The 57,671-nt window shown below is 53.6% G+C and carries 52 protein-coding genes and 1 other RNA gene (2 of these 53 cut by a window edge); 26 read left to right on the top strand and 27 right to left on the bottom strand.

The genetic code is table 11. From position 1 onward, the window contains the following. The 7 genes from ygfK to ghxQ all read left to right on the top strand — a co-directional run. On the top strand, window positions 1-820 hold the final stretch of the coding sequence (gene ygfK / locus AC07NP_RS13125; protein ID WP_494660732.1) for a putative selenate reductase subunit YgfK. 2,285 nt of this gene lie to the left of the window's left edge; 820 of the gene's 3,105 nt are visible here — the last part of the coding sequence; its start codon lies off the left edge, out of view; its stop codon occupies window positions 818-820. A 2-nt stretch (window positions 821-822) separates the two neighbouring features. Continuing rightward, window positions 823-2,151: a putative aminohydrolase SsnA gene (gene ssnA / locus AC07NP_RS13120; protein WP_494660731.1), complete on the top strand. Its 1,329-nt coding sequence runs from the start codon at window positions 823-825 to the stop codon at window positions 2,149-2,151. Between the two features lie 45 nt (window positions 2,152-2,196). Then, window positions 2,197-2,976, top strand: coding sequence for a molybdopterin-dependent oxidoreductase FAD-binding subunit (gene ygfM, locus AC07NP_RS13115; RefSeq protein ID WP_494660746.1), 780 nt, complete (start codon window positions 2,197-2,199; stop codon window positions 2,974-2,976). Further along, complete coding sequence (locus tag AC07NP_RS13110; protein WP_494660730.1) at window positions 2,973-5,843, top strand: molybdopterin-dependent oxidoreductase Mo/Fe-S-binding subunit; 2,871 nt, start codon at window positions 2,973-2,975, stop codon at window positions 5,841-5,843. The genes ygfM and AC07NP_RS13110 overlap by 4 nt, the downstream gene beginning before the upstream one ends. Before the next feature lie 161 nt (window positions 5,844-6,004). Continuing rightward, the gene (xanQ, locus tag AC07NP_RS13105; RefSeq protein WP_494660729.1) at window positions 6,005-7,405 is read left to right on the top strand and encodes a xanthine/proton symporter XanQ; all 1,401 of its coding nucleotides are present in this window, start codon (window positions 6,005-6,007) and stop codon (window positions 7,403-7,405) included. Between the two features lie 17 nt (window positions 7,406-7,422). Beyond that, the gene (gene guaD / locus AC07NP_RS13100) at window positions 7,423-8,739 is read left to right on the top strand and encodes a guanine deaminase (protein ID WP_494660728.1); all 1,317 of its coding nucleotides are present in this window, start codon (window positions 7,423-7,425) and stop codon (window positions 8,737-8,739) included. Window positions 8,740-8,771: 32 nt separating this feature from the next. Further along, window positions 8,772-10,139: a guanine/hypoxanthine transporter GhxQ gene (gene ghxQ / locus AC07NP_RS13095; protein ID WP_494660727.1), complete on the top strand. Its 1,368-nt coding sequence runs from the start codon at window positions 8,772-8,774 to the stop codon at window positions 10,137-10,139. Window positions 10,140-10,190: 51 nt separating this feature from the next. Here ghxQ and ygfT read toward each other — a convergent pair whose 3' ends face one another. Then, window positions 10,191-12,110, bottom strand: a complete 1,920-nt coding sequence (gene ygfT, locus AC07NP_RS13090) for a formate-dependent uric acid utilization protein YgfT (RefSeq protein ID WP_494660726.1) — start codon at window positions 12,108-12,110, stop codon at window positions 10,191-10,193. A 455-nt stretch (window positions 12,111-12,565) separates the two neighbouring features. On the opposite strand from ygfT, the gene AC07NP_RS13085 reads away from it, so the two are divergent. The 3 genes from AC07NP_RS13085 (at window position 12,566) to idi (ending at window position 14,830) form a co-directional block, all read left to right on the top strand. Further along, window positions 12,566-14,014 (top strand): nucleobase:cation symporter-2 family protein, encoded by a 1,449-nt coding sequence (locus tag AC07NP_RS13085; protein ID WP_494660725.1) that lies wholly within the window; start codon window positions 12,566-12,568, stop codon window positions 14,012-14,014. A 1-nt stretch (window position 14,015) separates the two neighbouring features. Next, window positions 14,016-14,141: a hypothetical protein gene (locus tag AC07NP_RS13080; protein ID WP_238929190.1), complete on the top strand. Its 126-nt coding sequence runs from the start codon at window positions 14,016-14,018 to the stop codon at window positions 14,139-14,141. A gap of 140 nt (window positions 14,142-14,281) precedes the next feature. Beyond that, entirely contained in the window at window positions 14,282-14,830 is a 549-nt protein-coding gene (gene idi, locus AC07NP_RS13075) for an isopentenyl-diphosphate Delta-isomerase (protein WP_494660724.1), read from the top strand. 49 nt (window positions 14,831-14,879) lie between these two features. On the opposite strand, the gene lysS is transcribed toward idi, so the two are convergent. From lysS to xerD, 5 genes are all read right to left on the bottom strand, one after another. After that, window positions 14,880-16,397 carry a lysine--tRNA ligase gene (gene lysS / locus AC07NP_RS13070; protein WP_203360069.1) on the bottom strand — a complete coding sequence of 506 codons (1,518 nt, stop codon included), beginning with the start codon at window positions 16,395-16,397 and terminating at the stop codon, window positions 14,880-14,882. 9 nt (window positions 16,398-16,406) lie between these two features. Continuing rightward, a protein-coding gene (prfB, locus tag AC07NP_RS13065; protein ID WP_203360068.1) for a peptide chain release factor 2 occupies window positions 16,407-17,505 on the bottom strand; the annotation gives its coding sequence in 2 pieces (ribosomal slippage) (window positions 16,407-17,429 and window positions 17,431-17,505; 1,098 coding nt in all). 90 nt (window positions 17,506-17,595) lie between these two features. Continuing rightward, on the bottom strand, window positions 17,596-19,329 hold the full coding sequence (recJ, locus tag AC07NP_RS13060; protein ID WP_494660723.1) for a single-stranded-DNA-specific exonuclease RecJ: 1,734 nt from the start codon (window positions 19,327-19,329) through the stop codon (window positions 17,596-17,598). A gap of 5 nt (window positions 19,330-19,334) precedes the next feature. Beyond that, window positions 19,335-20,048 carry a bifunctional protein-disulfide isomerase/oxidoreductase DsbC gene (gene dsbC, locus AC07NP_RS13055; RefSeq protein ID WP_192613403.1) on the bottom strand — a complete coding sequence of 238 codons (714 nt, stop codon included), beginning with the start codon at window positions 20,046-20,048 and terminating at the stop codon, window positions 19,335-19,337. A 23-nt stretch (window positions 20,049-20,071) separates the two neighbouring features. After that, window positions 20,072-20,968, bottom strand: a complete 897-nt coding sequence (xerD, locus tag AC07NP_RS13050) for a site-specific tyrosine recombinase XerD (RefSeq protein ID WP_192613404.1) — start codon at window positions 20,966-20,968, stop codon at window positions 20,072-20,074. Window positions 20,969-21,080: 112 nt separating this feature from the next. On the opposite strand from xerD, the gene fldB reads away from it, so the two are divergent. Beyond that, window positions 21,081-21,602 (top strand): flavodoxin FldB, encoded by a 522-nt coding sequence (fldB, locus tag AC07NP_RS13045; RefSeq protein WP_192613405.1) that lies wholly within the window; start codon window positions 21,081-21,083, stop codon window positions 21,600-21,602. A gap of 67 nt (window positions 21,603-21,669) precedes the next feature. Here the strand turns inward: fldB and AC07NP_RS13040 are convergent, their stop codons facing one another. After that, entirely contained in the window at window positions 21,670-22,083 is a 414-nt protein-coding gene (locus AC07NP_RS13040) for a protein YgfX (RefSeq protein WP_203360065.1), read from the bottom strand. Continuing rightward, complete coding sequence (sdhE, locus tag AC07NP_RS13035; RefSeq protein ID WP_162380161.1) at window positions 22,064-22,330, bottom strand: FAD assembly factor SdhE; 267 nt, start codon at window positions 22,328-22,330, stop codon at window positions 22,064-22,066. The genes AC07NP_RS13040 and sdhE overlap by 20 nt, the downstream gene beginning before the upstream one ends. A gap of 256 nt (window positions 22,331-22,586) precedes the next feature. Here sdhE and ygfZ point away from each other — a divergent pair, with 256 nt between their 5' ends. Then, window positions 22,587-23,567: a tRNA-modifying protein YgfZ gene (gene ygfZ / locus AC07NP_RS13030; RefSeq protein WP_494660722.1), complete on the top strand. Its 981-nt coding sequence runs from the start codon at window positions 22,587-22,589 to the stop codon at window positions 23,565-23,567. A 93-nt stretch (window positions 23,568-23,660) separates the two neighbouring features. On the opposite strand, the gene trhA is transcribed toward ygfZ, so the two are convergent. Together trhA and yqfB are read right to left on the bottom strand one after the other, a co-directional pair. Beyond that, complete coding sequence (trhA, locus tag AC07NP_RS13025) at window positions 23,661-24,320, bottom strand: PAQR family membrane homeostasis protein TrhA (protein ID WP_494660721.1); 660 nt, start codon at window positions 24,318-24,320, stop codon at window positions 23,661-23,663. 162 nt (window positions 24,321-24,482) lie between these two features. Next, on the bottom strand, window positions 24,483-24,794 hold the full coding sequence (gene yqfB / locus AC07NP_RS13020) for a N(4)-acetylcytidine aminohydrolase (protein ID WP_494660720.1): 312 nt from the start codon (window positions 24,792-24,794) through the stop codon (window positions 24,483-24,485). A 52-nt stretch (window positions 24,795-24,846) separates the two neighbouring features. On the opposite strand from yqfB, the gene AC07NP_RS13015 reads away from it, so the two are divergent. Both AC07NP_RS13015 and bglA read left to right on the top strand, forming a co-directional pair. Next, complete coding sequence (locus AC07NP_RS13015) at window positions 24,847-25,575, top strand: MurR/RpiR family transcriptional regulator (RefSeq protein WP_203361212.1); 729 nt, start codon at window positions 24,847-24,849, stop codon at window positions 25,573-25,575. 121 nt (window positions 25,576-25,696) lie between these two features. Next, a complete protein-coding gene (bglA, locus tag AC07NP_RS13010; protein ID WP_494660719.1) occupies window positions 25,697-27,130 on the top strand; it encodes a 6-phospho-beta-glucosidase BglA in 1,434 nt (477 codons plus the stop codon). A 74-nt stretch (window positions 27,131-27,204) separates the two neighbouring features. On the opposite strand, the gene AC07NP_RS13005 is transcribed toward bglA, so the two are convergent. The 8 genes from AC07NP_RS13005 to AC07NP_RS12970 all read right to left on the bottom strand — a co-directional run bounded on the left by AC07NP_RS13005 (window position 27,205) and on the right by AC07NP_RS12970 (window position 37,408). After that, the gene (locus tag AC07NP_RS13005; protein WP_203360062.1) at window positions 27,205-27,948 is read right to left on the bottom strand and encodes an SDR family oxidoreductase; all 744 of its coding nucleotides are present in this window, start codon (window positions 27,946-27,948) and stop codon (window positions 27,205-27,207) included. A gap of 60 nt (window positions 27,949-28,008) precedes the next feature. Beyond that, window positions 28,009-30,882: an aminomethyl-transferring glycine dehydrogenase gene (gcvP, locus tag AC07NP_RS13000; RefSeq protein ID WP_494660718.1), complete on the bottom strand. Its 2,874-nt coding sequence runs from the start codon at window positions 30,880-30,882 to the stop codon at window positions 28,009-28,011. A gap of 127 nt (window positions 30,883-31,009) precedes the next feature. Further along, a complete protein-coding gene (gene gcvH / locus AC07NP_RS12995) occupies window positions 31,010-31,399 on the bottom strand; it encodes a glycine cleavage system protein GcvH (protein WP_162380169.1) in 390 nt (129 codons plus the stop codon). Window positions 31,400-31,424: 25 nt separating this feature from the next. Then, window positions 31,425-32,519 carry a glycine cleavage system aminomethyltransferase GcvT gene (gene gcvT, locus AC07NP_RS12990; protein WP_192613412.1) on the bottom strand — a complete coding sequence of 365 codons (1,095 nt, stop codon included), beginning with the start codon at window positions 32,517-32,519 and terminating at the stop codon, window positions 31,425-31,427. Window positions 32,520-32,968: 449 nt separating this feature from the next. Continuing rightward, window positions 32,969-34,171 (bottom strand): FAD-dependent 2-octaprenylphenol hydroxylase, encoded by a 1,203-nt coding sequence (gene ubiI / locus AC07NP_RS12985; protein ID WP_203360060.1) that lies wholly within the window; start codon window positions 34,169-34,171, stop codon window positions 32,969-32,971. Between the two features lie 132 nt (window positions 34,172-34,303). Next, window positions 34,304-35,482 (bottom strand): 2-octaprenyl-6-methoxyphenyl hydroxylase, encoded by a 1,179-nt coding sequence (ubiH, locus tag AC07NP_RS12980; RefSeq protein WP_494660717.1) that lies wholly within the window; start codon window positions 35,480-35,482, stop codon window positions 34,304-34,306. Next, window positions 35,479-36,804, bottom strand: coding sequence for a Xaa-Pro aminopeptidase (pepP, locus tag AC07NP_RS12975; RefSeq protein WP_494660716.1), 1,326 nt, complete (start codon window positions 36,802-36,804; stop codon window positions 35,479-35,481). Before pepP ends, ubiH begins: the two co-directional genes overlap by 4 nt. A gap of 25 nt (window positions 36,805-36,829) precedes the next feature. After that, window positions 36,830-37,408, bottom strand: coding sequence for a YecA/YgfB family protein (locus AC07NP_RS12970; RefSeq protein WP_203360057.1), 579 nt, complete (start codon window positions 37,406-37,408; stop codon window positions 36,830-36,832). Between the two features lie 166 nt (window positions 37,409-37,574). Here AC07NP_RS12970 and zapA point away from each other — a divergent pair, with 166 nt between their 5' ends. The 3 genes from zapA to AC07NP_RS12955 all read left to right on the top strand — a co-directional run bounded on the left by zapA (window position 37,575) and on the right by AC07NP_RS12955 (window position 38,763). Further along, entirely contained in the window at window positions 37,575-37,904 is a 330-nt protein-coding gene (gene zapA, locus AC07NP_RS12965) for a cell division protein ZapA (RefSeq protein WP_162380175.1), read from the top strand. A 41-nt stretch (window positions 37,905-37,945) separates the two neighbouring features. Next, window positions 37,946-38,129, top strand: a non-coding RNA gene (gene ssrS, locus AC07NP_RS12960) — 6S RNA. 19 nt (window positions 38,130-38,148) lie between these two features. Then, the gene (locus AC07NP_RS12955; RefSeq protein WP_203360056.1) at window positions 38,149-38,763 is read left to right on the top strand and encodes a 5-formyltetrahydrofolate cyclo-ligase; all 615 of its coding nucleotides are present in this window, start codon (window positions 38,149-38,151) and stop codon (window positions 38,761-38,763) included. Between the two features lie 430 nt (window positions 38,764-39,193). Here AC07NP_RS12955 and serA read toward each other — a convergent pair whose 3' ends face one another. Then, window positions 39,194-40,426, bottom strand: coding sequence for a phosphoglycerate dehydrogenase (gene serA / locus AC07NP_RS12950; protein WP_203360055.1), 1,233 nt, complete (start codon window positions 40,424-40,426; stop codon window positions 39,194-39,196). Between the two features lie 267 nt (window positions 40,427-40,693). Then, complete coding sequence (rpiA, locus tag AC07NP_RS12945; RefSeq protein WP_203360054.1) at window positions 40,694-41,353, bottom strand: ribose-5-phosphate isomerase RpiA; 660 nt, start codon at window positions 41,351-41,353, stop codon at window positions 40,694-40,696. A 158-nt stretch (window positions 41,354-41,511) separates the two neighbouring features. Here rpiA and argP point away from each other — a divergent pair, with 158 nt between their 5' ends. From argP to scpC, 5 genes are all read left to right on the top strand, one after another. Continuing rightward, on the top strand, window positions 41,512-42,405 hold the full coding sequence (argP, locus tag AC07NP_RS12940; protein WP_203360053.1) for a DNA-binding transcriptional regulator ArgP: 894 nt from the start codon (window positions 41,512-41,514) through the stop codon (window positions 42,403-42,405). Window positions 42,406-42,599: 194 nt separating this feature from the next. Next, window positions 42,600-44,744, top strand: coding sequence for a methylmalonyl-CoA mutase (gene scpA / locus AC07NP_RS12935; protein WP_494660715.1), 2,145 nt, complete (start codon window positions 42,600-42,602; stop codon window positions 44,742-44,744). After that, window positions 44,737-45,732 carry a methylmalonyl Co-A mutase-associated GTPase MeaB gene (gene meaB / locus AC07NP_RS12930; protein WP_494660714.1) on the top strand — a complete coding sequence of 332 codons (996 nt, stop codon included), beginning with the start codon at window positions 44,737-44,739 and terminating at the stop codon, window positions 45,730-45,732. Before scpA ends, meaB begins: the two co-directional genes overlap by 8 nt. 10 nt (window positions 45,733-45,742) lie before the next feature. After that, window positions 45,743-46,528 (top strand): methylmalonyl-CoA decarboxylase, encoded by a 786-nt coding sequence (scpB, locus tag AC07NP_RS12925; RefSeq protein ID WP_203360050.1) that lies wholly within the window; start codon window positions 45,743-45,745, stop codon window positions 46,526-46,528. A 24-nt stretch (window positions 46,529-46,552) separates the two neighbouring features. Next, complete coding sequence (gene scpC / locus AC07NP_RS12920) at window positions 46,553-48,019, top strand: succinyl-CoA:acetate CoA-transferase ScpC (RefSeq protein WP_494660713.1); 1,467 nt, start codon at window positions 46,553-46,555, stop codon at window positions 48,017-48,019. Here the strand turns inward: scpC and srsR are convergent. From srsR to epd, 7 genes are all read right to left on the bottom strand, one after another. After that, complete coding sequence (gene srsR, locus AC07NP_RS12915) at window positions 48,016-48,912, bottom strand: LysR family transcriptional regulator SrsR (RefSeq protein WP_494660712.1); 897 nt, start codon at window positions 48,910-48,912, stop codon at window positions 48,016-48,018. The two genes, scpC and srsR, sit on opposite strands and share 4 nt — an antisense overlap. Before the next feature lie 151 nt (window positions 48,913-49,063). After that, complete coding sequence (locus tag AC07NP_RS12910; RefSeq protein ID WP_192613425.1) at window positions 49,064-49,810, bottom strand: oxidative stress defense protein; 747 nt, start codon at window positions 49,808-49,810, stop codon at window positions 49,064-49,066. Window positions 49,811-49,903: 93 nt separating this feature from the next. Beyond that, window positions 49,904-50,539, bottom strand: coding sequence for an arginine exporter ArgO (gene argO / locus AC07NP_RS12905; protein ID WP_494660745.1), 636 nt, complete (start codon window positions 50,537-50,539; stop codon window positions 49,904-49,906). A 208-nt stretch (window positions 50,540-50,747) separates the two neighbouring features. After that, on the bottom strand, window positions 50,748-51,608 hold the full coding sequence (locus AC07NP_RS12900; protein ID WP_276293957.1) for a small-conductance mechanosensitive channel MscS: 861 nt from the start codon (window positions 51,606-51,608) through the stop codon (window positions 50,748-50,750). A 190-nt stretch (window positions 51,609-51,798) separates the two neighbouring features. Next, complete coding sequence (gene fbaA / locus AC07NP_RS12895; RefSeq protein WP_494660711.1) at window positions 51,799-52,878, bottom strand: class II fructose-bisphosphate aldolase; 1,080 nt, start codon at window positions 52,876-52,878, stop codon at window positions 51,799-51,801. Window positions 52,879-52,970: 92 nt separating this feature from the next. Beyond that, window positions 52,971-54,134, bottom strand: a complete 1,164-nt coding sequence (gene pgk / locus AC07NP_RS12890; protein WP_203360043.1) for a phosphoglycerate kinase — start codon at window positions 54,132-54,134, stop codon at window positions 52,971-52,973. A 48-nt stretch (window positions 54,135-54,182) separates the two neighbouring features. Next, a complete protein-coding gene (gene epd / locus AC07NP_RS12885) occupies window positions 54,183-55,202 on the bottom strand; it encodes an erythrose-4-phosphate dehydrogenase (RefSeq protein ID WP_203360042.1) in 1,020 nt (339 codons plus the stop codon). A gap of 375 nt (window positions 55,203-55,577) precedes the next feature. Here epd and AC07NP_RS12880 point away from each other — a divergent pair, with 375 nt between their 5' ends. The 4 genes in view from AC07NP_RS12880 to AC07NP_RS12865 are tightly spaced (at most 25 nt apart) and all read left to right on the top strand, a layout consistent with a single transcriptional unit that may run on beyond the window. Beyond that, on the top strand, window positions 55,578-56,003 hold the full coding sequence (locus tag AC07NP_RS12880; protein ID WP_494660710.1) for a PPC domain-containing DNA-binding protein: 426 nt from the start codon (window positions 55,578-55,580) through the stop codon (window positions 56,001-56,003). Between the two features lie 25 nt (window positions 56,004-56,028). Continuing rightward, the gene (locus AC07NP_RS12875) at window positions 56,029-56,607 is read left to right on the top strand and encodes an ECF transporter S component (RefSeq protein WP_301699353.1); all 579 of its coding nucleotides are present in this window, start codon (window positions 56,029-56,031) and stop codon (window positions 56,605-56,607) included. Beyond that, entirely contained in the window at window positions 56,607-57,314 is a 708-nt protein-coding gene (locus tag AC07NP_RS12870) for an energy-coupling factor transporter transmembrane component T (protein ID WP_494660709.1), read from the top strand. The genes AC07NP_RS12875 and AC07NP_RS12870 overlap by 1 nt, the downstream gene beginning before the upstream one ends. Beyond that, window positions 57,302-57,671, top strand: the 5' portion of a protein-coding gene (locus tag AC07NP_RS12865) for an ABC transporter ATP-binding protein (protein ID WP_494660708.1). It continues 308 nt past the right edge of the window; 370 of the gene's 678 nt are visible here — the first part of the coding sequence; its start codon is at window positions 57,302-57,304; the stop codon falls past the right edge of the window. The genes AC07NP_RS12870 and AC07NP_RS12865 overlap by 13 nt, the downstream gene beginning before the upstream one ends.

The following is a 57,671-nucleotide window of genomic DNA, read 5'->3' as shown; positions in this document are numbered from 1 at the left end:
TGAGAAAGGTCGGCGCCGTCCCGTTGAAACCAGCGAAACCCTGACCCTTCATGCTGATAGCCTGATCACTGCCATTGGCGAACAGCAGGATACAGAGGCGTTAAATGCAATGGGTGTACCGCTGGATAAAAATGGCTGGCCGGAGGTCAACAATAGCGGTGAAACACGTCTTACCAACGTCTTTATGATTGGCGACGTCCAGCGCGGTCCCTCTTCCATCGTTGCGGCTATCGGCTCTGCACGTCGGGCTGCGGATACTATCCTCTACCGGGAAAATATTCGTTCCCACCACGGAGATAAGCACTGGAGCAACGTCAGCCCCGCAGAGATCTACCAACGCAAAGGCGCGATATCCGTGGCGATGGTCGACAAAGACGATCGCGACGCGTTTGTTGCACAGGAAGCGGCGCGCTGCCTTGAATGTAACTATGTCTGCAGCAAGTGCGTTGACGTCTGCCCGAACCGCGCCAACGTTTCGATTCCGGTTCCCGGCTTCCAGAACCGCTTCCAGACACTGCACCTGGACGCGTACTGCAACGAATGCGGCAACTGCGCCCAGTTCTGCCCGTGGCAAGGGAAACCGTACAAAGACAAGGTCACTGTCTTCAGTCTTCCACAGGATTTCGACAACAGCAGCAACCCGGGATTCCTGGTGGTAGATGATCAGGTGCGGGTACGGCTGAACAGTCAAAACTGGGTATTAAACATGAACAGCGAAGGTCAGTTCGCCAGCATACCGCCAGAGCTGGATGAAATGTGTCGCATCATCAGCTATGTCCACCAGCATCATCATTACCTGCTGGGTCGCGTGGAGGCGTAATCATGTTGATTCTGAAAAATGTCACCGCCGTACAGCTCTACCCGGCAAAAGTGCAGGAAGGCGTTGATATTGCCATCGAAAAAGACGTTATCGTCGATGTCGGCGATGCACTGACGCAGCGCTACCCTGCAGCGCAGTGGAAAGAGATGCATGGTCGGATTGTGATGCCGGGACTGGTCTGCGCGCATAACCATTTTTACTCCGGTTTATCACGCGGGATCATGGCGAACATCGCCCCCAGCCCGGACTTTATCTCGACGCTGAAAAACCTCTGGTGGCGACTGGATCGTGCGCTGGATGAGGAATCGCTCTACTACAGCGGGTTGATTTGCTCAATGGAGGCCATTAAGAGCGGATGCTCAGCAGTCATCGATCACCATGCGTCCCCGGCATACATCGGCGGGTCGCTCTCCACGCTGCGCAGCGCATTTTTAAACGTTGGCCTGCGCGCCATGACCTGCTTTGAAACCACTGACCGTAATAATGGAATCAAAGAGTTACAGGAAGGCGTCGAAGAGAATATTCGTTTCGCTCGCCAGATAGATAACGCGCGTAAAACTGGAACCGAGCCGTATCTGGTGGAAGCGCATATTGGCGCTCACGCCCCCTTTACGGTACCGGACGCCGGACTGGAGATGCTACGCGAGGCGGTCAAAGCGACGAAGCGTGGGTTACATATCCATGCCGCAGAAGACCTTTATGACGTTTCTCACAGCCACCACCTGTACGGCAAAGATTTGCTGGTGAGGCTGGCCGAATACGACCTTATCGACAGTAAAACGCTGGTGGCGCACGGCCTGTATCTGTCTGCAGAGGATATCGCCCTGCTGAATCGGCAGGATGCCTTCCTGGTGCATAACGCCCGCTCCAACATGAATAACCATGTCGGATACAACCATCACCTTACCCACATCCGCAATCTGGCGCTGGGAACTGACGGTATCGGCTCCGACATGCTTGAAGAGATGAAATTTGCCTTCTTCAAGCATCGCGACGCGGGCGGACCGCTCTGGCCAGACAGTTTTGCTAAAGCGCTGGCTAACGGTAACGAACTGTTGAGTCGTAACTTCGGAGCGAACTTTGGTCGACTGGAAGCGGGCTACAAAGCTGACTTAACCCTCTTCGATTATTCAGCGCCCACCCCACTGGTGGCGGAGAATGTCGCCGGGCATATCGCTTTCGGTCTCGGTTCAGGCAGCGTGCATAGCGTCATGGTAAATGGCGTGATGGTCTATGAGGACCGCCAGTTCACTTTCGATTGCGATTCAATTTATGCGCAGGCCAGAAAAGTCGCCGCCAGTATGTGGCGCCGGATGGATGCACTGGCATAGCCCACGCCCTCTCCTTCTGAGGAGAGGGATTGATGAGGAAAGATGATGATTGATCAATTTTTCAGGCCCGACTCCGTAGAACAGGCGCTGGAACTTAAGCGCCGCTATCAGGATGATGCCATCTGGTTTGCCGGGGGCAGCAAACTCAACGCCACGCCAACACGTACCGAGAAACGTATTGCCATTTCCTTGCAGGATCTGGAGCTGGATTGGGTGGACTGGGACAACGGCGCATTGCGCATCGGGGCGATGACTCGCCTGCAACCCTTACGTGATGCCCGCTATCTCCCGGCAGCGCTACGGGAGGCGTTAGGTTTTATCTACTCCCGCCATTTACGCAACCAGTCAACAATCGGCGGTGAGATCGCCGCCCTGCAGGAAGAATCCGTTTTACTCCCCGTGCTGCTGGCTCTGGATACGCAGTTGGTTTTTGGTAACGGCGAAAACCTGTCACTGGAGAGCTATCTGGCCGATCCGCGCGATCGCCTGCTGACTGAAATTATCATTAAAGATCCTTACCTCCCCTGCGCCACCCGCAAAGTCAGCCGTTCGCAGGCAGGATTAACCGTCGTGACCGCTGCCGTTGCGCTGACAGAACACGACGGCATGCGCATCGCGTTGGATGGCGTGGCGGACAAAGCGCTACGGTTACGTGATGTGGAAACGCAAAAACTGGAAGGCAGTGCGCTGGAACAGGCCGTCGCAAACGCTATTTTCCCACAGGACGATGTTCGGGGCAGCGTGGCCTATAAGCGCTATATCACAGGAGTTCTGGTGGCCGATCTGTTTGCCGACTGCCAACAGGCCGGGGAGGAAGCCGTATGATGATTCACTTTACGTTAAACGGCGCGGCGCAGGAGATGAAAGTGAATCCTGGCGAAAACGCGCAAGCACTGCTGTTCAACCTGGGTATGCACTCAGTACGCAACAGTGACGACGGCTTCGGCTTCGCCGGTTCCGACGCGATTCTTTATAACGGTCGCATCGTCAACGCCTCCCTGTTGATAGCGGCTCAGTTAGACCAGGCAGAGATCCGCACTACAGAATCCCTGGGTAAATGGAATGAACTGAGCCTGGTGCAACAGGCAATGGTGGATACCGGCGTAGTGCAATCCGGGTACAACGATCCGGCCGCCGCCCTGATTATCAGCGATCTGCTCGATCGTATCGCCATCCCCACCCGTGAAGATATCGACGATGCACTCTCTGGTTTATTCAGCCGCGATGCGGGCTGGCAGCAATACTATCAGGTGATAGAACTGGCGGTGGCGCGTAAAAACGACCCGCAGGCCAGTATCAATATTGCGCCCACCTTCCGTGATGACCTCGCCGTGGTTGGCAAGCTCTTGCCGAAAACAGATGCCGCTAAAATGGTGCAGGCCAAGCCCTGTTATGTGGAAGACCGCATTACGCCAGACGCTTGCACCATCAAAATGTTGCGTAGCCCACACGCTCACGCGCTCATTACGCATCTGGACGTCAGTAAAGCACAAGCGCTGCCCGGCGTGGTTCACGTCATCACCCATCTTAACTGCCCGGACATCTATTACACACCTGGCGGCCAGAGCGCGCCGGAACCCTCTCCGCTCGACCGCCGTATGTTTGGTAAGAAACTGCGTCACGTCGGTGATCGTGTTGCCGCAGTGGTCGCGGAAAACGAAGAGATTGCGCTGGCGGCATTGAAGCTCATCCACGTCGAGTATGAAGTGCTCAAGCCGGTCATGTCGATTGATGAAGCCATGGCGGAAGACGCGCCAGTGGTTCACGATGAACCGGTCGTGTATGTCGCCGGTGCGCCGGACACGCTGGAAGAAGATAACCGCCACGCGGCGCAGCGCGGCGAGCACATGATCATCAACTTCCCAATTGGCTCACGCCCCCGGAAAAATATTGCGGCCAGCATCCACGGTCATATCGGCGATATGGAAAAGGGTTTTGCTGATGCTGATGTCATTATCGAACGCACCTATTCCTCCACTCAGGCGCAACAGTGCCCGGCAGAAACTCATATCTGCTTTACACGTATGGACGGCGACCGCCTGGTGATCCACGCTTCAACCCAGGTTCCGTGGCACCTTCGCCGTCAGGTTGCGCGTCTTGTCGGCTTGAAGCAGCACAAGGTGCATGTCATTAAGGAACGCGTGGGCGGCGGCTTTGGCTCCAAGCAGGACATCCTGCTGGAAGAGGTCTGCGCCTGGGCCACCTGCGTGACCGGACGCCCGGTTTATTTCCGCTATACCCGTGAAGAGGAGTTTATTGCCAATACTTCCCGCCATGTCGCGAAAGTGACGGTGAAACTGGGGGCGAAGAAAGACGGTCGTCTGACAGCGGTAAAAATGGATTTCCGCGCCAATACAGGGCCTTATGGCAACCATTCGCTCACCGTACCGTGTAACGGTCCTGCGCTTTCGCTGCCGCTGTACCCCTGTGACAACGTCGATTTCCAGGTCACCACCTACTACAGCAACATTTGCCCTACCGGTGCTTATCAGGGTTACGGCGCGCCAAAAGGCACGTTTGCCATGACCATGGCGCTGGCGGAGCTGGCTGAACAGTTGCAAATAGACCAACTGGAGATTATTGAACGCAATCGGGTTCACGAAGGGCAGGAACTGAAAATACTCGGTGCGATCGGTGAAGGTAAAGCCCCGACCTCTGTCCCTTCCGCCGCCAGCTGTGCACTGGAGGAGATCCTGCGCCAGGGGCGTGAAATGATTAACTGGTCTTCCCCCAAACCACAGGACGGTGACTGGCACACAGGTCGTGGGGTCGCCATCATTATGCAGAAATCGGGGATTCCGGATATCGATCAGGCCAACTGCATGATCAAACTGGAATCGGATGGCACCTTTATCGTTCACTCCGGTGGCGCTGATATTGGGACCGGACTCGATACCGTGGTGACGAAACTGACAGCGGAAGTGCTGCGCTGCGCGCCGCAAGAGGTTCACGTCATCTCAGGCGACACCGACCATGCGCTCTTCGACAAAGGTGCCTACGCCTCGTCCGGTACCTGCTTCTCGGGTAATGCGGCGCGTAAAGCGGCGGAGAATCTGCGGGAAAAAATCCTCTTCCACGGCGCGCAAATGCTGGGAGAGCCACTGGCCGACGTTCAGCTGGCCGCGCCTGGCGTCGTACGCGGTAAACAAGGAGAGGTCAGCTACGGTGAAATCGCCCATAAAGCGGAGACAGGCACCGGCTTTGGTACCCTGGTTGCCACCGCCAGCTATATCACCCCCGATTTCGCCTTCCCGTATGGCGCAAACTTTGCCGAAGTCGCAGTCAATACGCGTACTGGTGAAATCCGCCTGGATAAATTCTACGCACTGCTGGATTGCGGCACACCGGTAAACCCAGAGTTAGCACTGGGGCAGATTTACGGGGCGTCGATGCGTGCTATCGGCCATAGCCTGACCGAAGAAATTATCTATGATGCGCAAGGCCATCCGCTGACCCGCGATCTGCGCAGCTACGGCGCACCCAAAATAGGTGATATTCCGCGTGATTTTCGTGCCGTCCTGGTGCCGAGTGACGATAAAGTCGGCCCCTTTGGCGCTAAATCCATCTCTGAAATCGGTGTTAACGGTGCCGCACCCGCCATCGCTACTGCGATTCATGATGCCTGTGGCGTCTGGTTGCGGGAATGGCATTTCACACCGGAGAAAATACTGACCGCACTGGAAAAAATGTAACAACGTGGGCCGCTTCGGCGGCCCGTTTCCATGATTCAATAACGATTAAATGTCGTCTGCGGAAATGAGATAAGCCGTTCTCAGGGCGTCCTACGCCTTAAATTCGCAGAATTTAATCCTGCTGATTCAGATGATCAAATTTGCTTATAAGGAGTGAAGGGATGTCTGATTTAACTCGTGCAGGCTCAGACCTTATTTACGAACTGGAGGATCGCCCTCCCTTTCACCAGGCCATTATTGCCGCTATTACCCATCTGTTGGCCATCTTCGTGCCGATGGTCACGCCAGCATTAATCGTTGGCACCGCGCTACAGCTCTCTGCAGAAACGACCGCCTATCTGGTCTCAATGGCGATGATCGCCTCCGGCATCGGCACATGGCTACAGGTAAACCGTTACGGTATTGTCGGGTCCGGCTTACTCTCCATTCAATCCGTTAATTTTTCGTTTGTGACTGTCATGATTGCGCTTGGCAGCAGTATGAAAAGCGACGGTTTTCATGAAGAGTTGATCATGTCGTCTCTGCTCGGCGTTTCTTTCGTCGGCGCCTTTCTGGTGGTGGGTTCCTCTTTTATCCTGCCTTATTTGCGCAGAGTGATTACCCCAACCGTCAGCGGGATTGTGGTGCTGATGATTGGCCTGAGCCTGATTAAGGTTGGCATTATCGATTTTGGCGGCGGTTTCGCGGCAAAAAGCAGCGGAACCTACGGGAATTACGAAAATATTGGCGTCGGTTTGCTGGTACTGGTCGTGGTCATCGGATTCAACTGCTGTCGCAGCCCGCTACTGCGCATGGGCGGTATCGCGATCGGGCTGTGCGTTGGATATATCGTCTCCTTATGTCTTGGCATGGTGGATTTCAGCAGTATGCAAAACCTGCCGCTGGTCACCATACCTCTCCCCTTCAAATATGGTTTTCAGTTCAATTTTCATCACTTCCTGGTCGTCGGCACCATCTACTTACTGAGCGTGCTGGAAGCGGTGGGCGATATCACCGCGACGGCGATGGTGTCCAGACGCCCTATTCAGGGAGAGGAGTATCAGTCGCGCCTGAAGGGAGGCGTGTTGGCAGACGGTCTGGTATCGGTCATCGCCTCGGCGGTAGGTTCTCTACCGTTAACGACCTTTGCACAGAACAACGGGGTGATTCAGATGACTGGCGTCGCCTCACGCTATATCGGACGCTCGATCGCCGTGATGCTGGTGATCCTCGGGCTATTTCCGATGATCGGCGGGTTCTTTACCACCATTCCTTCGGCGGTACTTGGCGGCGCAATGACGTTGATGTTCTCGATGATAGCCATCGCCGGGATCCGCATCATTATCACCAACGGGCTTAAACGTCGCGAAACGCTCATTGTCGCCACCTCGCTAGGGCTTGGACTGGGTGTCTCCTATGACCCGGAAATTTTCAAAATATTGCCTGCCTCAATTTACGTGTTAGTGGAAAACCCCATCTGCGCTGGCGGGCTGACAGCCATTCTACTGAATATCATCCTCCCCGGCGGCTACCGACAAGAAGAAGTCTTATCGGGCATCGCTGCGGTGGAAGAGACGGATTAACTGTAAAGGAGTATACGATGTCAGGAGAACACACGTTAAAAGCAGTACGAGGCAGCTTTATTGATGTCGCCCGTACCGTTGAAGACCCCGAAGAGATCGCGTCGGAGCTGCGGTTTATTGAAGACGGACTGTTGCTGATTCGACAGGGGAAAGTCGAGTGGTTTGGCGAGTGGGAAAAGGGAAAACATTTAATTCCTGACTCCATCCGCATCCGCGACTATCGTGGAAAACTGGTCGTGCCGGGGTTTGTCGATACCCATATCCACTATCCACAGAGCGAAATGGTGGGCGCTTATGGCGAGCAATTGCTGGAGTGGCTGAATAAACACACTTTCCCCACAGAGCGTCGCTACGAGGATCTGGAATACGCCCGCGAGATGTCCTCTTTTTTCATCAAGCAGTTATTACGTAACGGCACCACCAGCGCTCTGGTCTTCGGTACGGTTCATCCACAATCGGTCGATGCGCTGTTTGAAGCCGCAAGTCATATCAATATGCGCATGATTGCCGGCAAAGTGATGATGGATCGCAACGCGCCGGATTATCTGCTGGATGATGCCGAAAGCAGCTACCTGCAAAGTAAGGCGCTGATTGAACGCTGGCACAAAAATGGTCGCCTGCTGTACGCCATCACGCCGCGCTTCGCACCGACCTCCTCGCCACAGCAGATGGCGATGGCTCAGCGCCTGCGGGAAGAGTATCCCGATACCTGGGTGCATACCCATTTATGTGAAAACAAAGACGAAATAGCCTGGGTGAACGCACTCTACCCCGACCATGACGGCTATCTGGATGTGTATCACCAGTATGGTTTAACCGGTAAAAATTGTGTTTTTGCCCACTGCATACATCTGGAGGAAAAAGAGTGGGATCGCCTGAGTGAAACCGGCTCCAGCATCGCCTTCTGCCCGACCTCCAACCTCTACCTCGGCAGCGGTTTATTTAATCTGCAAAAAGCCTGGCGTAAGAAAATTAAAGTCGGCATGGGCACTGACATTGGTGCAGGAACAACATTCAACATGCTGCAGACGCTTAACGAAGCCTACAAGGTCGTGCAATTGCAGGGATATCGACTCTCGGCCTATGAAGCGTTCTACCTTGCCACGCTGGGCGGGGCGAAAGCGCTGGGGCTCGACAACCTGATCGGCAATTTTATTCCAGGTAAAGAGGCGGACTTCGTGGTGCTGGAGCCTACGGCGACGCCTCTCCAACAGCTGCGCTATGACAACTCGGTATCTCTGGTCGACAAATTGTTCGTGATGATGACGTTGGGCGACGACCGCTCAATTTATCGCACCTACGTCGACGGTCGTCTGGTTTACGAACGGACCTGATTTAACACTTACTCTCTGCTGAGGACATTATTATGTCTGGAGATCTACTGCAAAACACCGACTCACCGAAATCTCGCGGCGCGTTGGATGCTTATTTCAAAATTTCAGCCCGGGGCAGCACGGTTCGCCAGGAGGTGCTGGCCGGATTAACCACTTTTCTTGCCATGGTGTATTCCGTCATCGTTGTCCCCGGAATGCTGGGTAAAGCGGGTTTCCCGCCTGCCGCAGTATTCGTCGCCACTTGTCTGGTCGCTGGATTCGGCTCATTGCTGATGGGGTTATGGGCAAACCTGCCTATGGCGATCGGCTGCGCGATCTCTCTGACCGCCTTTACTGCGTTTAGTCTGGTACTGGGACAACATATCAGTATTCCTGTCGCCCTTGGTGCCGTCTTCCTGATGGGCGTAATTTTTACCGCCATCTCCGTCACCGGCATACGCACCTGGATCCTGCGTAATTTGCCGATGGGGATCGCCCATGGTACGGGGATCGGTATTGGGTTGTTCCTGCTGCTCATCGCGGCTAACGGTGTTGGTATGGTCATTAAAAATCCGCTGGAAGGGTTGCCGGTGGCGCTCGGTGCATTCACCTCATTTCCGGTCATGATGAGTCTGCTGGGACTGGCGGTGATTTTCGGTCTGGAGAAATGTCGCGTCCCCGGCGGGATCCTGCTGGTCATTATCGCCATCTCCGTTATCGGCCTGATTTTTGATCCTGCAGTCAAATACCAAGGTCTGGTCGCGATGCCCAGTCTGAGCGATGCAGATGGAAAATCACTGATTTTCAGTCTTGATATCATGGGCGCATTACAGCCAGCAGTATTGCCCAGCGTGCTGGCGCTGGTCATGACGGCGGTGTTTGATGCCACCGGTACGATCCGCGCCGTCGCCGGCCAGGCGAATCTGTTAGACAAAGACAACCAGATAATCAATGGCGGCAAAGCGCTGACCAGCGACTCCATTAGCTCCGTGTTCTCCGGGTTGGTGGGCGCTGCGCCTGCCGCCGTGTATATCGAATCTGCGGCGGGCACCGCTGCCGGTGGCAAAACCGGGCTGACCGCCACTATCGTCGGCTGTCTGTTCCTGCTGATTCTGTTTTTATCACCGCTCTCGTACTTGATCCCAGGTTACGCGACTGCCCCTGCGCTGATGTATGTGGGGTTATTGATGTTGAGTAACGTATCGAAGCTGGATTTCAACGACTTTATTGATGCCATGTCCGGACTTGTTTGCGCCGTCTTTATCGTCCTGACGTGCAACATCGTTACAGGGATTATGCTCGGTTTTGTCACCCTGGTCGTGGGTCGCGTTTTCGCACGCGAGTGGCATAAGCTGAATATCGGAACCGTCATCATCACCGTCGCACTGGTCGCATTTTACGCAGGTGGGTGGGCGATATAAATAAACAGGCTCCGCGCAAGTCTGCGCGGAGCCTGTCCCTGAAGATATCCGTCAGCCCCCCTGTCGTTCGAACATGGCCAGCATATCGCGTGCGGCCTGTCGCCCGGCGGCCATTGCTGTAACAACCAGATCCGCGCCATGAACCGCATCACCGCCAGCAAACACGTTTTCCAGATGCGTCTGGGTGGATAAACGCCCTGCTTCACCCGTTTTGATAAGACCATGTTTATCGAGCTGAACGCCGCTCCCCTGCAACCAGGGCATGGCATGCGGCTGAAAACCAAACGCCATAATGAGAACGTCGGCAGGCAGTTCGAACTCAGAGCCTGCCACAGGGCGTGGCCGACGACGGCCATCCGGGCCAGGTTCCCCCATCGCGGTACGAATCAACCCCACCGCGGCGACCCGTCCGTCATCATCACACGCGATATATTGCGGCTGAACATTAAACAAAAATTCGACGCCTTCCTCGCGGGCATTGACCACCTCTTTACGCGAGCCTGGCATGCTGACTTCATCCCGACGGTAGGCGCAGGTCACGCTGGCAGCGTTCAGCCGTATAGAGGTACGCAGGCAATCCATGGTGGTGTCGCCGCCTCCCAGCACCACAACCCGTTTCCCGTCGACAGGGGTAAGCGGATACTCCGCAACCTCGGGCAATCCCATAAGCTGTCGGGTATGCGCGGTCAGGAAGGGCAGCGCCTGGATCACGCCCGGGGCATCTTCCTGCGCCAAATTGGCCTGCATAAGCCCGTAAGCTCCCACCCCGATAAAAACGGCATCGTACTTTTCGGTGAGAAGATGGAAGGGAATGTCACGACCAATTTCGCAATTCAGGTGAAAATCGATACCCATCGCACTAAAGATCTCCCGCCGCTGGCTCAGAACGCTTTTTTCCAGCTTAAAAGGCGGGATACCAAATGTCAGCATGCCGCCAATTTCTGGATGGCGATCATAAACATCGACCTGCACGCCCGCACGCGTCAATACGTCTGCACAGCCGAGACCTGCGGGTCCTGCGCCAATCACCGCCACTTGCTGGGGGCGAGAAGCAACATGGCTAAGATCGGGGCGCCAGCCCATTGCCAGTGCGGTGTCAGTAATGTATCGCTCAAGGTTGCCTATTGAGACTGCGCCAGAGAGATCCTTCAACGTGCAGGCGCCTTCGCAGAGACGATCCTGCGGGCAAACCCGACCACAGATCTCCGGCAGAGAACTGGTCTGGTGGCAGAGTTCCGCCGCCTCGATGATGCGTCCCTCACGCACAAGACGCACATAACCGGGAATCGCGTTATGCAGGGGGCAGTGCCAGTTACAATTCGCTTTTTCAGCACAATAGACACAGCGCCCGCTTTCATAAACGCTCTGCTGCTGATCCAGACCGTAATAAATTTCGCCAAAATGTGTTTTCCGCTCCGCAGCGGAACGTTTCTCCGCCCCCTTACGTGGCTCAGCGGAAAGTAACATTTCACGACGGGAAAGCCTGCTGCCTCCCGCTACATCACCTTCTGCACTCCTGCGCTGTCGAACCTTTTGCAATTGCAGCAATCCCTTGTCATCCATCAAGCGCAGCGCCTTTGTGGGGCATGCCTCAACGCAGGCTTGTCCACCCGAAACACGTTGATGGCAAAGGTCACATTTCTGCGCAACAGCATCGACCATCTCGATAACCCCAAAGGGGCAAGCGATTGCGCAGCTTTTACAACCGATGCAGCGCCGCTCGTCCAGTTGTACGCTATCAGCATGAAAAGTGAGCGCATCCACCGGGCAGGATGCAACACAGGGGGCGTTAATACAGTGATGACATGTAACAGTGCGGGTGATCTCTCCTTTCCCCACAAGATGGATTCGGGGTAAAAAGTCACACCGATTTTGTGGCCAGTTTTCCTGATGATGAGCCAAAACGCAGGCGATTTCGCAAGCATGGCAGCCTATACATTCCATCGCATCGGCAACAATAAATGTGTTCATTTGCGTCCTTTTCATCTGATTGGTTATTTTTTCAGATACCGCGATGCAATAAATGGGCATATCTTTGCAAGCAGGGAAAGTTATTTGATATTTTGCGACTTACATCAAACTAAAAAATGGCTGCCTGTGAAGCCTTCTTTAATTAACCTCATTGCTGATTCTTAAAAGTTCATAGAGATAGGTCTGGAAATATAGGCTTACAGGGTTATAAAAAATGAATCACCCTATCCCATAATGATTAAATACTTATCAATATGAGAAAACAAAAGATCAAATCCTGGTCGTCACTCTTTACCAGATGTTTCCCAAATTAGTCATTGTGTGATTTCTTCCGCATTTCCACCCTATACCTTTCCGCACAGACTAAAACTGGCATCCCACGAGCATGTCCTTTTACTGTTTTAGCAAACGTAAACGGTTGCTTTTTACTCAGGCGAGTTAAAGGAGAAAAACGCATGAGCGCCATAGATTCTCAATTGCCCTCATCCTCGGGTCAAAACCGCCCTGGCGATGAGGTTGACCGCATACTATCTCCAGGAAAGCTTTTCATACTCGGTCTCCAGCATGTCCTTGTCATGTACGCTGGCGCGGTCGCGGTACCGTTGATGATTGGCGACAGACTCGGGCTCAGCAAAGCGGAAATTGCTCTGCTCATTAGCTCCGATCTTTTTTGTTGTGGTGTCGTAACGCTTCTGCAATGTATCGGCATCGGTCGCTTTATGGGAATTCGCCTGCCGGTGATTATGTCGGTTACGTTTGCCGCCGTTACGCCAATGATTGCTATCGGTATGAATCCGGATATCGGTTTGCTGGGTATTTTTGGCGCGACAATTGCGGCGGGTTTTATCACAACGCTATTAGCACCACTTATCGGGCGTTTAATGCCATTATTCCCCCCCCTGGTCACCGGCGTGGTGATTACCTCTATTGGACTGAGTATTATTCAGGTCGGCATCGACTGGGCGGCGGGAGGGAAAGGAAATCCTGAATATGGCAACCCGATATATTTAGGCATTTCTTTTGCCGTATTAATTTTTATTTTACTCATTACCCGTTATGCCAAAGGTTTTATGTCCAACGTTGCCGTTTTACTCGGAATTGTATTTGGCTTTGCGTTATCGTGGATGATGAATGAAGTTAATCTGTCAGGCCTGCACGATGCCTCATGGTTCGCTATTGTTACACCGCTGGCCTTTGGCACACCGGTTTTTGATCCCGTCTCAATTCTGACGATGACGGCAGTACTGATCATTGTTTTTATAGAATCGATGGGGATGTTCCTGGCGCTCGGGGAAATTGTTGGTCGTAAACTCTCCTCACAAGACATTATTCGCGGGTTACGTGTGGACGGCGTAGGAACGATGATTGGCGGGCTTTTTAACAGCTTCCCTCATACCTCATTTTCGCAGAACGTCGGTCTGGTCAGCGTGACGCGCGTGCACAGCCGTTGGGTTTGCATTGCTTCCGGTATCATTTTAATTCTGTTTGGCATGGTGCCTAAAATGGCAGTACTGGTCGCCTCAATTCCGCAATTTGTCCTCGGCGGCGCGGGTCTGGTGATGTTTGGCATGGTGCTGGCAACCGGGATTCGCATTCTGTCACGCTGTAACTACACCACCAATCGTTACAACCTCTACATTGTGGCGATTAGCCTTGGCGTCGGCATGACTCCCACGCTGTCCCATAACTTTTTCTCCCAGCTACCCGCCGTCCTCCAGCCGCTACTCCACAGCGGCATAATGCTGGCAACGGTCAGCGCTGTCGTACTGAATGTCTTCTTTAACGGCTATCAGCATCACACCGAGCTGGCGCAAGAATCGATCTCCGACAAAAAATTAAAGGTCAGGACCGTCCGTATGTGGTTGCTGATGCGCAAACTGAAAAAAAACCAGCAGGATGAATAAAATGCATATTTTATTGCGCTGTATTCTGAGTGTTCTGCTGCTCATGCTGATCTCGATACCCGCCATTTCTGAAGGTATTGCTCTGGGCATTGAAAGTCGGTTCAATTTCATGCTGCTGTTTTTCTAAATCCTCTTTTTCTCCCGACACCCGCGTCAAATGACGCGGGTGCCGAATCCCTCACCATCACATACATTCTTGAGAAATCATTCTGTCGCGATATTTCATACCCTATAATGGTGTGTGCTTAACATTCACGGCGAGACATTATGCAACAGGAACACATTATTTTATTGGATGAGCAGGCCAGGCCTTCCGGTACGCTGGAAAAGTATGCGGGGCACACCCTCAATACCCCTTTACATCTCGCCTTCTCTTGCTGGTTGTTCAACACGCAAGGCCAGCTTCTGGTCACCCGCCGCTCGCTATCGAAAAAAGCGTGGCCTGGCGTCTGGACGAATTCGGTTTGCGGCCATCCACAGGAAGGAGAAAGCATTGAAGACGCCATTATTCGACGCTGCCGTTTTGAGTTGGGCGTAGAGATCTCCAGCCTGACCCCCGTCTATTCTGCCTTTCGTTACCGCGCTACCGATCCAAACGGGATCGTGGAGAACGAAGTTTGCCCGGTCTATGCGGCGCGAATGGTCAGCGAGCTCAGCGTGAATAACGATGAGGTGATGGAGTACCAGTGGAGCGCTCTGGAGAATGTTCTGGAGGGGATTGGCGCCACGCCGTGGGCGTTCAGTCCGTGGATGGTGATGCAGGCATCGAACGAAGCCGCGCGTGAAGCATTATTAAATTACAGCCGCCAAAAATAAAAAACCCCGACGCATTTGCCAGGGTTGGTTTTATCTAACGCTGTGAGGCTTATTTAACCGGACGCATCGCCGGGAACAGGATCACGTCGCGGATAGTGTGGCTGTTGGTGAACAGCATAACCATACGGTCGATACCAATGCCCAGACCCGCCGTCGGCGGCAAACCGTGTTCCAGCGCCGTCACATAGTCTTCGTCGTAGAACATCGCTTCGTCATCGCCCGCATCCTTCGCGTTAACCTGATCCTGGAAACGCTGTGCCTGATCTTCGGCGTCATTCAGCTCGCTGAAACCGTTGCCGATTTCACGGCCACCGATGAAGAATTCGAAGCGGTCAGTAATTTCTGGGTTTTCATCGTTACGACGCGCCAGAGGAGAGACTTCTGCCGGATATTCAGTGATGAAGGTCGGCTGAATCAGGTGTGCTTCCGCCACTTCTTCAAAGATCTCGGTCACGATACGGCCCAGACCCCAGCTCTTCTCGATCTTAATACCGATGCTTTGGGCAATCGCTTTAGCAGAATCGAAACTGTCCAGATCCGCCATATTCGTCTCTGGACGATATTTCTGGATGGCTTCACGCATGGTCAGTTTTTCGAACGGTTTACCAAAGTCGAAGACTTCATCACCGTAAGGCACTTCAGTAGTACCCAGAACGTCCTGCGCCAGCGTACGGAACAGAGATTCAGTCAGTTCGATCAGGTCTTTGTAATCCGCATAAGCCATGTAGAGTTCCATCATGGTGAACTCTGGGTTATGACGAACGGAGATCCCTTCGTTACGGAAGTTACGGTTGATCTCGAATACACGTTCGAAACCACCTACCACCAGACGTTTCAGATACAGTTCCGGCGCGATACGCAGGTACATATCCAGATCCAGCGCATTATGATGGGTGATGAACGGGCGTGCAGCGGCACCACCTGGGATCACCTGCATCATCGGGGTTTCAACTTCCATAAAGCCACGACCCACCATGAACTGACGGATACCCGCCATGATCTGTGAACGCACTTTAAAGGTGTTGCGGGATTCATCGTTAGAGATGAGATCCAGATAACGCTGACGGTAGCGTGCTTCCTGATCCTGCAGACCGTGGAATTTATCCGGCAGTGGGCGCAGCGCTTTGGTCAACAGACGCAACTCGGTGCAATGGATCGACAGTTCACCCGTTTTGGTTTTGAACAGCTTACCTTTCGCGCCGAGGATGTCGCCGAGATCCCATTTTTTGAACTGCTCGTTGTAGATGCCTTCCGGCAGATCATCACGGGAAACGTACAGCTGAATACGGCCGCCGACGTCTTGCAGCGTAACAAACGACGCTTTACCCATGATGCGACGTGTCATCATACGACCCGCCACAGACACTTCGATGTTCAGCGCTTCCAGTTCTTCGTTTTCTTTCGCGTCGAAGTCAGCATGCAGTTGGTCTGAGGTGTGATCGCGGCGGAAATCATTCGGGAACGGGATACCCTGCTCGCGCAGGCCAGCCAGCTTCTCGCGGCGCGTTTTCAGTTCATTATTAAGATCGGCTACCGCGTCAGCGCCCTGTGCGTGTTGTTCAGACATGTTGGTTCCTCATAACCCTGCTTTCAAACTTGCTTCGATAAATTGATCCAGGCTGCCATCCAGCACCGCCTGCGTGTTACGGGTTTCAACCCCGGTACGCAAGTCTTTAATGCGGGAGTCATCAAGGACATATGAACGAATCTGGCTACCCCAGCCGATGTCAGATTTATTGTCTTCCATCGCCTGTTTCTCGGCATTCTTCTTCTGCATTTCCAGTTCATAAAGCTTCGCTTTCATCTGCTTCATGGCCTGGTCTTTGTTTTTGTGCTGAGAACGGTCGTTCTGGCACTGGGTGACCGTCCCGGTCGGAATGTGGGTAATACGCACCGCGGATTCCGTACGGTTAACGTGCTGTCCGCCCGCGCCGGATGCGCGATAGACGTCGATACGCAGGTCAGCCGGGTTGATATCGATATCGATATCATCGTCCACTTCCGGGTAAACAAACGCAGAACTAAACGACGTATGGCGACGACCGCCGGAGTCGAATGGGCTCTTACGCACCAGACGGTGAACGCCTGTTTCGGTGCGCAGCCAGCCATACGCGTAATCGCCAGAGATCTTGATGGTCACGGATTTGATCCCTGCCACTTCGCCTTCCGACTCTTCGATAATTTCTGTTTTAAAGCCGCGCGCTTCTGCCCAGCGCAAATACATACGCTCCAGCATGCTTGCCCAGTCCTGCGCTTCAGTACCGCCGGAGCCCGCCTGAATGTCGAGGTAGCAATCCGCGCTGTCATACTCACCGGAGAACATACGACGGAATTCCAGCTGCGCCAGTTTGTCTTCCAGCGTATCAAGTTCAGCAACGGCTTCGTTAAAGGTTTCTTCGTCGTCGGCTTCTACAGCCAGTTCCAGCAAGCCGGAAACATCTTCCAGGCCCTGCAACATTTGATCGAGCGTATCGACAATGGCCTCAAGGGAAGAACGTTCTTTCCCCAGCGCCTGAGCGCGTTCAGGTTCGTTCCAGACGTCCGGCTGTTCCAGCTCGGCGTTTACTTCTTCCAGACGCTCTTTCTTGGCATCGTAGTCAAAGATACCCCCTAAGAACGTCGGAGCGTTCCGTGAGGTCCTGAATGCGGTTATTTACCGGATTAATTTCAAACATGGTCTGATTTCTTTTATTGGACGAGTCAAAATGCGGTTATAAGGGCGGAATAGTAGCGGATTTCGCCCTTTAATTACAGTGAAAGTGATGCTAAATCGGCCAGATGTTATCAATGATAATCTGTAAACTGCGATTGCCGCGAAACTCATTAATATCCAGCTTGTAGGCCAGTTCCACTTCGCGCACACCGTTGTCCGGCCAGCACGTCGTGTCGACGTTAAACGCGATACCGTCAAGCAATGGACCGCCGCCAACGGGTTCGACCATCACCTTCAGATGGCGCTCACCCACCAGCCGTTGCTGCAACAGACGAAAACGTCCGTCAAACAACGGTTCAGGGAACATTTGTCCCCACGGTCCGGCATCGCGCAACAGTTGCGCCACTTCCATCGTCATCTCATCCGCGCTTAGCGGACCGTCGGATACCACTTCTCCCTGCAAGAGCGCGGGATCAAGCCACTCAGTGACCAGCTCGCCAAAACGTTGCTGGAAGCGTTCAAACTGGGCTTCCTCAAGGGATAATCCTGCCGCCATCGCATGGCCGCCAAACTTCAGCATCATGCCCGGATAGAGCGTGTCTAAACGCTCCAGCGCATCACGCATATGCAGTCCCTGAATCGAACGACCGGACCCTTTTAGGGTGCCGTCGCCTGCAGGGGCAAAAGCAATCACCGGGCGGTGAAAACGCTCTTTAATGCGAGAAGCCAGAATCCCAACGACCCCCTGATGCCACTCGGGATGGTACATCGCCAGACCGCCGGGAAGCGTTTCGCCGCTGCGCTCCAGCTTTTCGCACAGCGTCAGCGCTTCAGCCTGCATGCCCTGCTCTATTTCTTTACGGGTCTGATTCAGCGCATCGAGTTCGTTGGCCAGTACGCGTGCTTCACCAATGTTGTCGCACAGCAGCAACGCCACGCCAACGGACATATCATCCAGTCGACCTGCCGCATTGAGTCGCGGTCCCAGAGCAAAGCCCAGGTCGCTGGCAGCCAGTTTTTGCGGATCGCGATTTGAGATCTCCAGCAGCGCTTTAATACCCGGACGGCACTTGCCCGCCCGAATACGGCTCAACCCCTGCCATGTCAGGATGCGGTTATTCACATCGAGCGGCACCACGTCCGCCACCGTCCCTAACGCGACCAGATCCAGCAGATCCGCCAGATTCGGCGGCGCAATGCCGCGCTCGTCAAACCACCCTTTATCACGCAGGAAAGTCCGCAGCGCCAGCATCAAATAAAATGCAACGCCGACGCCCGCCAGTGACTTTGACGGGAATGTACAGTCCCGCAAATTCGGGTTGATGATGGCCTCTGCGGCGGGCAGTGTGTCGCCCGGCAGGTGGTGATCGGTGACGACGACAGGGATACCCAGCGCTTTCGCATGTTCCACGCCCGCATGGGAGGAGATGCCGTTATCGACAGTTACGATCAGTTGCGCGCCACGGGCATGCGCCTGATCCACCACTTCTGGACTTAAACCATAACCATCTTCAAAGCGATTAGGCACCAGATAGCTGATGTTGTCACAGCCCAGCGCGCGCATTCCGAGCACGCTGAGCGCAGTACTGGTCGCTCCGTCCGCATCAAAGTCGCCCACAACGATAATGCGGGTCCCCTCACGAAATGCGTTATAGAGGATCTCAACGGCCTTTTCGACGCCACTCAGTTGCTGCCACGGCAGCATGCCTTTAACGCTACGCTCAAGATCCTGCGCGCAGCGCACTCCCCGGCTGGCGTACAAACGTCGCAGCAAAGGCGGCAAATCGTCTGGAAGGTCCGCCGTCTCATCGGCTTCACGCCGACGCAGTTGTATCTGTTGTTTCACGCGAATTATTTACCGCTGGTCTGTTTCTGGTGCTCGTCAAGAAACGCTTTCATCTCTTTCGGGCCCTGATATCCGGGAACGACATAGCCGTTGCTTAACACGATTGCCGGCGTACCGCTGACGCCAAACTGCACGCCCAGCGCATAGTGGTCAGCGATATTCACATCGCAACTGGCGGCGGCGACGCTCTTGCCAGCCATCGCATCGTCAAAGGCTTTATTTTTGTCTTTTGCGCACCAGATGGACTTCATATCTTGCTCGGCCTGGCTTGCCAGCCCCTGGCGCGGAAAAGCCAGATAACGCACGGTGATCCCCAGCGCGTTATAGTCTTTCATCTCTTCATGCAGCTTGTGGCAGTAGCCGCAGGTGATGTCGGTGAAAACGGTAATGACGTGTTTTTCCTGCGCCGCTTTATAGACGATCATCTCTTTTTCCAGCGCGTTCAGGTGATTCATCAGCAATTTATTGGTGACGTTTACCGGATGGGCGCCGCTGACGTCATACATTGGCCCCTGGATGATGTGTTTACCGTCTTCGGTAACATACAGCACGCCGCTATTGGTCATCACCGTTTTCATTCCGGCAACCGGCGCCGACTGAATCTCCGTGCTCTGTACACCCAGTTTGGCCAGCGACTGGCGAATCGCTGCGTCGTCGGCGTGGGCCATACCCGTAAACGCTGTCGCCAGCAGGGTGAACATCACAATACTTTTTTTCATAACCTATCCTTTACTGTCAGCATTCACGCCCTTGGGTGATGCTGTTGATGAAGTTGACGCAAGCGCTCGGTCGCGACATGAGTATAGATTTGCGTCGTCGAGAGATCGCTATGCCCGAGCAACATCTGCACAACGCGTAAGTCCGCGCCATGATTGAGCAAATGCGTGGCAAAGGCGTGACGCAAAACGTGTGGCGACAATTTCTCGCTGTCGATCCCCGCCAGCACGGCATAGTGTTTAATTCGGTGCCAGAACGTCTGGCGCGTCATCTGCTGCGCACGCTGACTGGGAAACAACACATCAATCGACACACCGTTCAACAACCAGGGGCGGCCGTGTTCGAGATACGTTTCCAGCCAGTACACCGCCTCTTCGCCCAGTGGAACCAGCCGCTCTTTGTTTCCCTTACCGATGACCCGCACAACCCCCTGGCGCAGGCTGATGTCGCTCATCGTTAGCCCCACCAGTTCAGAGACACGGAGTCCCGTTGCGTAAAGCACTTCCAGCATGGCTTTGTCGCGTAGCTCCAGCGGTTGTTCAATCAGCGGCGCTTGCAGCAAACGCTCTACCTGCGCTTCACTGAGATCTTTTGGCAAACGCTGCGGAAGTTTAGGTGACGCCAGTTGCGCGCTCGGATCGTCTTCACGAAACTTTTCACGATAAAGATGTTGGAAAAAACGTCGCATGGCGCTTAACAAACGTGCAGAACTGGTGGCTTTATAGCCGCCATCCATCCGTTCCGCCAGTAAGGCTTGCAGATCGTCGCTTTGCACCGTCGCCAGCGATACCCCACGATGATGCAACCATTCGACCACCATCGACAGGTCGCGACGATACGCGCTTAACGTATTTTCCGCCAGATTTCGCTCCAGCCACAGGGCATCAAGAAACTGCTCGATGCGTGCCAGATCCTGTTCCACTTTCGCCCCTTATTCCACTCTCATTTTTGATGCATTATGCCTCATTGTGCCGTGAATGCAGCGATTCTGGTACACTACCCGCAACGCTACAGCAGAATCGAGATGTTACGTAATGAACATGGGTCTTTTTTACGGTTCCAGCACGTGTTACACCGAAATGGCGGCAGAAAAAATCCGCGATATTCTGGGTCCAGAGCTGGTGACATTGCACAACCTCAAGGATGACGCCCCCACCTTAATGGAGCAGTACGATGTGCTCATTTTAGGTATCCCTACCTGGGATTTCGGTGAAATTCAGGAGGACTGGGAAGCCGTCTGGGAACAGCTGGACTCTCTCAATCTGGAAGGCAAAATCGTCGCGCTTTACGGTATGGGCGACCAGTTGGGATACGGTGAATGGTTCCTGGATGCGCTTGGCATGCTGCATGACAAACTCGCCACCAAAGGGGTGAAATTTGTCGGCTACTGGCCAACGGAAGGATATGAGTTCACCAGCCCTAAACCGGTGATTGCCGATGGGCAACTGTTTGTCGGCCTGGCGCTGGATGAAACCAATCAGTACGATCTTAGCGACGAGCGCATTCAGGTCTGGTGCGAGCAAATTCTCAGTGAGATGGCTGAACACTATTCCTGAAACCATCGCCATGAAAAGATCGCTTTCTGACGCTTCTCACTGACGAATCAGGCATTCCGCCCGTTCGTCAGTGCTTCTCTTGTTCCGTTTGCTGCAACATTACCCGACGCAACTCACGCCATTCTTTTTCGTCCATGCTGTCCGCCGCCAGCCATAAATGCTGACGTCGACCGCTATCCGAGCGCAAACGCAACATCATGCCCGTTTTGAGCATCCAGGGTGCTCTCTGAATCACCCACTCCAGCCCCTGCCAGCGCAAACGCCCATCCATCAGTAATTTAATCTCACCCTGACGAGTATTGATACGCCGCTGGCTGCGTACGCAATCGAACACCACCAGTGAGAGCAATATCAGCCACAGAGGGGTATAGCTCAATGGCCAGGGCATCAACAAAATCAATGCGGCGACCAACCCATGAAGAAGCAGGGACAACCACTGTGCGCGCCATGAGACGCGTAAATCAGATTGCCACAGGACCACGTTCCCGATTCCGTGTCTGGATGAGTCTCACCATCTGCTCCAGCTCTGCATCTGCCGGTTTACCATGATTCATTAACCAGTTGAATAAATCCGGATCATCGCATTCCAGCAAACGAATAAAAATGCGTTTTTCATCATCACTGAGGCTATCGTACTCATGTTCGAAAAACGGCATGATGGAAATGTCGAGCTCACGCATACCACGACGGCATGCCCAGTGAATACGTGCTTTGTTGTTAATATCCATGTTCTTCTTCCTGTCTCGCGAAAATGAAGTACCCGGCTATTGTAACGTGTTTTTCATGTTATTTTGCGGGAATCTCCATCATCGGAAGCACGATCGCTAAATATAAAGACATTGAGTCAAATGCTTCATCCATTTTGCATGGCGCTTCGCAAAGCAGACGAAAGGGCACAAATGGAATGTCTAAAGCGCTTGCAATGGGCAATAGCTCTTTTACCATTAGTCATTATTACGGCGTTAAGCAAATCAGGACATTATTATGGCTTTTACACCTTTTCCTCCTCGTCAGCCTTCAGCGTCGGCGCGTTTGCCTCTGACGTTGATCACATTAGATGACTGGGCGCTGGCCACCATTACCGGTGCAGACTGCGAAAAATATATCCAGGGGCAGGTCACTGCCGACGTAAGTCAACTGACAGAGCATCACCATGTCCTGGCCGCCCATTGCGACGCCAAAGGAAAGATGTGGAGCAATCTTCGTTTGTTCCGTGATGGCGACGGATTTGCCTGGATTGAGCGCCGCAGTCTGCGCGATGCCCAACTGACTGAACTGAAAAAGTACGCCGTGTTCTCTAAAGTCGTCATAGCGCCTGATGATGAACGCGTTCTGCTTGGCGTCGCTGGTTTTCAGGCACGCGCAGCGCTGGCACCTCTCTTTAGTGAACTGCCGGACGCCGAAAACCAAGTGGTGACGAAAGGGGCTTCTACTTTGCTGTGGTTTGAACATCCGTCAGAGCGCTTCCTGCTGGTAACCGATGTCGCCACGGCAGAAACGCTGACCGAAAAATTACGTGGCGAAGCCGCTCTCAACAACAGCCAGCAGTGGCTTGCGCTGGATATTGAAGCTGGTATCCCGGTCATTGACACGGTAAATAGCGGACAGTTTATTCCCCAGGCAACCAACCTTCAGGCGCTGGGGGGAATTAGCTTTAAGAAAGGCTGCTATACCGGTCAGGAGATGGTTGCTCGTGCGAAATTCCGCGGCGCGAACAAACGCGCGCTGTGGTCTCTGGTGGGTGTTGCCAGTCGGGTGCCGGAAGCGGGAGAAGATCTTGAACTGCAGATGGGTGAAAACTGGCGTCGTACCGGTACGGTTCTCGCCGCAGTACAGCTAGACGATGGCCGGTTGCGGGTACAGGTTGTGATGAATAACGACATGGAAGCCGACAGCGTATTTCGCGTCCGCGACGATGCCAACACATTGCACATCGAACCGCTACCGTATTCGCTGGAAGAGTAAGACATTAATGCCGGATAGCGGCTTACGCCTTATCCGGACTACGATGAAATTTTGTAGGCCGGATAAGCGCAAGCGTTATCCGGCAACAACGGCTCATGCCTGTCCGACATACAGATAAATCGCCAGGAAATGGCAGACGCTGCCTCCCAGCACAAAACCGTGCCAGATTGCATGGTTATAGGGAATACGTTTGCAGACGTAGAAAATCACACCCAGTGAGTAAATCACGCCGCCGACCGCCAGCAACGTCACACCACCCGCCGCCAGTTTGACCGCAAGCTGATACACCACAATCAGCGACAGCCACCCCATCGTCAGATACGTCACCAATGAGAGCACTTTAAACCGATGCGCGATGGTCAACTTGAACAGAATGCCAAGCAGCGCCAGGCTCCAGATTACGATCATCAGTCCGCGCGCCAGCGGTGAATCCAACCCTACCAGCAAAAACGGTGTGTAAGTGCCCGCAATCAACAGGTAAATCGCACAATGGTCGAATTTTTTCAACCACACTTTCGCTCGTTGATGGGGGATTGCGTGATACAACGTAGAGGCGAGAAACAGCAGAATCATGCTGCCGCCGTACAGGCTATAGCTGGTAATCGCCGTGACACTGGCATGGCTGTCTGCAGCCTGTACCAGCAGCAGAACCAGACCCACAATGCCAAATACCAACCCAATACCGTGGCTGACGCTGTTGGCAATTTCTTCTGCCAGAGAATATCCCTGTTTTATTAAAGGTTTTTCAACCATGAGCTACTCCGGAGAAACGTTCACGTTCGTGATTGCCACACTAGCGTAGCTGAGAATGGTTCCAGTGAACACCTGTTAGCTCAAATAAATTTCCAATTTAAAATAATCGTTATAAATCATACAATTAAATTAATATTTTCAACTAACAGTTGTTCTTGATAATCAAAGGCATTTAAAATCAATCACATAAAATTGTGACTGCCCCGGGTATATTTCCGTAATCACCTGCTTCAACTCATCAAGAGACATGTTTTCTTGTTGCGCATGTTTTTCACTGAGCGTGTCCAGAGTCACAGTAGAGGTTCCTGTGACTTTTATCGTGCAGAAATAGCCGTCATCTTCAAAGCGTCCCACTCGCAGAACATCCCCCACGTTAAAATGAGACTCTGAGGCGTCCCGCAGGGTAATGGTTTTCCGCCCTGCCAAAATGTCATCCTGAAAGCGCTGAAAAAAAGTAATGTCGTTTGGCTGCATGTTATTATTTCCTGAAGATGAAGTCTGATGAGTGAGTATTGCCATTGTGAGTATGTTCTCCCACGCTGCCATCGCCAGTCTCAACAATCTTGAGATGTTGGTCTACAACTATGTCATCAAAAACCGCGATAACGTCGTCTACATGACCATTCGCGAACTGGCTGATGCTGCAGGGGTTTCGACCACCACGGTGCTGCGCTTTTGCCGTAAACTGAACTGTGATGGCTACTCTGAGTTTCGCGTGCGGTTTAAATTATATTTAGAGCAGAATGAACCGCAACAGGCTAATTTCGGTGCCAGCGAAATTATCAGCTTTTTTAAAAGTGTGAATAACGACGAATTTGATAAATTACTCGATCACGCGGTTGAGATTATTTTATCTTCCGAGCGAATTATATTCGTCGGCGCCGGAACCTCCGGGGCCTTAGCTAAATATGGCGCGCGCTTTTTCTCAAACGTCGGGAAATTCAGTAACCATATTGATGACCCTTATTTCCCTGTCACCAATGATATGGCCAGAAACGCCCTTGCGATCGTGCTTTCGGTTTCCGGAGAAACCGCAGAGATCCTGCGTTTTGCCAGCCAGTTCAGCCTGCATAACTGCAAAGTGTTGTCCGTTACCAGCCATGAACACTCCGCACTGGCAAAACTGGCCGACTTTAATCTCTCTTGGCATGTGCCGCAAACGCGTGTTGCCGGTGTTTATGATATTACGACGCAGATCCCTGTTATTTATATTCTCGAGACGTTAGGTCGTAAACTGGCGAAAAAATTAGCGTAAAAAAACAATTTGTTTTTTCGATGTAACAAGTCACATCACGGCTATTTTGTTATATCGTGACATTTCATTTCCCTTTGTTAGACTCAAAATCAGAAGATCATTAATTTGAGATTGAGCCCAGATGAAAAAACTCACCTTACCGAAAGATTTCTTATGGGGCGGCGCAGTCGCTGCCCACCAGGTTGAAGGCGGCTGGAACAAAGGCGGCAAAGGACCGAGCATTTGTGACGTACTGACCGGCGGCGCACACGGCGTTCCACGTGAAATCACCCAGCAAGTGGTGCCGGGAAAATACTATCCCAACCACGAAGCGGTCGATTTCTATGGGCACTACAAAGAAGATATTAAGCTCTTCGCTGAAATGGGCTTTAAATGCTTCCGAACCTCGATCGCCTGGACCCGTATCTTTCCACAAGGTGACGAAACCCAGCCGAATGAAGAAGGGCTGAAGTTCTACGACGATATGTTCGATGAATTACTCAAATACAATATCGAACCCGTTATCACCCTCTCCCACTTCGAAATGCCGTTGCATCTGGTACAGCAGTACGGGGGCTGGACTCACCGTAAGGTGGTGGATTTCTTTGTGCGTTTCGCTGAAGTGGTGTTTGAACGCTACCAGCACAAAGTCAAATACTGGATGACCTTCAACGAGATAAACAATCAGCGGAACTGGCGCGCGCCGCTGTTTGGCTACTGCTGTTCCGGCGTGGTCTACACCGAGCATGAAAACCCGGAAGAGACCCTGTATCAGGTACTGCACCACCAGTTTGTCGCCAGCGCCCTGGCAGTGAAAGCGGCACGCCGTATTAATCCTGAAATGAAAGTCGGCTGCATGCTGGCGATGGTGCCGCTTTATCCCTTCTCCTGCAAACCCGAAGATGTCATGTTCACCCAGGAATCCATGCGTGAGCGCTATGTCTTTACCGACGTTCAGCTTCGCGGTTACTACCCCTCTTATGTGTTAAACGAATGGGAACGCCGTGGTTTTAACATCAAAATGGAAGAGGGAGATGACGCGGTTCTGCGTGAAGGTACCTGTGATTATCTTGGTTTCAGCTATTACATGACCAACGCCGTGAAGGCCGAAGGCGGCGGTGGCGATGCGATTTCCGGCTTCGAAGGCAGTGTCCCAAATCCACACGTGAAAGCCTCAGACTGGGGATGGCAAATTGACCCGACGGGTCTGCGTTACGCGCTTTGCGAACTGTATGAACGCTATCAGAAACCATTGTTTATCGTGGAAAACGGGTTTGGTGCCTACGACAAAGTGGAACAAGACGGCAGCATCAACGATGACTACCGTATTGACTATCTGCGTGCCCACGTCGAAGAGATGATGAAAGCTGTAACGCATGATGGCGTGGATCTGATGGGCTACACACCGTGGGGCTGCATCGACTGCGTATCTTTCACCACCGGACAGTACAGCAAGCGCTACGGTTTTATCTATGTGAACAAGCATGACGATGGCACTGGCGATATGTCACGCTCACGTAAGAAGAGCTTCAACTGGTATAAAGAGGTGATTGCCAGCAACGGCGAGACGCGCTAATTTTTTTGCCGCCTTATCCAGCCTACACATCCAGTTGTAGGTCGGGTAAGGCGTAGCCACCACCCGACAAAAAACTATTTTCCACCCGCCAGCTCAAGAAAACTGCCCGTCACATACGACGCTTTCTCACTCAAAAGCCAGACAATCGCCTGAGCAACCTCTTTCGGTTGCCCGCCACGCTGCATGGGTAACGTAGACTTAACGCGATCAACCCTGCCTGGCTCACCGCCGGAAGCATGCATGTCGGTATAGATAAGGCCTGGGCGCACGCAGTTCACGCGGATTCCCTGCGCCGCCACCTCCAGCGCCAGCCCGGTAGTGAGCGTATCTACCGCCCCTTTCGACGCCGCGTAATCGACATACTCGAAAGGTGCGCCAAGCCTTGCTGCCGCCGAAGAGACATTCACAATCGCCCCGCCCTTGCCGCCATGTTTAAGCGACATCCGCTTCACGGCCTCCCGGCAACAGAGGAAATAACCGGTCACGTTAGTGGCCAGCACGCGATTAATCCGTTCGGCGGTCAGGTTTTCTACCGTGCTTTGTTCAAATAAAATCCCGGCGTTATTCACCAGCGCAGTCAACGGTTCGCCGGTACGATCGAGAGATTCAAACATCGCCATCACCTGGCTTTCATCGCTAATGTCAGCACGCAGGGCGAATGCCTTACCGCCCGCAGCGACAATCGTGTTGACCACTTCCGTTGCCGCGCGAATATTGTGATGAAAGTTGACTGCGACGGTGTACCCCTCTGTCGCCAGTTGCAATGCGGTTGCTCGCCCGATCCCGCGACTGCCTCCCGTTACAAGTGCGATTGCCATCCCCTTCCCCCCAAAAATAAAGGCGCCGAAGCGCCTTTAAAAGATAGTTGAAGCGAAAAATTACTGATATTCGCTCATCGGTACGCAAGAGCAGAACAGATTACGGTCGCCGTAAACATCGTCGAGACGTTTTACTGTCGGCCAGTATTTGTTCTCTACGCCTGCAGGGAACACAGCGATTTCACGGGTGTACCCATGATTCCACTCCGCCACCAGCTCATTCTGAGTGTGCGGCGCGTTAACCAGAGGGTTATCTTCCAGTGCCCACTCGCCCGCTTTCACGCGATCAATTTCAGCACGAATCGCCAGCATCGCATTGATAAAGCGATCCAGTTCAACCTTGCTTTCGGATTCCGTCGGTTCCACCATCAGCGTACCCGCAACCGGGAAGGACATGGTCGGCGCATGGAAACCGTAGTCGATCAGGCGTTTGGCGATATCCAGTTCACTGATGCCCGTCTCTTCTTTCAGCGGGCGAATATCGAGAATGCATTCGTGCGCCACGCGGCCATCACGGCCCGTGTACAGCACCGGATAAGCATCCTTCAGACGGCTGGCAATGTAGTTAGCATTGAGAATAGCCACCTGGCTTGCTTTTTTCAGGCCTTCTGCGCCCATCATGCGGATGTACATCCAGCTAATAGGCAGAATAGATGCGCTACCGAACGGAGCTGCAGAAACCGCGCCCTGACGGGTCAGCATGCCTTCGATTTGCACCACGCTATGACCTGGCACAAACGGCGCCAGATGCGATTTCACCCCGATAGGACCCATACCAGGGCCGCCACCGCCGTGCGGAATGCAGAAGGTTTTATGCAGGTTGAGGTGCGATACATCTGCGCCGATAAAGCCAGGCGTGGTGATACCGACCTGTGCGTTCATGTTTGCGCCATCAAGGTAAACCTGGCCGCCAAACTGATGAACGATTTCGCACACTTCACGGATCGTCTCTTCATACACGCCGTGGGTGGACGGGTACGTCACCATGATGCAGGAGAGGCTGTCGCCGTGCTGTTCCGCTTTCTCACGCAGATCCGCCAGATCGATGTTGCCCTGTTTGTCACACGCGACAACGACGACCTGCATCCCCGCCATTTGCGCGGACGCCGGGTTAGTACCGTGGGCAGACGCCGGGATCAGGCAGATATCACGATGCCCTTCGTTGCGGCTCTCGTGGTAATGACGAATCGCCAGCAGACCCGCATATTCGCCCTGCGCACCTGAGTTTGGCTGCATGCACACGGCGTCGTAACCGGTCAGTTTAACCAGCCACTCAGAAAGCTGGCTGATCATCTGATGATACCCTTCCGCCTGATCCGCCGGGCAGAAAGGATGCAGTTCAGCAAATTCCGGCCAGGTAATAGGGATCATCTCGGCAGCCGCGTTCAGCTTCATGGTGCAGGAGCCCAGCGGGATCATCGCCTGATTCAGCGCCAGATCTTTGCGTTCCAGAGAGTGCATGTAACGCATCATCTCGGTTTCGCTGTGATAGCGGTTAAACACCGGATGGGTCAGGATATCATCTTCACGCAACATGCTGTCCTGAATAGAACGGCTGTCATACGCGACGTCTTTGTCCAGCGTGTCGATATTCAGGCCATGATGATCGCCAAGCAGTACGGAGAACAACGCCAGCACGTTTTCACGGGTGGTCGTTTCATCCAGCGTGATGCCTACTGCATTATGGATATCGCTACGCAGGTTGATTTCTGCCGCTTCCGCGCGCGCCAGCACCGCAGCTTTATCAGCCACTTCAACGCACAGCGTGTCAAAGTAGTGCGCATGACGCAGCTTCATCCCTTTCTGTTGCAGGCCAGTTGCCAGAATATCGGTCAGGCGATGAATGCGATTTGCAATGCGTTTCAGCCCTACCGGACCATGATAAACCGCATACAGACTGGCGATGTTGGCCAGCAGCACCTGAGAGGTACAGATATTGGAGTTCGCTTTCTCGCGACGAATATGCTGCTCGCGAGTCTGCATCGCCATACGCAGAGCGGTATTGCCCGCCGCATCTTTTGATACGCCGATAATACGGCCTGGCATAGAGCGTTTGAATTCATCTTTCGCGGCAAAGAATGCCGCATGCGGGCCGCCGTAGCCCATCGGCACACCAAAGCGTTGTGCAGAACCGAAAACGATATCTGCGCCTTGTTTGCCTGGCGCGGTCAGCAGAACCAGCGCCATAAAATCGGCGGCGACGCTGACCACAATTTTGCGCGACTTCAGCTCAGTAATCAGCGCGCTGTAGTCGTGTACTTCCCCGGTCGTGCCCACCTGCTGTAACAGCACGCCAAACACATCCTGGTGATCAACCACTTTTGCGGCATCATCAACGATCACATCAAAACCGAAGGTTTCCGCACGGGTGCGAACTACGTCCAGCGTTTGAGGATGTACGTCGGAGGCGACAAAGAAACGGTTAGCGTTTTTCAGCTTGCTCACGCGTTTCGCCATTGCCATCGCTTCAGCCGCCGCAGTCGCTTCGTCAAGCAGAGACGCAGAGGCCATATCCAGGCCGGTCAGATCCAGCGTCACCTGCTGGAAGTTCAGCAGTGATTCCAGACGCCCCTGAGAGACTTCCGGCTGGTATGGCGTATACGCGGTGTACCAACCTGGATTTTCTAACATATTGCGCAGGATAACCGGCGGCAATTGCACGGCGGTGTAGCCCATGCCGATGTAAGACGTGAAGCGCTTATTGCGGCTGGCGATAGCTTTGAGTTCTGCCAGCGCAGCATATTCGGTCGCAGCTTCACCCACCTGCGGCGGGGTCGCAAGCTGAATATCTTTCGGCACAATCTGGCCGATCAGCGCGTTTAACGACTCGGCGCCAACGGCATTCAGCATTTCTTGCTGTTGCTCAGCGTCCGGTCCGATGTGGCGTTCAATGAAAGCGCCGCTGTTTTCAAGCTGGCTTAACGTCTGTGTCATGGGCGATGGTTCCTGAAACGTGCAGTGAATCGTGATTGTCTCTAACTCAATTGCCCGGTGACGCTAACGCTTACCGGGCCTACGGTGACCTGTAGGCCGGATAAACGCAGTGCCATCCGGCACAACATTACTCGTCTTCTAACAGGGCTTCGTATGCAGTGGCATCCAGCAGCGCGTCGATTTCGCTCGCGTCGTTGGCTTTGATTTTGAAAATCCAGCCACCCGCATACGGTTCGCTGTTGATAAGCTCCGGAGAGTCGCTGAGCGCGTCGTTAACGGCCACGATCTCGCCCCCCACCGGTGCATAAATATCAGAGGCGGCTTTGACGGACTCAGCGACCGCGCAATCATCGCCTGCGCTAACGGTGCTGCCGACGTCTGGCAGATCGACAAACACCATGTCGCCCAACAGTTCCTGAGCGTGCTCGGTAATGCCCACGGTGTAAGTACCGTCCGCTTCTTTACGCAGCCATTCGTGTTCTTTGCTGTATTTCAGTTCTGCAGGTACGTTGCTCATCAATCAATCTCCAAAAAAGGATGAATCACGCGACGGCTTTGCCGTTACGCACAAAAACAGGTTTCGTTACTTTTACCGGCATCTCGCGGTTACGGATTTGCACAATCGCCGTTTCACCAATGCCTGCTGGCACACGCGCCAGCGCAATGCTGTAGCCCAGCGTCGGAGAGAACGTGCCGCTGGTGATAATGCCTTCCTGCGTGTTGCCCTGTGCATCGATAAAACGAACCGGCAACTCATTACGCAACACGCCTTTTTCCGTCATGATCAGACCGACCAACTGCTCGTGCCCTTTTTCACGCTGCGTTTCCAGCGCTTCGCGACCGATGAAATCACGGTCAGTCGGTTCCCAGGCAATGGTCCAGCCCATGTTGGCGGCTAATGGAGAAATGCTTTCGTCCATCTCCTGGCTGTACAGGTTCATGCCAGCTTCCAGACGCAACGTATCACGCGCACCCAGACCACACGGTTTCACGCCAGCTTCCACCAGCGCACGCCAGAAATCTGCCGCCTTTTCATTTGGCATGGCGATTTCATAGCCCGCTTCACCGGTATAACCGGTTGTCGCAATGAAGAGATCGCCCGCCTGGACACCAAAGAACGGTTTCATCCCGTCGACTGCGCGACGCTGTTCTTCGGTAAACAACGCGGCGGCTTTAGCCTGCCCGTTTGGTCCCTGTACGGCGATCAACGACAGATCGTCACGGACGGTAATGTCGATGGCATAAGGTTCAGCGTGTTGGGAAATCCAGGAGAGGTCTTTTTCGCGGGTGGCGGAGTTAACAACGAGGCGGAAGAAATCTTCAGTGAAGTAGTAGACGATAAGGTCATCTATCACGCCGCCCGAGGCATTAAGCATACCGGAGTAGAGGGCTTTCCCGCTCTTCGTTAGCTTTGCCACGTCATTTGCCAGCAGATAACGCAAAAACTCCCGGGTGCGGCTGCCTCGCAGATCGACAATCGTCATATGCGAAACATCAAACATACCGGCATCGGTGCGCACAGCATGATGCTCATCGAGCTGGGAACCGTAATGCAGCGGCATCATCCAGCCATGAAAATCGACCATTCGTGCGCCACATAACGTGTGTTGTTCGTACAAAGGAGTCTGTTGAGCCATCTTTTCCTCGTTGAATAAGCAGGGCTTGCAACCATTTCGTGATGAAATTTACGCCACGAAACCCGTCATCGAAGCCACGTCATGGCCTCAACGCAAACGTTCTCTTTTCCATTGAACTTACCACCGAAACTGACGCTTAACCATAAGGTAAAATTAACTATCACATTAGCTTATGCCAAAAAATGGCAAAGCAGACCACAGAACAAAAAACCAAAAATATAATTAACACGCCTATAACACACAAATCACAGGCGAAAAAAACCGACTGAATCGATATTAAATTCTAAAAAAATGTCAAAAATCGAGACTAGAGAAAATAGTGATATAAAAAAATCTAATGCGAAAAACAGCGTGGAATTAGATTATTTCAAATGAGGTAAGTCCCCCGGCGCGAAGGCCGGGAGAAGAAAGTGTGACGGGTCTCAAACTCTTAGAAGCGGGGGGATTTGTTAACGAAGCCACTCAGGTAAATCATTCAACCCCATTGCCTGACGGATAAGTTGCGGTTTTACACCAGGGAGGGTATCGGCCAGTTTCAGACCAATATCGCGCAGCAATTTCTTCGCCGGATTCTCCCCAGCAAACAGCTCGCGAAAACCTTGCATACCTGCCAGCATCATGGCGGCACTGTGCTTACGGCTGCGCTCGTAACGACGCAAATACAGATACTGACCGATATCTTTGCCCTGACGCTGCAAACGCTTCAGTTCATCGATAAGTTCCGCAGCATCCATAAAGCCGAGGTTAACCCCCTGCCCCGCCAGCGGATGGATGGTATGGGCGGCATCGCCGACCAGTGCCAGACGATGGGCGGCAAACTGGCGCGCATAGCGCCCCGTCAGCGGGAATACCTGGCGTTCGCTTTCCACGCGACACAACCCCAACCGGTTATCAAACGCAATATTCAATGCCCGGTTGAATTCCTCTTCGCTCGCATGTTGCATCCGCTCAGCCTCTTGTGGCGAAAGCGACCAGACAATAGAGCAGAGATGCGGGTCGACGAGGGGCAAAAACGCGAGAATACCTTCGCCATGAAACGCCTGGCGTGCAACGGCATCATGCGCCTCTTCGGTACGAATGGTTGCGACCAGCGCATGATGGCGATAGTCCCAGAAGGTCAGCGGAATATCTGCTTTGCTGCGCAGCCAGGAGTTCGCGCCGTCCGCTCCAACCACCAGGCGAGCGGTTAACATCGTGCCGTCTTTCAGGGTCAGAAACGTTTCATTTTCCCCCCAGGCCACCTGCTGCAGTTCTGCGGGGGCCATCAGAGTAACATCCGAGGATTGCTGCGCTTTTTGCCACAGAGCATAGTGGATCACCGTATTTTCAACGATATGCCCAAGATGGCTGTAGCCCATACTTTTATCATCGAACGCAATGCGTCCAAAGCTGTCTTTGTCCCAGACTTCCATGCCGTGATAGCAGCTGGCCCGACGGGCAACAATATCTGACCACACGCCGAGACGCGTGAGCAATTTTTCGCTGGCAGCATTAATGGCCGACACGCGAAGCGCCGGTGGAGCATCATTTTCCAGTGGCTGAGGGACATGCTGTTCCAGCACGGCGACCCGTAAACCGCTACCCTGTAAGCCGCAGGCGACGGCCAGACCTACCATGCCTCCACCCACAATAGCTACATCAACACTTTGCACTGTTTGCTCCTCGAAAATGGGACTCTCAAAAACCGTAGGCCGGATAAGGCGAAGCCGCCATCCGGCATTGTTAGTTGCCCGATGGCGCTACGCTTATCAGGCCTACTGGGTTCTGCGGCCTACAGGTCATATTTAACGCGCTACCCAACCCAGGGTCCGCTCCGCCAGCACATCGCGTGCCGGTGTCAATAATTCCATTGCCATCAACCCGACATTGCGTCCGACAACCAACGGCGCCCAGTGATTGGCAAACAGATAAACCAGACTGTTCGTCACACCAATTGTTGTTTCACGGTCTGCCTGTCGACGCTGTTGATAACGCGACAGCACGCGATATTCGCCGACGTCTTCGCCTGCTTGCCATGCCTGGGTCAGCGTTTCGGCAAGGCTCATCACATCGCGTAATCCAAGATTAAACCCTTGTCCTGCGATAGGGTGCAGTGTCTGCGCGGCATTTCCCACCAGCACCGTACGATGGGTGACGGCTTTGACCGCCGTCGTCAGCGAAAGAGGATAGGCACTGCGTTTCCCCGCCTGGGTAATACGTCCCAGTCGCCAGCCAAATGCGCTCTGCAATTCACGGCAAAACTGTTCATCAGACCAGGCCATCACCTCATCACGTCGCTCAAGCGGATGGCACCACACCAGTGAGCAACGCTCCCCGGACATTGGCAACATCGCCAGTGGACCATGCTGGGTAAAGCGCTCAAACGCACGACCTTCATGGGGCACAGAGACAGCCACGTTGGCGATCACCGCTAACTGTTCGTATGGCGTTTGCTGCCAGTCCACACCGCAGGCCGTTGCCAGCGCAGAACGCGTGCCATCAGCCGCAACCAGGACGTCGCCGGTAATCACATCACCGTTTTCTAGCGTGACATTGACCTGCTCCTGCGTGCGCGAGACCGTGGCGACGCGATCAGGGCAATGCAACGTCACGCCCGGCGCTTTGCGCAACAGTCCGAACAAGCGCTGACCGACATCGTGCAACTCAACGACCTGTCCTAACGCCGCAATACGATAATCCTGCGCATCCAGAGTCACAAACCCGGCATGCCCGCGATCGCTAACGTGAACGGTATTGATGGCCGTTGCGCAATCGGCGATCGCCTGCCAGATACCCATCCGCGCCAGTTGCTGACAGGTGCCTGCCGCCAGGGCGATCGCCCGGGCGTCGAAACCCGGGTGATCCTGGGCTTCAGGCGCCGTCGCTTCAATCAGATGCACCGGCAACTTGCCATGACTCAATTGAGAGATTGCCAGCGCCAGCGTCGCCCCAGCCATCCCGCCGCCTACGATAATCACGCTCATTGTTGGCGCGCCGCAGCCATTAAGGCTTCGATGTCGTCGGCTTTTTTCACTACGCTGGCGGTCAGGTTTTCGTTACCGGTTTGTGTGATGACGATGTCGTCTTCAATTCGGATACCAATACCGCGATACGCTTCCGGTACGTCAGCATCCGGTGCGATGTAGAGACCTGGCTCCACGGTCAGAACCATACCCGGCTCAAGCAGACGGGAGCGATCCTTACCATAGGTGCCGACATCATGCACATCCAGCCCCAGCCAGTGGCTCAGGCCATGCATAAAGAAAGGTCGATGGGCGTTATCGGCGATCAGTTGATCGATTTCGCCCTTCAGGATGCCCAGTTTCACCAGGCCAGTTACCATAATGCGCACCACCTCGCCGGTCACTTCCTGAATGGAGGTGCCCGGGCGGTACAGGCGCAAACTGGTTTCCAGCGACGCCAGCACAATGTCGTAGATCTCGCGCTGGGCGGAGGTGAACTTGCCGTTGACCGGGAAGGTTCGTGTGATATCCCCGGCATACCCTTTGTATTCGCATCCGGCGTCAATCAACACCAGCGAGCCATCGCGCATTTCACTTTCATTCTCGGTGTAATGCAGGATGCAGCCATTTGCGCCACTGCCAACAATGGTGTTATAGGAAGGATAACGCGCGCCGTGACGCGTAAATTCGTGATGAATCTCCCCTTCCAGTTGATACTCAAACATGCCCGGACGGCATTTCTCCATCGCCCGTGTATGCGCCAGCGCGCTGATCTCTCCGGCACGTCGCATTACGGCGATCTCTTCCGCTGATTTAAACAGGCGCATCTCATGCACCATCGGGCGCCAGTCGGTGAGCGTCGCAGGTGCTTTCAGATTCTGACGTGCCCCTTTGCGCAGCTTATCCAGCGCAGTGAAGACAATCTCATCCGCCCAGGCATATTCGCCTTGCGCGTGATACACCACATCCAGGCCATTAAGCAGTTGGAAGAGTTGCTGGTTGATTTCGCTGAACGCCAGCGCACGATCCACGCCCAGCTTTTCTGGCGCGGCATCTTGCCCAAGACGACGGCCAAACCAGATCTCCGCAGTCAGGTCGCGAACCCGGTTAAACAAAACGCTGTGGTTATGAGTGTCATCGCTTTTAATCAGCACCAACACAGCTTCCGGTTCATTAAAACCGGTGAAATACCAGAAGTCGCTGCTTTGGCGATACGGATACTCGCTGTCCGCGCTACGCGTCGCTTCTGGCGCGGCGAAAATCAGCGCCGCGCTGCCAGGCGGCATTTGCGCCAGCAGTGCCTGGCGACGACGCAGGTATTCTTGCAGGGATAGTTCGCTCATAACACTCTCCTTGGCGTTTTCGTTCTTAGTGCAGGGTCGGTTTGCGCACTTCCGGCGCAGTTGGCTGCTGACGCGTAAAGGTGTCGTGACACAGCAGCGCCGCAACACGCACATATTCGATGATCTCTTCGAGCGACATCTCCAGCTCTTCCTGATCTTCGTCTTCGTCATAACCCAACTGCGCAATGTTGCGCAGGTCGTCAATCGCTTCGCCGGTTTCACCCGTCACTTTGTCGAGCTTAGGCTGTGTGACGCCAAGGCCGAGCAAAAAGTGGTTGACCCAACCTGCCAGTGCATCGGCGCGATCGAACACGCTGACGTCGTCTCCTTCAGGCAGAAAAAGCTGAAAAAGAAAGCCGTCATCTTCCAGCGCATCGCTGGTCGCGGCGTGCATTTTACGCAATGCTTGCGCCAGTTCATGACCAAAGGCCAGACCTTCGTTTGTCAGGTCATGAAGCAGCGGCTGCCAGGAGCTGTCGTTGTTGCCGCCACAAATCATCCCGCTTATCAAACCGTGCATTTCGGCTGGGGTCAGTCCTGCCCCTTGTTGGTTCAAAAACTGGTTCATTTCGGTGTAACCAGGCATTTCGTTCTGTATAGACATAAGCATTCGTCATCAAAGGGAGGATATTCATGATATGCTACCACTTTGGACCCTGGTGAACCAGAAAAGGGCTTGTATCTTCATACCAGGGTAGCTATAGTGTCGCCCCTTCGCGGACCCAGGGTCCGGAGACGAAGGCAGCGCAGTCAATCAGCAGGAAGGTGGCATGTCTGCACAACCCGTCGATATCCAAATATTTGGCCGTTCACTGCGAGTGAATTGCCCGCCTGAACAAAAGGATGCGTTGAATCAGGCAGCGGACGATCTTAATCAGCGGTTGCAAGATCTAAAAGTTCGCACTAGAGTCACAAATACTGAGCAGCTGGTTTTCATTGCCGCATTGAACATCAGCTATGAATTAGCTCAGGAAAAAGCGAAGACGCGTGACTACGCGGCGAGCATGGAACAACGTATTCGGATGCTGCAGCAGACCATCGAACAGGCGTTGCTTGATCAGGGTCGCATAACCGAAAAAACGGGCCAAAACTTTGAATAACACTTTTCGGTTTACTATGGTAGAGTGACCGTGAAGACAAAATTTCTCTGAGATGTTTGCAAGCGGGCCAGTCCCCTGAGCCGATATTTCATACCACAAGAATGTGGCGCTCCACGGTTGGTGAGCATGCTCGGTCCGTCCGAGAAGCCTTAAAACTGTGACGACGCATTCACCTTGAACCAAGGGTTCAAGGGTTACAGCCTGCGGCGGCATCTCGGAGATTCCCTTCTACCTACCAACAGCTATGACACAACTTCCCGAACTCTCTTTATCCCGACAAGAAATCCGCCAGCTAATACGCCAACGTAGACGGGCACTGACCCCTCAGCAGCAAACCCATTTCGGCCAGCATGCAGCGAACAGAATGCTTGCTTACCCACCGATAGTAATGGCGCACACTGTCGCGTTATTTCTCTCATTCGATGGCGAACTCGACACTCAACCGCTGATCGAACAACTCTGGCGAGCAGGTAAACGTGTTTATCTCCCGGTCCTGCACCCGTTTAGTCCCGGCAATTTATTGTTTCTGCACTATCACCCCCAAAGCGAACTGGTCACCAATCGCCTGAAGATTCAGGAGCCGAAACTGGATGTGCGCGACGTATTGCCGCTTGCGCAACTGGATGTGTTGGTAACGCCGTTAGTGGCGTTTGACGAAGAGGGGCAGCGTCTGGGTATGGGTGGCGGATTTTATGACCGGACATTGCAGAACTGGCGGCAACACGGGATCCAACCGGTGGGCTATGCCCATGACTGTCAGTTAGTCGAAAAACTGCCGGTTGAAGAGTGGGATATTCCCTTACCGGCTGTAGTAACACCGTCGAAAGTGTGGGAATGGCCGCCGTTTTCTTCCCATTGACACCGCTTTTTTTTTGACCTAAATTCCTCGGTAAAGGGTGAGGGAGGCGAACCTCCCTCCTGCTTCCTCTCTGTTAATATGCTGGGTAGGCTATGATTAACAGGATTAGCAGCATGATGACGTATCTCATCATCGTCCCTTTCCTTTTTTAAGCCCCTGCTACGGTAGGGGCTTTTCCGTTTCAGCCCTATGCTGAAGCCCCATCGTAAATTCCTTTTTTTGATACTCAACGCGCCACAACGCCTTTTATCACCGATTGCGGCAACGCTCGTAAACAGGATGTATATGTTGCAAGAGGACTCAACTGCGGCTGGAAACGACTCAGGGATGTTCATCCGAACCGGGAGACGTCTTTGCCTGGCCGGGACTACGGTGTGGATGTCTACACGAAATAAGGCCCGGTAGCGTAGCGCCACCGGGCAGGACAAAATTAGTACAACAAACGCGCGCGAATGGTGCCCGGGAGCGCCTTCATCGCCAGCAACGCTTTCTCCGCCACATCTTCATCGGCTTCAATATCAATGACCACATAACCCACCTGCGCAGAGGTTTGCAGATATTGCGCCGCAATGTTGACGCCCTGCTCAGCAAAAATCTGGTTAAGCGCAGTTAATACGCCTGGACGGTTTTCGTGAATGTGCATCAGACGGCGGCCGCCGTGCAACGGTAGCGACACTTCCGGGAAGTTAACCGCAGAAAGCGTGGAGCCGTTATCAGAATATTTCGTCAGTTTACCGGCAACTTCAAGACCGATATTTTCCTGTGCTTCCTGGGTTGAGCCACCAATGTGCGGGGTCAGGATCACGTTATCGAACTCACACAGCGGCGAGGTGAAAGGATCGCTGTTGGTTGCCGGCTCCGTCGGGAAGACGTCGATCGCGGCACCCGCCAGATGTTTGGTTGCCAGCGCATCGCACAGTGCCGGAATATCCACGACCGTGCCACGAGCGGCGTTGATCAGCAGTGCACCCGGTTTCATCAACGCGATCTCTTTCGCACCCATCATGTTTTTGGTCGAGGCGTTTTCCGGTACGTGCAGGCTCACGACATCGCTCATGTTCAGCAGATCGGAGAGGTGCTGAACCTGAGTCGCATTACCCAGCGGTAATTTGTTTTCAATGTCATAGAAGTAGACATGCATCCCCAGCGACTCCGCCAGAATACCCAACTGAGTACCGATATGACCGTAACCAATGATGCCCAGTTTTTTGCCACGCGCTTCAAAAGAGCCTGATGCCAGTTTGTTCCAGACGCCACGGTGCGCTTTGGCATTTGCCTCCGGTACGCCGCGAAGCAGCAGAAGTAGCTCACCAATCACCAGTTCCGCGACAGAACGGGTATTTGAGAATGGCGCGTTAAACACGGGGATCCCGCGTTTTGACGCCGCGCTCAGATCAACCTGGTTGGTGCCGATGCAGAAACAGCCAATCGCCACCAGTTTCTCTGCCGCTTCAATCACCTCTTCTGTCAGATGAGTACGGGATCGCAGACCAATGAAGTGGGCATCACGGATCGATTCTTTCAGTTGCTCGGCATCCAGAGCGCCTTTATGGAATTCGATGTTGGTATAACCTGCCGCGCGAAGGCTTTCCAGTGCACGTTGGTGCACGCCTTCAACCAGCAGAAATTTAATTTTGTCTTTCTCCAGCGATACCTTTGCCATTTCCCCGACCCTGTCTTTTTATCAATCTGATGTTGTGTGTGTGGATTTGCATCCGCCTTCAACATATCAAAAAAAACTATCGCGGCAATATGAACGTTTGCGTCGCCATTCTGAGGACATATCATTCGGCAGGAAATAACAGAGGAAAATGCTGGGAAGTGCCGGGAGTTTAGCGAGATCGGCAGGGCAACATTCTAAACGTGATACATGTCACCAAATTTGCCCTACCAAAAATTTTTTCACAGGGGAAGCGGTTCCCCTGTCAGATTATTTCACGATGGTTTTCACACCATCAGCGGTGCCAATCAGCGCAACGTCCGCACCACGGTTGGCAAACAGGCCGACAGTCACCACGCCCGGGATCGCGTTGATGGCATTTTCCATCGCGATAGGGTCGATGATTTCCATGCCGTGTACGTCGAGGATCACGTTCCCGTTATCCGTCACCACGCCCTGACGATATTCCGGACGGCCGCCAAGTTTCACTAACTGGCGTGCAACGGCGCTACGCGCCATCGGGATCACTTCTACCGGCAGTGGGAAACGCCCCAGAATATCCACCTCTTTGGAGGCATCCGCGATACAAATGAATTTCTTCGCCACCGAGGCAATAATCTTCTCACGGGTTAACGCCGCACCACCGCCTTTGATCATCTGCATGTGGCCGTTGATTTCATCCGCGCCGTCAACGTAGACACCCAGGCTGTCCACTTCGTTAAGATCAAAAACGTGAATGCCAAGGCTTTTGAGTTTTTCAGTGGACGCATCCGAACTGGACACTGCGCCTTCAATCTGGCCTTTCATTGTACCCAGCGCATCAATAAAGTGCGCGGCGGTTGAGCCTGTCCCTACTCCTACAATGGTTCCGGGTTGTACATACTGAAGTGCCGCCCATCCTACTGCTTTTTTCAGTTCATCCTGCGTCATGGTCGTTTCGCCTGTGGTGTGAAATTTCAGGCGCATTATAGAACATTGACGAGAAAAATGTCCCCAACCCCATTTGCAGACGGTGGAATTCGTCTGTACCCAACTAAAATTTGTGTCATAGTGCAGAACCCCCCAAATTTTAGGAGTACGTCATAGCAATGAAACGTCCGGACTACAGAACACTACAAGCACTGGATGCGGTGATACGTGAACGAGGATTTGAGCGCGCAGCACAGAAGCTGTGCATCACGCAATCCGCCGTCTCGCAACGCATAAAACAGCTTGAGAATATGTTCGGGCAGCCGCTGCTGGTACGTACCGTTCCGCCACGCCCGACTGAGCAAGGGCAAAAGCTGCTGGCGCTGCTGCGCCAGGTTGAGCTGCTGGAAGACGAGTGGCTGGGAGACGAGCAAACCGGCTCCACGCCGCTGCTGTTGTCGCTGGCGGTTAACGCCGACAGTCTGGCCACCTGGCTGCTGCCTGCGCTGGCCCCCGTGCTGGCTGATTCGCCTATCCGCCTGAACTTGCAGGTGGAAGATGAAACCCGTACGCAAGAACGTCTGCGCCGCGGCGAGGTGGTGGGTGCGGTGAGTATTCAGCATCAGGCGCTGCCAAGCTGTCTGGTCGATAAGCTCGGCGCACTCGACTATCTGTTCGTGGCCTCACGCGCCTTTGCGGCACGTTATTTTCCGAACGGCGTCACCCGCTCGGCGCTGCTGAAAGCGCCCGCCGTGGCGTTTGACCATCTCGATGATATGCACCAGGCCTTCCTGCAACAGAACTTCGACCTACCGCCGGGTAGCGTACCGTGTCACATCGTTAACTCTTCTGAAGCCTTTGTACAGCTGGCTCGCCAGGGCACGACCTGCTGTATGATCCCCCATTTGCAGATTGAGAAAGAGTTAAACAGCGGCGAGCTGATCGACTTAACGCCCGGTCTGTTTCAACGCCGGATGCTTTACTGGCACCGTTTTGCGCCGGAAAGCCGCATGATGCGCAACGTCACTGACGCGCTGCTGGCGTACGGTCATAAAGTGCTGCGTCAGGATTAATGCCCGATTGCCGGATAACATTGAGTTTATCCGGCGCACTTGCAAATAAAAGTCTTTGAAATACATCACAAAATAAATAATTCCAGGCGGCAAAAAACGACGCGTCGTTGGCTGTTTTTTGCTGGCGACAGCGCAGGTTAAAAAGCTCACCGTATTCGCAAGAACCCATTCCATTGCGTAATACGGAGCAACACATGTCACATTTGCAGGACTGGCAACGGCTGGCCAATAAGGAACTCAGCCGTCAGGAAAAAACCGTCGAAGACCTTGTACGCCACACGGCAGAAGGGATCGCCGTCAAACCGTTATATACCCCCGCCGACCTCGACAACCTGGAAGTGATGGATACCCTCCCCGGCCTGCCGCCGTATGTTCGCGGTCCACGCGCCACCATGTACACGGCGCAACCCTGGACCATTCGCCAGTACGCCGGTTTCTCAACCGCCAAAGAGTCCAATGCCTTTTACCGTCGCAACCTCGCTGCGGGGCAAAAAGGATTATCCGTGGCGTTTGATCTCGCCACCCATCGCGGTTACGACTCTGATAATCCACGTGTGGCGGGCGATGTGGGTAAAGCCGGTGTCGCTATTGATACCGTGGAAGACATGAAAGTCCTGTTCGACCAGATCCCACTGGATAAGATGTCCGTCTCCATGACCATGAACGGCGCGGTATTGCCGGTAATGGCGTTCTATATCGTGGCTGCAGAAGAACAGGGCGTCACACCAGAACAACTCACCGGCACGATTCAAAACGATATCCTGAAAGAGTACCTGTGCCGCAACACCTATATTTATCCGCCAAAACCCTCCATGCGCATTATCGCCGACATCATTGCCTGGTGTTCGGGCAATATGCCGCGCTTCAACACCATCAGTATCAGCGGTTATCACATGGGTGAAGCAGGCGCCAACTGTGTACAGCAGGTCGCGTTCACCCTGGCGGACGGTATTGAGTACATCAAAGCGGCGCTCTCCGCCGGACTGAAAATTGATGATTTTGCCCCCCGCTTATCCTTCTTCTTCGGTATCGGCATGGATCTGTTTATGAACGTCGCCATGCTGCGCGCCGCACGCTACCTGTGGAGCGAAGCGGTCAGCAGTTTTGGGGCAACCAACCCGAAATCGCTGGCACTGCGCACCCACTGCCAGACCTCCGGCTGGAGTCTGACCGAACAAGATCCCTATAACAACGTCATCCGCACCACCATTGAAGCGCTTGGCGCTACGCTTGGCGGTACCCAATCTCTCCATACCAACGCCTTCGACGAAGCGCTGGGTCTGCCTGGCGATTTTTCGGCGCGTATCGCCCGCAACACGCAAATCATCATTCAGGAAGAGTCAGAAATTTGTCGCACCGTCGATCCGTTGGCGGGCTCTTACTACGTAGAGTCGCTGACCGATCAGGTCGTCAAGCAGGCGCGAGCGATCATCCAGCAGATCGACGAGGCGGGCGGCATGGCGAAGGCTATCGAAGCCGGACTGCCAAAACGGATGATCGAAGAGGCTTCTGCTCGCGAACAGTCGCTGATCGATCAGGGCAAACGGGTGATCGTCGGTGTGAATAAATACAAGCTGGAGAAAGAAGATGAAACGTCAGTGCTGGAAATTGACAATGTTAAAGTCCGCAATGAGCAAATTGCCTCACTGAAGCACATCCGCGCCACCCGCGACGACGCGGCGGTCAAATCCGCTCTGAGCGCCCTCACCCATGCCGCACAACACAATGAAAACCTGCTTGCCGCCGCAGTGATTGCCGCCCGGGCTCGCGCCACATTGGGTGAAATTTCCGACGCGCTGGAAACGGCGTTCGACCGTTACCTGGTCCCCAGCCAGTGCGTCACCGGCGTGATTGCGCAAAGCTATCATCAATCCAGCAACTCCGCCGCTGAGTTCGACGCCATCCTTGCGCAAACCGAACAGTTTCTCACCGACTATGGCCGCCGCCCACGGATCCTGATCGCCAAAATGGGCCAGGATGGTCACGATCGTGGCGCGAAAGTGATCGCCAGCGCCTATTCCGATCTCGGTTTCGACGTTGATCTCAGCCCGATGTTTTCCACGCCAGAAGAGATCGCCCGTCTGGCGATCGAAAACGACGTGCACGTGGTAGGCGCATCGTCGCTGGCCGCCGGGCATAAAACACTGATCCCAGAACTGGTGACTGCGCTCAAAAACTGGGGGCGCGACGATATCTTAGTCGTGGCAGGCGGCGTGATCCCACCTCAGGATTACGCTTTCCTGCAAGAACGCGGCGTCGCGGCAATTTATGGTCCCGGCACCCCCATGCTGGAAAGCGTACGCGATGTGTTGACCCGCATTGGGCAACAGCATGATTAACGACGCCACACTGACAGAGACTATCCGGCGATTACGGCTGGGCGATCGCGCCACGCTCGCTCAGGCCATGACGCTGATAGAAAGCCGTCATCCGGGGCATCAGGCGCTGAGTACAACACTGCTGGATGCGATCATGCCGTTCACAGGCAATGCCCTGCGTCTGGGCATTACCGGTACGCCAGGTGCGGGAAAAAGCACCTTTCTGGACGCATTCGGCATGTTGCTTATCCGCCACGGCCTGCGGGTAGCAGTTATTGCCGTCGACCCGAGCAGCCCGGTGAGCGGCGGCAGTATTCTCGGTGACAAAACCCGCATGACGGAACTGGCGCGCTCCGATGCCGCGTTTATTCGCCCGGTGCCGTCCAGCGGACATCTGGGCGGAACCAGCCAGCGCGCTCACGAATTGATGCTGCTCTGCGAAGCGGCGGGCTTCGATGTGGTCATTGTCGAAACCGTTGGCGTGGGTCAGTCAGAAATTGAAGTCGCCCGTATGGTGGACTGCTTTGTCTCGCTGCAAATCGCGGGCGGCGGCGACGCTCTGCAAGGGATCAAAAAAGGGATCATGGAGATGGCGGACCTGATCGTCATTAACAAGGATGACGGCGACAATCGCCCCAACGTCGCCATTGCCCGCCATATGTATGACTCTGCGCTGCATATTTTACGCCGCAAGTACGAAGAGTGGCAGCCACAGGTTCTGGCCTGCAGCGCACTTGAAAAACGCGGCATTGAAGAGGTCTGGCAGACCATCGCCGACTTCAGAGCCGCACTCACCGCCAGCGGTCGGCTGGCGCAAGTTCGCCAGCAGCAGTCGGTCGACTGGCTGCAAAAACAGACCGAAGAATCGGCGCTGCGCCTGCTCTTCACCCGTACCGAATTTGATCGTTATTTCCATCAAATGCTGCAGGCGGTCAAAAACAATGACCTGTCACCGCGTACCGGCCTGCGTCACATCAACGAATTTCTTCAGCATCAGTATTTTGAATAAAGGAACTTTTATGTCTTATCAATATGTTAACGTTGTCATTATCCATAAAGTTGCGGTTATTGAGTTTAACTATGCCCGTAAACTCAACGCCCTGAGTAAAGTCTTTATGGACGATTTAATGCAGGCGCTGAGCGACCTGAATCGACCGGACATTCGTTGCATTATTTTGCGCGCCCCCAGCGGGGCAAAAGTCTTCTCGGCGGGCCATGACATTCACGAACTGCCCACCGGGCGGCGCGATCCGCTCTCTTATGACGATCCGCTGCGTCAGATCACCCGCATGATCCAAAAATATCCTAAACCGGTTATTTCCATGGTCGAAGGCAGCGTCTGGGGCGGCGCGTTTGAAATGATCATGAGTTCCGATCTGATTATCGCCGCCAGCACGTCGACCTTCTCGATGACCCCGGTCAATCTCGGCGTGCCGTATAACCTGGTGGGCATTCACAACCTGACGCGTGACGCAGGTTTCCATATCGTCAAAGAGCTGATTTTTACCGCCTCCCCCATTACCGCACAACGGGCGCTGGCTGTCGGCATTCTTAACCATGTGGTCGATGTCGCCGAACTGGAAGATTTCACCCTCCAGATAGCGCACCACATTTCAGAAAAAGCGCCTTTGGCTATTGCCGTCATCAAGGAAGAGCTACGCGTACTGGGTGAAGCGCACACCATGAATTCCGACGAATTTGAGCGTATCCAGGGAATGCGCCGCGCCGTTTACGACAGCGAGGACTATCAGGAAGGGATGAACGCTTTCCTGCAAAAACGGAAACCGAATTTTGTCGGTCATTAATAGCGTCCAACTAAGGAACGCAGGATGAAACGAATGAGCGCCGATGAAGCGGCGGAGTTTATTCAGCACGATGATATGGTTGCCTTCAGCGGCTTTACCCCGGCCGGATCGCCGAAAGCCCTGCCCGCCGCCATTGCCAGACGTGCCAGTGAAAAGCATGACGCACAACAGCCCTTTCAGATCCGTCTGCTGACCGGAGCCTCTATCGGCGCGGCGGCAGACGACGCACTGTCAGAGGCGGACGCTGTCTCTTGGCGAGCGCCCTATCAGACCTCCTCCGGCCTGCGGGAAAAAATCAATCAGGGGCAGGTTAATTTTGTCGATCTGCATCTGAGCGAAGTGGCGCAAATGGTCAATTACGGCTTCTTTGGCGACATTGACGTTGCGGTGATCGAGGCCTCATCGATTGCACCGGATGGCCGGGTCTGGCTTTCCAGCGGGATCGGCAATGCACCAACCTGGCTGCTGCGGGCGAAAAAAGTGATCATAGAACTGAATCACTACCATAGCCCGCGGGTCTCCGAGCTGGCCGATATCGTCATTCCCGGCGCGCCGCCGAGGCGCAATAGCGTACCTATTTTTCATACCATGGATCGCGTAGGCAGCCATTGTGTGCAGATTGATCCCAAAAAGATTGTCGCCCTGGTGGAAACCGAATTACCCGACGCCGGAAACACGACGACAAAAGAAAACCCGACCTGCCAGCAAATTGCCGACAACGTCGTGGCGTTCTTACTCAATGAAATCGTGAACCAGCGCATTCCGCCGGAATTTCTGCCCCTGCAAAGCGGGGTTGGCAATATTAACAATGCAGTCATGGCGAGACTTGGCGAAAATCCGGAGATCCCACCGTTTATGATGTATTCCGAGGTGTTGCAAGACTCGGTGGTGCATCTGCTGGAGACGGGGAAAATTACCGGCGCCAGTGCATCCAGCCTGACCGTTTCGGCTAATTCACTGCAGAAGATTTACGACAATATGGATTTCTTCGCCAGCCGCATCGTGCTCCGGCCACAGGAGATCTCCAATAATCCGGAGATTATTCGCCGTCTGGGGGTAATTGCGCTGAATGTTGGTCTTGAGTTTGATATTTATGGTCACGCCAACTCGACGCATATTGCCGGTGTCAATCTGATGAATGGTATCGGCGGCAGCGGCGATTTTGAACGCAACGCCTATTTGTCTATCTTCATGGCGCCGTCTATTGCGAAAGACGGGAAGATTTCAACGATTGTCCCGATGTGCAGTCACGTTGATCACAGTGAACACAGCGTGAAGGTCATCATTACCGAACAAGGTATTGCTGATTTGCGCGGGTTATCCCCGCTTCAGCGCGCGCGCACGATTATCGACAACTGCGCGCATCCGCTGTACCGGGATTATCTGCACCGCTATCTGGAAAATGCCCCCGGCGGGCATATCCATCACGATCTTCGTCACGCGTTTGATCTCCACCGCAACCTGCAGGAAAGCGGTTCGATGCTCGGTTAGTTCGCGGTACCGTCACGATCTTCGGTAATATGCTGAAGCATCGTGGCGGTATAACGATGGTTCTTCAGGGAATAGAGAAACTCACGCATATACATTGGGCTGTGCGGTGCGTCGAAATACTTGAGTTTTGCCGGATTCACCAGACGCCAGGCAAAATGCGGTATTACCGTCAAAAACTGCCCGCGCTCTACGGCGCTAATCTTCGCCATAAAACTGTAAGGCCGATAGATAATCGTGGGGCTAATCCCACACGGGCGCATATACGCATCCAGCATTGCTTCAAAATTGGCTCTGTTCTGGAAGCGCATTTGTAGCCAGGGTAACTCCTGTAAGAGCTCCTGCGGTTGCCTCTCTTCATAACGCCGGGAGACCAGAAACCCCAGACGCAGCGGCGGTAAGTCTGTCACGGTAAGATTGTCCAACTGCTGGACGCGGGCTGAAACCTGCTGCGGCGAAAGAATAAAATCGAGCTTTCTGTCGAACAAGTTATCGATCACCCCATTTTCACTAAATTCAACGGCCTGCGCGGTCACGCCGTCATACTTGTCGCCGAGGCTTATCAGCTGATCGAAAATAATGGTGGGATAGGTATTGTCGATTCCGATCACAACATTGCGCGAGCGGCGGGCCGAGTGCTGAATGTCGTTATCGATTGCGGATAAACGCTGATAAATCGGAAAAAGTTTTTGATACAGCTCCTGTCCCGCTTTGTTCAGGCTGATGCTGTTATCTTTGCGGGTAAACAGCGTGTAACCAATCTGGTCCTCCAGCGCCGAAATGCTTTTGCCAAAGGGAGAGGCCGTCATATGTATTTTTTCCGCCGCCCTGACAATATTATTGGTTTGCGCCAACAGAATGAAATTACGCATCTTCTTTGAAATAAAGATATCCATAGTCACCTCATAAAATCACCATGGCATATCCTCATTCTGACGAAAAAAAAGACTGGATGCGGCGTCCCACTTTTACAGTTGCTCACAGAATAAATGCGGGAAATAAGGAAAGAATTAAAAAAAACCCGGCAGAGGCGCCGGGTTTTGTCGATTATTGGGCTTTAGGGGGAGTTGCCTGTTGCTGCCCTGCGGCAGGTTCCAGCTGGAATACCACATCGACCTGATCGCCAAACTGGATGGTTGGCTGCTCATAGCTTTCCTCAGCCGATACAGCTGGCGCCGCATCCGCTTTCATCATCCGTACCACCGGGCTGGGCTGATAATTGGAGACGTGGTAGCGCACACTGTAGACCGGTCCCAGCTTGCTGTTAAAACCCGCCGCCAGCTGCTGAGCCTGATGGATTGCATCGTCAATCGCCGCTTTACGCGCCTTGTCTTTATATTCTTCCGGCTGCGCAACACCCAGCGAGACGGAACGGATCTCGTTCAAACCGGCCTTCAGTGCGCCATCCAACAGGGCGTTAAGTTTATCCAGTTGACGCAGAGTCACTTCAACGGTACGCACCGCACGGTAGCCTTTCAGGACACTTTTACCATTCTGATAATCGTAGTCCGGCTGCGTGCGCAGGTTGGCTGAGCTGATATCTTTCTTCGCTATCTGATTTTGCTCAAGGAAGGAAAGATACTGCGCCACACGCTCGTCCGCCTGCTTCTTGGCGGTTGCTGCATCTTTCGCCGCAACATTCACTTCAATCGCCAGAGTAGCGATATCTGGAGTCGCGTCCACACTTGCTGTACCGGAGGTCACAATGTGCGGTCCGGCAGGTAATTCATTTGCCTGTACCGAGATTGCACTGAATCCGACTAATGCCGCCAGGGCCATCATTTTGAACTTCACTGTCGCTCCTCCATGTTTCGTTAATCGCCCTGAAACTCAGGGCGCATGCAGGCAAGCTTAGCGGGTATCTGCATATTGTCTATCAGACCAGGCCTAAATAAAGAGGGCATGAACGTGCGCAACACCTTCTTTTGCCAGTTGAAAAGCGATAAACCACATCACCAGACCCACCAGAATATTGATCGTGCGTTGAGCTTTGGCGGTACGCAATCTCGGCGCCAACCAGGCGGCCAGCAGTGCCAGACCAAAGAACCAAAGAAATGACGCGCTCACCGTACCGAGGGCGAACCAGCGCCGGGGTTCGACCTCCAGTTGTCCACCCAGACTCCCCAGCACCACAAAGGTATCCAGATAAACATGCGGATTCAACCATGTTACCGCAAGCATGGTGGCGATGATTTTCCAGCGCCCCTGTTTCATCACTTCCGCGCTGGCGAGTTCCAGGTTACTGCTCATTGCCGTTTTTAACGCGCCGAAGCCATACCACAGAAGAAAGGCCACACCGCCCCAGGTGACCAGCGCCATCAGCCACGGCGACTGCATTAACAATGCGCTGCCGCCAAAGATCCCCGCACAAATCAGCAGTAAGTCGCTGACAGCGCAAAGTAAGGCAATCATCAGGTGATACTGCCGACGAATCCCCTGATTCATGACAAACGCATTCTGTGGGCCGAGCGGCAGAATCATGGCCGCGCCGAGCACAAGCCCTTGAAAATAATAAGACAACACGTTAGACATCCCGAACTATTCATCTTTAGTGCAGACTATAGCGCGGCAAAATCATTAGCGGAAATTGATAATTTTAATCACAGATTAGAGGAATTAATGCAGCGAGGAGAAAATGCCGGATGGCCGCTAACGCTTTATCCAGCCAACGAAAGACTGGCTTTCCAGGCCTGATGGCGCAGCGCCATCAGGCCATACGCGAACGTAAAAATTACTCTGCCGCGCTCTCTTTCACGCGCTTGAAGTTGACGTCCATTTTCGGCGACGGGAAGCGAATGCCCTGCGCATCAAACTCACGCTTAATGCGTTCCAGTACATCCCAATACACCTCTTGCAGATCGCCGCTGTTGCTCCAGGCACGCACCACGAAATTAATCGATGACGCGCCCAGTTCATTCAGGCGTACCGTCATTTCACGGTCTTTCAGAATACGATCTTCAGACTGAATGATATCGGTCAGGATCTTTTTCACCTGATCAATATCGGAGTCATAAGTCACACTGATAATAAATTCGTTACGGCGAACCGGCTCACGGGAAAAGTTAATAATATTTCCGGCGATGATTTTACCGTTCGGGATCACCACGATTTTACCGTCCAGGGTACGCATGGTGGTGGAGAAAATTTGCACGTTCAGTACCGTTCCCGCGACGCCGCCCAGATCAACATACTCACCAGCACGGAACGGACGGAACATCACCAGCAATACCCCAGCCGCGAGGTTAGACAAAGACCCCTGCAGCGCCAGACCAACGGCTAAACCTGCGGCACCCAGTACAGCAATGACGGAGGCGGTCTGAACCCCAACGCGACCCAGTGCCGCAATCAGCGTAAAGGCGATGATACCGTAACGAACCAGCGCAGAGAGAAAGTCCGCGACCGTCGTATCAATTTGACGCGCAACCATCAGACGGTTCACGGTATTCGACACGATACGCGCCACGATCATCCCGACGATGATGATAGCGATTGCAGCAACGATGTTAACGGCATAACTCAGCAGTAATGCCTGGTTGCGAATCAGCCAGGTGCCTGCACCGTTAATACTGTCGACAACATTGAGATCTTCCATTCACTATTCCTTTTTTGCTTACCCAAACGGGAGAAATAAAGCCGGTCCCAACAGACCGGCAGTTTGACAAGAGTAAACAAAAAGGACGGATTCTGCCAAATTGATCACATTTTTTGCACTGACAGCATATTGAATACGCCATAAAAAAGGCCCGCAAATGCGGGCCTCGTGTCATGCAGAATGGCTTACATTACAGAACGTCAACCGCGTTCAGTTCAGTGAAAGCCTGCTCCAGACGGGTGATCATGGTTGCCTGACCAGCACGCAGCCATACGCGCGGATCGTAGTATTTCTTGTTCGGCTGATCTTCGCCTTTCGGGTTGCCCAACTGGCCCTGCAGGTAAGCTTCGTTCGCTTTGTAGTAGTTCAGAACACCTTCCCAGGTCGCCCATTGGGTGTCGGTATCGATGTTCATTTTCACTACGCCGTAGCTGACGGAGTCTTTGATTTCCTGAGCAGTAGAACCGGAACCGCCGTGGAAGACGAAGTTCAGGCTGTTGTGCGGCAGGTTATGTTTCTTAGAAACATAGTCCTGAGAGTCACGCAGGATGGTCGGAGTCAGAACCACGTTACCTGGCTTGTAGACGCCGTGTACGTTACCGAAGGAAGCGGCGATGGTGAAGCGCGGGCTGATTTTGCTCAGCTCGGTGTACGCGTAATCAACGTCTTCCGGCTGGGTGTACAGTGCAGAAGCGTCCATGTGGCTGTTGTCCACGCCATCTTCTTCACCACCGGTGCAACCCAGTTCGATTTCCAGGGTCATGCCGATTTTGGACATGCGCGCCAGGTATTTGGAGCAGATTTCGATGTTCTCTTCCAGAGACTCTTCAGACAGGTCGATCATGTGAGAAGAGAACAGCGGCTTGCCGGTAGCAGCAAAGTGTTTTTCACCCGCGTCCAGCAGACCATCGATCCACGGCAGCAGTTTCTTCGCGCAGTGGTCAGTGTGCAGGATAACCGGAACACCGTAGTGTTCAGCCATCTGATGAACGTGATGCGCACCAGAGATAGCACCCAGGATTGCTGCGCCCTGAGGAACGTCAGACTTCACGCCTTTACCCGCGATGAAAGAAGCACCACCGTTAGAGAACTGAACGATAACCGGCGCTTTAACTTTTGCAGCGGTTTCCAGAACGGCGTTGATGGAGTCGGTACCGACGCAGTTAACTGCTGGCAGAGCGAAGTTGTTTTCTTTTGCTACCTGGAACACTTTCTGTACGTCATCACCAGTGATTACGCCTGGTTTTACGAAATCAAAAATTTTAGACATGTTTCGTTGTCCTGTATCGTCGGGCCTTAGAAAATGGTGCGTGCTTGCAAAGCGCGCTGAAAATTGGGCAGGTTTCCCTGCCCTTAAATGACTTACTTCTTAGCGCGCTCTTCGAGCATAGCTACTGCCGGCAGTACTTTGCCTTCCACGAATTCGAGGAATGCGCCGCCGCCAGTGGAAATGTAGGAGATCTTGTCAGCGATACCGAACAGGTCGATAGCGGCCAGAGTGTCGCCGCCGCCTGCGATGGAGAATGCTTCGCTGTCTGCAATGGCGTTAGCAACGATTTCAGTACCTTTACGGAAGTTCGGGAATTCAAACACGCCTACCGGACCGTTCCACAGAATGGTTTTTGCATTCTTCAGGATTTCAGCCAGTTGCTGTGCAGAAGCATCACCGATATCCAGGATCTGCTCGTCTTCTTTAACGTCAGAAACAGATTTCAGGGTAGCCGCTGCGGATTCAGAGAACTCAGTCGCTACGCGAACGTCAGCCGGAACCGGGATGTCGCAGATGGTCAGCAGACGTTTTGCTTCATCAACCAGATCAGCTTCGTACAGGGATTTGCCGACGTTGTGGCCTTGAGCAGCAACGAAGGTGTTGGCGATACCACCGCCAACGATCAGCTGGTCAGCGATTTTAGACAGAGAGTCCAGAACAGTCAGTTTGGTAGAAACTTTAGAACCACCAACGATAGCCACCATCGGACGAGCCGGTTCTTTCAGTGCTTTGCCCAGTGCGTCCAGCTCAGCAGCCAGCAGCGGGCCTGCACATGCTACGTCTGCAAATTTGCCGATACCGTGAGTAGAAGCCTGTGCACGGTGAGCCGTACCGAAAGCATCCATGACGAATACGTCGCACAATGCAGCGTATTTTTTGGACAGCGCTTCGTCGTCTTTCTTCTCGCCTTTGTTAAAGCGAACGTTTTCCAGAACCACCAGTTCACCGGCTGCAACTTCAACGCCGTCCAGGTAATCTTTTACCAGACGAACCGGGTTAGACAGTTTGTCTTTCAGGTAGTTAACAACCGGCAGCAGAGAGAATTCTTCGTTGTACTCGCCTTCGGTAGGACGACCCAGGTGGGAAGTTACCATCACTTTTGCACCCTGCTTCAGGGCCAGTTCGATGGTTGGCAGGGAAGCACGGATACGCGCGTCGCTGGTTACTTTCCCTTCTTTAACTGGTACGTTCAGATCCGCACGGATAAAAACACGTTTACCAGCAAGATCCAGATCGGTCATCTTAATTACAGACATGGTGAATCCTCTCGTTGATTCTTAAAGTTTTGCAAGCGCTCACGCGCCTTACCTGAAACCAATAGCAGCCATAGCTAACGTTGTGTCGAGCATTCGGTTAGCAAAGCCCCATTCATTATCGCACCAGACCAGAGTCTTAATCAGGTGCGCACCACTCACGCGTGTTTGAGTCCCATCGACGATGGCACTGTGCGGGTCGTGGTTAAAATCTATCGAGACCAACGGTAATTCCGTATAGTCAACTATACCATGAAATGCACCTTGTGCTGCTTTTTGCAGCAACTGATTGACTTCATTGGCTTTTACTGGTTTTTTCACCGTCACGCTTAAGTCGATCGCCGTCACATTTATGGTCGGAACGCGAACAGCAATCGCTTCGAATCGATCGTTGAATTGCGGAAAAATTCGCGTAATACCGGCGGACAGTTTGGTATCAACCGGAATAATCGACTGGCTCGCGGCTCGCGTACGCCGCAGGTCAGGATGATACGCATCAATCACCTGTTGATCGTGCATGGCCGAGTGGATCGTGGTGACGGTTCCGGACTCAATGCCATAAGCATCATCCAACAACTTGATGACCGGAATAATGCAATTGGTCGTGCAGGAGGCATTCGAGACAATGTGGTGTTCAGCCCGCAACTGTTCCTGATTCACGCCAAATACCACGGTGGCGTCGAGATCGTTGCTGCCAGGATGTGAAAAGAGCACTTTCTTTGCGCCAGCGGCGATATGTGCCTCGCCGTGCTCGCGGTTGCCGTAGACGCCGGTGCAATCCAGCACAATATCAACACCCAGTTCACGCCAGGGAAGCGCGTCGATACTCCGTTCGTGCAGAATGCGAATAGCATCATCGCCAACAATGAGTTGGTCGCGCTCCTGGCGAACATCCCAGGCAAAACGTCCATGGCTGGTGTCATATTTCAACAAATGCGCCATGCCTGCAGCATCCGCCAGCTCGTTGATTGCCACCACGGTGATTTCCGCCCGACGTCCGGATTCATATAAAGCACGAACCACATTACGCCCGATGCGACCAAAGCCATTAATCGCTACGCGTACGGTCATAGGTCTCCTGCAAGGCTATCCCGATTCAAATGAGGCTGACAGAGTAATCCAGCAAATCGTCGAGGAAAACCTTACCTGTCGCAAACTGCGACTGATTGATTATTTGTCGAACATTTAATCGACTGAAACGCTTCAGCTAGAATAAGCGAAACGAGGAATAAAAGGAATGATTGTCCAGCCAAAGAACGCAGTTATCTGACTTACGTCACATTTCAGCACCCACACACGTTGGTTTTATTCCATATTCCAGAATTGTGAATAAGCGTAGCAAGATCTTTTCGTTGTCGCGTTAGAAATCCTGATTTATATCAGGAAGCACAGCCACCAGCGTCTATATTATCAGCTTTACGTCCGAGTCTCGGAGTCCCCCAAAATATGACTACATCTCATCTCCCCTCGTCTGAAGCACGGTTTTATGCGCTTCGTTTGCTTCCCGGTCAGGAAGTTTTCACACAGTTACATGCGTTTATAAATCAATACCAGCTACAAGCCGCGTGGATTGCAGGTTGTACCGGCAGTCTGACCCACGTCGCCCTGCGGTACGCCGGACAGGAAGACACCACACTGCTTCGCGGAACCTATGAAGTGATCTCGTTAAGCGGCACGTTCGAACTCGCTGGCGAACATCTGCATCTCTGCGTCTCAGACCCAAAGGGCGCCATGCTGGGCGGCCATATGATGCCTGGCTGTACCGTACGTACCACGCTTGAACTGGTGATCGGCGAGCTGACCGCACTGGCGTTTAGCCGCCAGCCTTGTGCGATTTCCACCTATGACGAACTGGTTATTTCCCCCCGTTAATCCTTCACCTGGTAAGAGGTTCTTTATGGCGCGTCGTCAATTTTCCAGCCAGTCGCTGGTGCTGATTGTGATTTCTATAGCCATCAATATGATCGGCGGACAGCTCATCAGCATGCTGAAACTGCCCATTTTTCTGGATTCTATCGGCACCCTGATAAGCGCAGTGCTGTTAGGTCCCGTCATCGGTATGTTGACCGGATTACTGACCAATCTACTGTGGGGATTGTTGACCGATCCTATTGCGGCGGCATTCGCGCCCGTCGCCATGGTCATTGGTCTTGTCGCAGGATGGCTGGCCCGGGCTGGCTGGTTTCGCACATTACCGAAAGTCGTGGCCAGCGGCGTGGTGATTACACTGGCGGTCACGCTGGTTGCTGTGCCCTTGCGTACCGCGCTCTTTGGTGGCGTGACCGGCAGCGGTGCCGATCTGTTCATCGCCTGGATGCACTCTGTCGGCCAGAATCTGGTGGAATCTGTCGCCATTACCGTGCTGGGCGCCAATCTGGTCGATAAGATCCTGACGGCGGTCATCGTCTGGATGCTATTGCGACAGTTGCCGCTTCGCACCACACGCCATTTCCCAACGATGTCAGCCGTGCGCTAATGCACCCGTTCACCTCGTTAACCCTGTGGGCGTTGGCGGCCTGCTCCACGCTGCTGCTGCCCACTGACGTCATACTTCCGCTCTACAGCGGAGCCGCCTTTCTCTGTTTAGCGGGGGTGAAGGCCACACGTCAGCGGGCAAAATACGTTGCGTGGCTGATGCTTTCGCTGGGATTTGGCCTGTGGCTCGTGCACGGTGGGTGGTTGAGCGAGTGGATCAGCGGCAAGCCGCGCGATCCACAGCGCTGGGCGCAAGCCATAACGTTGTGGCTGCGGATTCTGGCGATAGTCTCCACGTCACAACTTTGGATGCAGTACGTACCGGTTCGCCAGTTTATCCGTGCGCTGTTTGCGTCTCGCTTACCCCCAGGGGTCGCCTACCTGTTTGCGGGACCGCTGCTGGTGGTAGAACAGCTCAGGCAACAGCTGTCGATCATTCACGAAGCGCAACGCGCACGCGGCGTGCCGCTGGATGAAGGCTGGTATCAGCGGCTTCGCGCCATGCCAGCGCTGATTGTTCCTCTGACACATAATGCCCTCAACGATCTGGCGGTACGCGGCGCAGCACTGGATATGCGGGCGTTTCGTTTACACCGACGCCGTACCACGCTATGGGCACCAGCGGACAGTACGTTTCAGCGTATGGCGCGCTACAGTATGGTGTTTCTTATGCTGGCGGAAGCAGGAGTCTGGATATGGTTACGCTAGAACAGTTTTGCTACCACCCAACACAAACCACGCGCCCTGCGTTTAGGTTTAATTTCCACTGCGCAAAACCCGGTATGGTGGCGATTTTTGGTGATAACGGCAGCGGAAAAAGCACGCTGGCTCAGTTGATGGCTGGCTGGTATCCCGACTTTCTGCCCGGTGAGATTGCGGGCAAAGGCTCCCTTCTGGGTGCGCCAATCGGCGAGCGGTCTCTGGTGGAGCAGTCGCAAACCGTTCAGCTTGTCCAGCAGTCGCCTTACCTACAGCTTTCCGGTTGTACCTTTAGCGTGGAAGAAGAAGTTGCCTTTGGCCCGGAAAATCTCGGGCTCAGCGAAGCGGAAATCATGCGCCGCATCG

Source organism: Citrobacter sp. GW821-FHT07H02 (genome assembly GCF_059418505.1).
This window is presented reverse-complemented; position numbering and strand designations above follow the sequence as displayed.

Coding starts and splice junctions, on each gene's coding strand:
- ssnA (WP_494660731.1), top strand. CDS start 823: ATGTTGATTCTGAAAAATGTCACCGCCGTACAGCTCTACCCGGCAAAA.
- ygfM (WP_494660746.1), top strand. CDS start 2,197: ATGATTGATCAATTTTTCAGGCCCGACTCCGTAGAACAGGCGCTGGAA.
- AC07NP_RS13110 (WP_494660730.1), top strand. CDS start 2,973: ATGATGATTCACTTTACGTTAAACGGCGCGGCGCAGGAGATGAAAGTG.
- xanQ (WP_494660729.1), top strand. CDS start 6,005: ATGTCTGATTTAACTCGTGCAGGCTCAGACCTTATTTACGAACTGGAG.
- guaD (WP_494660728.1), top strand. CDS start 7,423: ATGTCAGGAGAACACACGTTAAAAGCAGTACGAGGCAGCTTTATTGAT.
- ghxQ (WP_494660727.1), top strand. CDS start 8,772: ATGTCTGGAGATCTACTGCAAAACACCGACTCACCGAAATCTCGCGGC.
- ygfT (WP_494660726.1), bottom strand. CDS start 12,110: ATGAACACATTTATTGTTGCCGATGCGATGGAATGTATAGGCTGCCAT.
- AC07NP_RS13085 (WP_494660725.1), top strand. CDS start 12,566: ATGAGCGCCATAGATTCTCAATTGCCCTCATCCTCGGGTCAAAACCGC.
- AC07NP_RS13080 (WP_238929190.1), top strand. CDS start 14,016: ATGCATATTTTATTGCGCTGTATTCTGAGTGTTCTGCTGCTCATGCTG.
- idi (WP_494660724.1), top strand. CDS start 14,282: ATGCAACAGGAACACATTATTTTATTGGATGAGCAGGCCAGGCCTTCC.
- lysS (WP_203360069.1), bottom strand. CDS start 16,397: ATGTCTGAACAACACGCACAGGGCGCTGACGCGGTAGCCGATCTTAAT.
- dsbC (WP_192613403.1), bottom strand. CDS start 20,048: ATGAAAAAAAGTATTGTGATGTTCACCCTGCTGGCGACAGCGTTTACG.
- fldB (WP_192613405.1), top strand. CDS start 21,081: ATGAACATGGGTCTTTTTTACGGTTCCAGCACGTGTTACACCGAAATG.
- sdhE (WP_162380161.1), bottom strand. CDS start 22,330: ATGGATATTAACAACAAAGCACGTATTCACTGGGCATGCCGTCGTGGT.
- ygfZ (WP_494660722.1), top strand. CDS start 22,587: ATGGCTTTTACACCTTTTCCTCCTCGTCAGCCTTCAGCGTCGGCGCGT.
- trhA (WP_494660721.1), bottom strand. CDS start 24,320: ATGGTTGAAAAACCTTTAATAAAACAGGGATATTCTCTGGCAGAAGAA.
- yqfB (WP_494660720.1), bottom strand. CDS start 24,794: ATGCAGCCAAACGACATTACTTTTTTTCAGCGCTTTCAGGATGACATT.
- AC07NP_RS13015 (WP_203361212.1), top strand. CDS start 24,847: ATGTTCTCCCACGCTGCCATCGCCAGTCTCAACAATCTTGAGATGTTG.
- bglA (WP_494660719.1), top strand. CDS start 25,697: ATGAAAAAACTCACCTTACCGAAAGATTTCTTATGGGGCGGCGCAGTC.
- AC07NP_RS13005 (WP_203360062.1), bottom strand. CDS start 27,948: ATGGCAATCGCACTTGTAACGGGAGGCAGTCGCGGGATCGGGCGAGCA.
- gcvP (WP_494660718.1), bottom strand. CDS start 30,882: ATGACACAGACGTTAAGCCAGCTTGAAAACAGCGGCGCTTTCATTGAA.
- gcvH (WP_162380169.1), bottom strand. CDS start 31,399: ATGAGCAACGTACCTGCAGAACTGAAATACAGCAAAGAACACGAATGG.
- gcvT (WP_192613412.1), bottom strand. CDS start 32,519: ATGGCTCAACAGACTCCTTTGTACGAACAACACACGTTATGTGGCGCA.
- ubiH (WP_494660717.1), bottom strand. CDS start 35,482: ATGAGCGTGATTATCGTAGGCGGCGGGATGGCTGGGGCGACGCTGGCG.
- pepP (WP_494660716.1), bottom strand. CDS start 36,804: ATGAGCGAACTATCCCTGCAAGAATACCTGCGTCGTCGCCAGGCACTG.
- AC07NP_RS12970 (WP_203360057.1), bottom strand. CDS start 37,408: ATGTCTATACAGAACGAAATGCCTGGTTACACCGAAATGAACCAGTTT.
- zapA (WP_162380175.1), top strand. CDS start 37,575: ATGTCTGCACAACCCGTCGATATCCAAATATTTGGCCGTTCACTGCGA.
- AC07NP_RS12955 (WP_203360056.1), top strand. CDS start 38,149: ATGACACAACTTCCCGAACTCTCTTTATCCCGACAAGAAATCCGCCAG.
- serA (WP_203360055.1), bottom strand. CDS start 40,426: ATGGCAAAGGTATCGCTGGAGAAAGACAAAATTAAATTTCTGCTGGTT.
- rpiA (WP_203360054.1), bottom strand. CDS start 41,353: ATGACGCAGGATGAACTGAAAAAAGCAGTAGGATGGGCGGCACTTCAG.
- argP (WP_203360053.1), top strand. CDS start 41,512: ATGAAACGTCCGGACTACAGAACACTACAAGCACTGGATGCGGTGATA.
- scpA (WP_494660715.1), top strand. CDS start 42,600: ATGTCACATTTGCAGGACTGGCAACGGCTGGCCAATAAGGAACTCAGC.
- meaB (WP_494660714.1), top strand. CDS start 44,737: ATGATTAACGACGCCACACTGACAGAGACTATCCGGCGATTACGGCTG.
- scpB (WP_203360050.1), top strand. CDS start 45,743: ATGTCTTATCAATATGTTAACGTTGTCATTATCCATAAAGTTGCGGTT.
- scpC (WP_494660713.1), top strand. CDS start 46,553: ATGAAACGAATGAGCGCCGATGAAGCGGCGGAGTTTATTCAGCACGAT.
- srsR (WP_494660712.1), bottom strand. CDS start 48,912: ATGGATATCTTTATTTCAAAGAAGATGCGTAATTTCATTCTGTTGGCG.
- AC07NP_RS12900 (WP_276293957.1), bottom strand. CDS start 51,608: ATGGAAGATCTCAATGTTGTCGACAGTATTAACGGTGCAGGCACCTGG.
- fbaA (WP_494660711.1), bottom strand. CDS start 52,878: ATGTCTAAAATTTTTGATTTCGTAAAACCAGGCGTAATCACTGGTGAT.
- pgk (WP_203360043.1), bottom strand. CDS start 54,134: ATGTCTGTAATTAAGATGACCGATCTGGATCTTGCTGGTAAACGTGTT.
- epd (WP_203360042.1), bottom strand. CDS start 55,202: ATGACCGTACGCGTAGCGATTAATGGCTTTGGTCGCATCGGGCGTAAT.
- AC07NP_RS12880 (WP_494660710.1), top strand. CDS start 55,578: ATGACTACATCTCATCTCCCCTCGTCTGAAGCACGGTTTTATGCGCTT.
- AC07NP_RS12875 (WP_301699353.1), top strand. CDS start 56,029: ATGGCGCGTCGTCAATTTTCCAGCCAGTCGCTGGTGCTGATTGTGATT.
- AC07NP_RS12870 (WP_494660709.1), top strand. CDS start 56,607: ATGCACCCGTTCACCTCGTTAACCCTGTGGGCGTTGGCGGCCTGCTCC.